Source organism: Saccharolobus shibatae B12, from assembly GCF_019175345.1.
GTDB lineage: Archaea > Thermoproteota > Thermoprotei_A > Sulfolobales > Sulfolobaceae > Saccharolobus > Saccharolobus shibatae.
This window is the reverse complement of the sequence record NZ_CP077717.1, coordinates 2,268,336-2,326,006: the sequence shown is the minus strand read 5'-3', so window position 1 is coordinate 2,326,006 and position 57,671 is coordinate 2,268,336. Positions and strand designations below refer to the sequence as shown.

Below are 57,671 nucleotides of genomic sequence, written 5' to 3'. Positions count from 1 at the left end.
GTGGGCATTGCAATTTCCATTAACTTCGCAAATTCTCTAGCATCTTGCTCACTCATATTGTATCCCTTTATCATTGTAAATCTTATCACAGTTGGAGAACTAAAACTAGGTAAGATCTCTAAAGTCTTCATAACTAATTGCCAAGAATTAGCAACTACTGGTCTATTAATCATCTTGTGTTTTATCTCATTCGGAGCTTGTAGAGATACAAATAACTGAGTAGGCTCTTCTTCTAAGCTTGCTAATATATCTGGTCTTACACCACTTGTTACAAGAAAGGTTGTCATGCCTCTTTTATGATACTCCTTTATAAGATCACCAAGTTTCTCATAAAGTGTAGGTTCTCCAGTTAAACTTATTGCAACATGCGCGGGTCTCATCGCATCTTTTACCTTTTGGATGTTAACATCATTTCTTCCTAGATATCCAGAAACGGCCTTCTTATGTTCTTCTATACTCCTCTCTACAATATATTCTGGATCATCATATGCGGGCATTTTCGTATCGTCCCACTCTAGTCCAACATCCTCTGGTTCTAATCTCCAACAATGTACGCATCTAAACCAGCACCAGGCTGCAGTTGGAGTCATTTGTACGCATCTATGACTCTCAATTCCATAGAATTTGCCCTTATAGCAAGATCTATTAGCTACAAGAGCAGAATGAGTCCAATGACATTTCTTATATGCGCTGTGAGTGCCAATGATGTGGTACTTCTCTTTTTGTAACTCTTTAAATATCTCACTTACTGTATCGATCCTTAAATTACTTTGCATATTGTACATTCTACCGCATATAGGATTAAAAAATTATTAGATCTTAATTGGTGCTGTTAAATTGTACAATTTTGTAACATTTCTCTCTATATAGGATGAAATGTTAATTAAATAAATATCTGATAGATATTTTCCCATTAATTGTAATCCTATTGGTAAATCATTATAAAATCCCGCTGGCAACGATAATGCTGGTATTGCAGCTAAGTTAGCTATTACAGTATTTAGATCCATTGCATACATTCTCACAGGGTCATTGATTACCTCACCTATTTTAGGCGGTAATATAGGCATTGTAGGAGAGACTAAAATATCATATTTTTTGAATAATTCGTCTAGGCTTTTCTTAAGTAAATTTCTAACCTTTAATGCCTTGAGGTAAAATTCCTCATAATATCCAGCACTTAAGATAAAACTACCAAGGAGGATCCTCCTCTTTACCTCTATACCAAACGCTTCTCCTCTATTTTTAGCATAAACCTCACGCCAATTCCCTTCCATGTATTTGCTATATCCGTACCTAACTCCATCATATCTAGCTAAATTAGAGCTTGCTTCAGACATTGCTATTATGTAGTATGCTGGTAGTGCGTATTCTGCATTACCTAATTTAGTATCTTCAATTAGAGCTCCTTCACTAGATAGTTTATCTATAACATCTTTTATCACACCAGATACTGGTTTTTCTGACATTTCTAAAATATCACTAAGAACACCTATCCTAACGTTTTTCACGTTCTGTTCCTTAAACTCAAAATTTAGAGATAAGTCAATTGTAGTAGCGTCCTTATCGTCGGGTCCAGCAATTATTGAGAAAAGCAATCCTAAGTCTTCAGCATTTCTAGCCATAGGTCCTATTTGTTCTAAACTATTTGCATAAGCTACTAGACCAAATCTACTCACTGTGCCATAAGATGGCTTTAAACCAAAAGTTGCATTATATGCAGCTGGCGCTCTTATAGAACCTCCAGTATCGCTACCTAACGCCAATTCGACATAACCAGCTGCTAGAGCTGCTCCACTACCTCCAGATGAACCTCCAGGGGTTCTTTCTAAATTCCAAGGATTTCTAGTGGGACCAAAATAACTCGTCTCTGTAGTTGAACCCATAGCGAATTCGTCCATATTTGTTTTACCAACAATTACCGCTCCTTCCTTCTTTAATTTTTCTATAACTGTAGCATCATATGGAGGTATGTAATCTTCTAACATCTTTGATGCACAAGTAGTTCTAATTCCCTTGGTTGAGATGTTATCCTTGATGGCAATTAGTATTCCTGCTAATTTGCCCCCTTTGTTAATGTTTTCTTTTACTTCCCTTAATACCTCTTCCTTGCTTCTAATAGTTATAAACGCGTTGGTGTACTTATCGTATTTGCCTATTTTCTCATAAGTTCTCTCAACGTACTCTTCAGCCTCTAAATTCTTATTTTTTAAATCATTGACTAATTCCACTATCATAATCTTATTCACCGTAAGTTCTAGGTCCTACTATATATCCGTTTTCTTTTCTTTTCACGTTTTTGAGTGCATTTTCCCTATCTAATGGATCTCTTGGAGTATCTTTCCTTAGTCTCCCTTGAGGGAGAGGATGAAATAGTGGTTCTACATTACTTAAATCAAGCTCGTTTATCTTCTCAAAGAATTTTATGATATTTGCTATATTATTTTCCAACATTTTTTCTTCATTCTGACTTAATTGAATTAAAGATAAGTTTTCTAAATGTTTAATTAAATTCTCATTGACCTCTATTTTCATTGATAACACTTCAGAGAACTAGTTTATATTTTCATTCAGCAAAAAATCTGCCTAAATTAAATCTAATGGCCACGATACATTTTAAACTAGCTTTTTCCTAACATAATAGTTGTGAAAATAGAGGAATTGATCGCAAATTTACCTTGGATCGGATTGGAAGAAGCATTACAATACGGTTTCTCTGAAGCAGAAGCTTTAGGCAAGAACTTTATAGGTATCACTTTAGATAATGGAGATGGTCTAATTTTATATGTAAATCCATTTTTAAATGATGTATATAAAATACTTTTAATGAGCAAGTCTAGATATAATTTGCCTTCGATAGGAGTTTTCTCAAATTTTAATGGAGATAAATACTTTATTTATGATGTAGGGGATATTTCGGAACTTATAAATATTCTTGGTTCTAATTTAAAGGTTATATATGTTGAAGTGATTAAAAATGTCCTTGAGGACTTTCTATATCAAACAGTGGTTAGATGAAGATGATTTCAAGAGATTATTATTGTTCTCGAGATATTTAGGAAGAGATAGTAATGGATCTCAGTTCGTAATTGATTTGGAAAGAGCTAAAAGAAATGGAGTAAAACCAAGCGAGATAATGGAAATTTTAGAGGATTACGATGTGAAGCTTTCTCAAGAGGATTTTGCAAGATTGAAGGAAAAACTCATGGATTGTTCCTTTGAAATAGAGGCCGGTAAAATAATTATGAAACCATATACCTATCTTGCAGACGTTCTAGAGAAAATTAATGAGAGAAATGAGAATGGGGAGTACAAATTCAAAATCAAATATGATAAGCAAAATAGAAGATTCATAATACGTCCAATGGATTATTATAACCTATTGCAAAAATTGAGAGAAAATGGATTAGAGGTCAAGGAATTAAACCTTTCATTTAAAGAGTTTGAGTTTGAATTTAATGGGCAATTAAGGGAATATCAAATAGAGGCCATAGAAAATTGGATTAAGAATGGAAATAGGGGAGTCATAGCACTTCCGACAGGGGCTGGAAAGACAGTAGTTGGAATAAAAGGTATAGATGTAATCAAAAAGCCTACTCTCATTGTAACCTTTACCAAAGAGCAAATGCTACAATGGAAAGAAGCTATACTAAAGTTTACCTCAAAAAGACCTGACATTGGGTTTTATTACTCAGAGGAAAAGAGAATAAGACCAATAACCATAACTACTTATCATACGGCGTATAGGCATCTTCCACAACTATTTGATAAATTTTACCTACTAATAGTGGACGAAGTTCATCATTTACCTGCAGATAAGTTTAAAGCAATAGCAGAAGGCTTAATAGCTCCTTATAGGATGGGTCTTTCGGCGACTCCCCATAGAGAGGATAATAAACACAATGAGTTATTTAGCCTAATAGGTGGAATAGTATATTATAAGTCAGTTACCGAACTAGCCAAGTTAGGTTATCTAGCCTCCTATGAAATTATTCAGAAAAAAGTAAGACTAACCTTAGAAGAGAGAAAAAGGTACAATGAGTTATTAAACAAGTTTAAGGCATTATCTAAAGGCAGAAAGGTAAGTGAGTTAATTGAGTTAGTAAAGAAAGGTGATGAAAGTGCTATTGAAGCCATGAGGGTTTATAATGAAATGAGAAAAATAGTGAATTTTGCTTCAGAGAAAATGAGGGCATTAGACGAGATACTTAAATCCGAAAAAGGAAAGATTCTAATATTTACTCAGTACGTTGATCAAGCTGAAGAAATAGCTAGAAGGTATAACTGTTTACTATTAACCGGTAAGATGTCTAAAGAGGAGAGGAAGAGAGTTTTAGCAACCTTTAAAACTATGAGTGCAGGAATTCTTGTTTTGACTACTGTGGGGGATGAGGGAATCGATATTCCAGATGCTAATGTAGGAATTATTGTAACTGGAACAAGTTCTAGAAGGCAGTTTATTCAAAGATTAGGTAGGATTATGAGGCCCTATAATGGTAAGCAAGCAAAACTTTATGAGATAGTTGTAAGTGGTACTCCAGAGGAGTATCAGGCTAAAAAGAGAAAAGAAACTGATATTCTCACATTTGAGGGTATACCTTATCAATCCTCCGAAAACTTCGATAAGGATCAAGATAAACTTAGTCCTTTAGATCGATGAAGATGGATTTATGTAGTAAAATACAGAATATCCCAGTAATCTTACTAGAATATCTCTCTTATCTAAAAAACAGAGTCCAACGTTAACTTTTCCCTTATCTATGCTTATTATTGGTTGGTTATTTACTTTTAATAGAGGTATACCTTTAATAAGCTGGCTTGCGTAGCCTTTTATTTTACCTCCAATCATGTGTTTAAAAGTGAAAGCTGTAAGAAGGATAGGTTCTAAAATTTCTATCTCTCCTTCAATATAGTTTTCACATTTGAGAAAAGTCACGTTATGAAATATTTCTTGGTTTACTATTATACCTTCTACCCAGCTCAAATTTTTAATCTCGTTTGTGCACTCCTCGCTAATTAATGAAAGCGGGGGGAAAGTTACTATTTTTCCATTTACGTTTAGAGTAGCAGGATATACTAATATTATATCTCCCTCTTTTATTTCCTTTACCTCATTAGGTCTACATATTTTGCTGTCAACGTCTACGTAAGGCATATTAAGCAATATTAAGAGGTATACTATAAATAAAAAATATTAAGGATGTATGGACTTGTAAGGGCTGAATGGTTGATGAGTAACCAGGCTGATGAATATGAGATGGCTTAAAAAGAGGGAGGTAATAATATATTTTCTTCTTTTCAAGAAATTTAGATATGAGAAATTTAATATAGGTGACGCTTTTTCTGTTTTAGGACCTTATTTTTCTAAAAAAGTAACATATAATAGTATAAGCTATATGACTAAAATAGGCCTAATAACTAAACTAAGTAATGTTGAATATAGGCTTAATCCCTTTGACGACTTTGTTCTTTCCTTCTTGGCAAAACCTTATTTGGAAAGAAGAGTTACTCTTCGTCGTAGAATTCAATAGTTATCTTTACTTTTACCTCTTTCTTGCTTAATGGCGGTATTTTGTCTCCAAAATCTACTCCCACGCTTACTGGGTTTCCCATAGAGTCTGTAAATTTTACATCAGCAACATAGTGGAGTTCTTGCCTTTGATTCATCATGTTCATCAACTCAGAGTATATTCTAGAGAGCGCCATTTGTAATGCTAATGGGCTGGAGAAATCTTCTGGCTTCAATTGTATAGCTTTAAAATTGCCCATCATTTCTCCTATTTTTGCCTTTCCCTCAAATTCAACTTTAATTGTAGGCTGGCTCATTTATATCGCAAGAATATTTTATGTTAAGCTCCCTATTAAAAGTAGCGCATAATAAAAGAAAAGTCTAAAAAACTCAGACACTTACTTTTTCCTTATAGCAATTTCTATTGTTGAAACTCTTGATTGTCTTCCGTCTTGGCTTGTTACTACTTGACTTCCTACTCTAATTTCCTTAATCTCTATCTTGTCTGGTAAGAATCTGTTCCTTACTATTTCCACAGTATCTACGGCCTTACTAATAGCTCTTCCTCTAGCTTTGATTACAATTTCGCTAACTCCTTGATTTAGTAGAGTTAATGCAGCTAAGACATAGTTCATTACTGGTTTCTTTCCTATTAAGACTACATTACTTGGAGTTGGGGTTCCGCTGCTCATCTTTTCCACCTATTTGGTCTCAAATAGACATTCATATAAAGCTAAAAAAGTTAACCGAATAGAGTAACACTTCGATAACTCTTTTAAAAGATCTTACCATCATAAAGTTTTTTTCTAGCTATGATTAATGTAATGTATAAAAATTCCTGCCCTAACTGTGGTGGGGATATTTCTGCTGATAGGTTACTGAATGGTCTACCATGCGAGACTTGTTTACCGTATATTAATGGAATTGATGGTATAGATCATATTTCAAAGGTAAAAGCGCTATACAATATCCTACTCGATAACGATAAGATTAAAAATTACTGGAATTTATATTATAATATTACTACATTTGAAACTGTATTTAAATATTTTAAAGATAAAACTGGATATGAACCTTGGTCCCTCCAGAAATTATGGTTAAGAAGGCTTGTAAGTAATCAGAGCTTCACTATGTCAGCTCCTACTGGATTAGGAAAGACAACCACATTGATGACCTATTCCGTCTTTATCGGCCAAGACGTAGTATATATTGTTCCTACAAAGTCCTTAATGGAACAAGTTTGTAAAAGGCTAGAGAAATTGGGTGCTCAAGTATCTTGTGGAAAGGTTGATCAAAGGAAAGTAAGCGTAATAACAATAAGTTACCTTAATAAGAACGCGGACTCAATAACAAGTTATAAGCCAAACTTTGTAGCAATAGACGACGCAGATGCGGTAATCAAAAGTGGTAAAACTACTGATAGATTGGTTAGTCTATTGGGGATTCCAAATGATGTCTATGAAAGTGCAATTCAACTTATTAGATTAAGGAATAAATACTATTTCTCTAATGAATTTACGGAAGAAATTAAAGAGAAAATTAGGGAATTGGAACTTAAGATAGCTGAATTTAAGGATAAAATTTCCCAGCTAGTTATAGCTAGCGCGACAATACGACCTAAAGGTATTAAGCAAAAGGCCTTAAGGTTACTAACCGGTTTTGAACCCTCTTCTATTCAGTTGTACGCTAGGAATATCATTGATACTTACACGGACAATCTAGATCTTTCAATAATTAAGGAGTTGGGAAGTGGTGGGTTGATTCTAGTCTCGAAAGAATATGGAAGATCTAGATTAAATGAAATAAAGAAATATGTCGAAGATTTAGGTTTCAACGCTAAGCTAGCAATAAGTGGAAGAAAATTCCTTGATGATTTTTCTCAAGGTAAAGTAGATATTCTAGTGGGTTCTGCATCTTATTACGGTGTTGCTGTTAGAGGAATTGATGAGCCTAAAAGACTAAAATATGTAATATATTATGGAGTCCCAAAAATAAAGGCTAAGCTATTTGATGCCTTATCTAATCCATTTACTTTACTAAGAGTAGGCAAAATGATTGGAGTCAATTTCTCGGAGTTACAGAATAAGATTTTGGTACTGAGCCCTTCTGAGGCTCAGTTGTTAAAGTTCTCTATAATAAAAGGGGAGACTATAAACTATCAAAAACTAGAGCAATTAAGACAGGAATTACTGTATTATATTTCCTTAGTTAAAGATAAGTTAAAGGAGATAGGAGAGGAGACTTTAATTTCAGATAATTTCGTAATTGCTAAGCAGAATACGAATTATTACATAATTTACCCAGATATGATAACGTATTTACAAGGCTCTGGAAGGGCAAGTAGACTTTACAATGGGGGATTAACTCTTGGGTTTTCAATAATTCTGGTAGATGATAAACATATCTTTGAAATATTGAAAAAGAAAATGCAGAAATTGTTTCCTAACACTAACTTTACTTCATTATCTAATATAAATTTATCTGAAATAAAAACTAAACTGGAAGAATCTAGAAAAGAAGAGGGAAATAGAGTACATTTTAATATATCAACTGGTCTACTCATAGTAGAATCTCCAACAAAAGCAAAGACTATAGCTAAGATGTTTAGCAGACCTTCGGTTAGGGTGATAAATAAAGTACCAGTATACGAAACTATCATAGTAGATGGCAATCAAATATATGTGCTAGATGTAGTAGCCTCAAAAGGTCATATTGTAGATCTGACCTTAGAGGATATAGGATATTATGGGATAAAAATAGAGTATAGTGGGATTATAAAACCATATTATGACTTAATAAAGAAATGCCTAGATTGTAATAAGACATTTTCTATTGCTTCAGATAAATGCCCTTACTGTGGTTCTACAAACGTTCAAACAGCTCAGACTACGATTAATTTACTTAGAGAGCTGGCGTTGTCAGTGGATAAAGTGTTCATAGCGTCTGATCCCGACACTGAAGGTGAGAAAATAGCATATGATCTAGCTTCATTCTTGTCTCCATATAACTCCAATATTTACAGAATAACATACCATGAAATTACTAAGAAGGCAATATTGGAGGCATTAAGGAATCCCATGAAGATCAATACTAATCTAGTGATGAGTCAGATAGTTAGAAGGATAGAAGATAGGTGGATAGGTTTCACGCTAAGTAACTTACTAAAAACGAAGTTTAATGGGCATAATCATGGTGCAGGTAGAGTGCAAACCCCGGTTTTAGGTTGGATAGTGGATAAAACGATTAAGTACAAGAGTGCAATGGGTTATGTGGTTTATATCGACATTGCAGGGTACCCCATTAAAATGCATTTCAGTGAAAGAAAGAAAATGGAGGAATATATAAATAATTTACAAGTCGTTAAGATTGAAAAAATCTTTGAAGAAAAAATATTGCTATCCCCCTTGCCTCCTTTTACTACAGACACTTTACTTATTGAGGCTAATATGAAATATAAACTACCAGCTAATCTTGTAATGAAGATTGCTCAAGATTTATTTGAGGCTGGCCTAATAACATATCATAGAACTGATAGTACTCATATTTCCTCTGTAGGAATAGAAATAGCTAAGGAGTATCTTCAAAAGCAAGGGCTTATTAAAGATTTTGTTCCCAGATCGTGGGAATCATCAGAAGAAGGTGCTCATGAGGCAATAAGACCAACTAGAGCTATCGATGTTAATGAGCTAATTCAAGAAATAGAGGAAAATCCTTATAAGTATTCGATAAGGTTTAGCAAATTGCACTTCTTAATTTACGACTTGATCTTTAGGCGATTTATGGCAAGCCAGATGTCTCATGCAGTAGGTACTAAGAGCAGATATTTGATAAAGCTAAACAAGAATGACAATATCAATGCAGAATTATTAAGTAATGCTGAAGGTGGGTTTATTAAGGTGTATCCGGTTAAGGTGTACAATTTACCTTTGGGTGAGGTTAAACCTAAAGTTAACACTGGTAAAGGATCAAGTGAACAATTGCTAAGTTACTCGGACGTAATATCATTAATGAAATCAAAGGGGATTGGGAGGCCTAGTACATATGCGAAAACTATAGAGAACCTAGTGAGGCATGGGTATATAGTTAGTAGTAAAAGAAAGTCATATCTAATAGCAACAAACCGTGGTATCTCAGCGTACCAATTTCTAAGTTCCAAATTCTACGATCTGGTATCTGAAGGTACAACAGCGAAATTAATGAGCAAACTGGATGATATTGCACTAAGTAAGTTAAGCGCATCTACAGTGTTATTAGAAATATTTAGTGAGATATCTACCTTAGTAAACCCTCTTAAGTCTGAGCAAAATGTATGATATACGCCTTCTATCTCTAACCTCGCTTCCAGTCTGTACATTTACCAATTGTATGCCATCTCCTAATCTGTCCTTTAATGAATTGTAAACGTCTACTGCTTTAGAAATTTCTCTTCCTATTCCTTTTAATATTACTTCGTCTATTCCTTGATTAAATAGGACAATTACATCTAAAACATGATCTTCTACATTTTTTGTTTTTCTAACTACTATCTCATTTAATTTTTCTGTCATCTTCTCTCACGAGTCATAAGTGGATATGCAAAAATAAATCTAATGTTCAGTAACACGGGCCCTTATCATCAATCAAATTGAAGGGCATCATCACTAATAAGATAGTTATTTTTAAGAGTATTTTAAGCTTTGCAAGTAGGCGACAGCATTTAGCAATAAGTATACTATAGAATCTTTACCTACATGGTAATATTTTTGTAGAAATTGATAGGAAGTATCTATAGCTTCCCTAACCTTAACCTCCTCTATATTATTGAATGGAATCTTCCTCAATATCTCTTCTGGGTTATTAATTAAATCAAATGGTTTAAACAATATTTCAACTTGATTATCCCCTGACTTAAGGTTAACTGCAAATATCTCATTATTATTTAAAGGTGAGAACGAGGAATAATATTCTTCAGATTTAACGATATCAATGAAATCTTCGTACAAGCACCATCTGGTTTCCCTACTATCTACATCTACGAATGATGTTACTTTATATTTATTGTTATTTCTTCTAAGTTGTTTCAACTTATTTTCAAGACTTTTAGCTGAGATCCCTAAGATCTCTGACAGCTCATTAACCGTATACGCACCACCTTTTAGTGCTTGATATATAGTTAGATTTAGATCAGAAAGCCAAGGTCTAATCTGAGCATGAGCGAATACTGCTTCTCTCAACAATCCTGCGTTTTCAGTATATATCATTTTTATTTTGCCTTCCCTAACTTTTCTGATAAATTCTAGAGTTTTCTTTATGCTAAAGTATCTTTTTATTGTCTGTCTTAGCGCTTCTTTTATTAAGAATTTATCTTCTTTTGTGTTGATTTTTGATATTTTACCAAAGCTTGGTTGGATCTCCTTAAGTGTAGCTATATAAAGAGGAGATCTCAATATAGATCTTAATACGATTTTTACGATTTTCCTCTCATCCATATTTATGATGTCTTTGAATAAATCTACTGGAGTCCCCTTTATTGAGAAACCATATATTGAACTTCTACTAGAAGCGTTTAACGTATATTTTTTAGTTACTAGATAAAGTAATATATGAGATAAAGTATTTGAAATTCTCTCGTCAATCAGTACAGTGTAAAGCCATTCATCCTCCTTATTTTCCACTAGTACTATATCTCCAGAGGGTATTTTCAGTCCTAACTTTCTATACTCTTCAAATATCTTAATTATACTTTCCTTCGAATTTTTATCCATAATCTCATTCATTGTAAGATAATATTCGTTGAAATTTTCTATAATTTTTCTAATGTAATCTACTATTAATGAAGATTTAGATGTATTTTCTCCTTTCCATATCGGTATCTCACCTTCACCTTCATTAGCTGGAGTAACATCTATCGTATTCTTATGGGTATTTATACGCAATACTTTCCAGAACTTTCCACTTATTCTTATTACATCATTTGCTCTCACATGTTTATATACGTAAACTGCGTCTATCTCACCTACGGTTATACCATTATGTTTTAAGGCAAATGTTTCGTCGTTGTTAATTAGTGAAAAGAATTCTGAGAAGTCTTTTCCCCAGCTACTTCTAGCATCCCTATTAAATCTCCATATCTTAAAGAATCCTTGTCCTAGTTTCAAGTAGCTCTCCTCAATCTTTATTATATTATTTTTTACTAGATACTGTATTAAATCCATCAATCTTGATAATTCCAGCTTCCTATAAATATAAGTTCCTCGAATAATATTAAAAGCCTCTTCTATGCTCATTTTTTGATTTTGTAATACCATGCCAACTATTTCTCTTGCAACAACATCTAATCCATCATCTATGAAAGGTTTTTCCATTTTACCATCTTTTGCTGAAAGGTATAATGCTAAGGACTCTAATACGTCGAAATCGTAGAAGCAGATTATTTCTCCCTTAGGAACTCCATGGACTATGTGTCCACTTCTGCCTAGTCTCTGGAGAAACGAGGATACTGAAGTCGGTGGTCTAAGCATTATTACTTTCTTTATATCTCCCACGTGAATTCCCAGTTCTAGTGTTTTAGTGCATACTACTGCCTTCGCATTGCCATTTCTTAATTCTCCTTCAGCTAAGTTCTTAAGGTCTCTAGAAACTGACGAATGATGCACGTAGATTTCTTTATTTCCTAATTTTTCTAATTCTTCGTGAAGTCTTTCCGTGGAAAACCTAGAATTTGTAAAGACTAGTGTAGGCTTTTCTATTAGTTGGTTTATTTTTTCTGCTGCATTTCTCCACAAAGTGAAATTATTATTGTCAATCTTATTTATTTTTATTTCAAAATTCCTCGTATCATTTAATCTTATTATCTTCATCTTTCTTTCGGAAGATCCGAAGAGAAATTGCGCTACTTTGTTCTCATCACTCACTGTAGCTGATAAGCCAATTCGTTGAAAGTCGTAGCCAATGAAGTGTTTTAATCTTTCAAGTAGTATTGATAGCTGAGTTCCTCGCTTGGAGTTTATTAACTCATGAATCTCGTCGACTATGACCCATTTAACGTTTTTGTAATGCTCCCTAAACCTACTAGCCCAGTCTAGATCTATTTCTAATCCTTCTGGTGTAGTAACAATTATGTGAGGTATTCTCTTTAATCGTAAGTTCTTTTCCTTTTGAGGAACTTCTCCATGTTTCCTGTTTACTAAAAAACCTAGTCTAGAGGCCCACCAGTCTATTCTATAAAGAAGATCATTGATTAGTGCTTTCAATGGTGTAATATAAATTACAGTAACAGGTTTAACATCTTCTTTTAACATTCTATTTAATATCGGAAACATTGCTGCTTCAGTCTTTCCATAACCAGTAGGTGCAATGATGAGAGTGTTGTATCCATTAGTAATTGGTTCATAGGACATCTCTTGTACTCTAGTTAGCTTAATCCATTTTTTTTCCTCTATTAGCTTTCTTAATCGCTGGTCAAGATGATCTAGCATTAATTATCACGCCAAATTTACTGAATAGCACCATTTACCGTTATTTTTAAAAATATAAAATCAACGTTCAATCTATGTCTCATAAATACACTTGTAATGTATGTGGAAGATCTTTTCCGGAAGGTCAAGGAATAATAATTGAAATTAGTGGTGATAAACTATACTTTCACAGCAAAAGTTGTGCCTACAAGTTCCTTAAAGAGATGGTTATGGAGGCTGATACGGATTGCATTAATTCTTCATTAAAGAAAGTGAGAAAGAAATATGATGAGATATTAGAGCAAGTGAGCAAAAAAGCTGAAAAGAAAATTTAAGGTTATTGAAATAAATACTCCATTAATAGGTGTAGTTTTATTTAGGCAAAGTAATATCTGTATTTGATTGAAAAATGCAGATTAACATTACTAGAGTTAATTCATATGAATGGCGTATCGATAAAGGTACCCAAGAGTGTATGAAAGTTCCCGTTACCATATTTGCAGATGACGTTTTGATTGAGAAAATGAAACAAGATATGACATTAAGACAAGCTACTAACGTGGCTTGTTTACCTGGTGTTCAAGAATCAATTTATGTTTTACCAGATGGCCATCAAGGTTACGGTTTTCCTATAGGTGGCATAGCAGCTACTGCAATTGATGAAGGAGGAGTTGTAAGTCCTGGAGGCATAGGATATGATATAAATTGTGGTGTTAGATTACTCAGAACCAATTTAGATTACAAAGACGTAAAGCCAAAATTAGCCCAGTTAGTTGAGGAGCTCCATAGAAACGTACCTAGTGGTGTAGGAAGCGAGGGTAAAGTGAAACTTACCTCTCAACAATTGGATCAAGTATTAGGAGAAGGAGTAGCGTGGGCAGTCGATAAGGGCTTTGGATGGAAAGAAGATATGAATCATATGGAACAACATGGTAGTTGGGAGTTGGCAGACCCTTCGAAAGTAAGTCCAATAGCTAAACAACGAGGGGCTTCTCAATTAGGAACTTTAGGAGCTGGTAATCACTTCTTAGAAATTCAAGTTGTTGATAAGATATTCGATTCTCAAATTGCTAAAGCAATAGGAGTGGATCACGAAGGTCAAGTAATGGTTATGGTTCATACGGGGTCAAGAGGCCTAGGCCATCAAGTAGCTAGTGATTATTTGCAAATTATGGAAAGAGCCATGAAGAAGTACAACATTCAATTGCCAGATAGGGAACTAGCTGCAGTTCCTTTTGAGAGTAGAGAAGGTCAAGATTACTTTCACGCAATGGCATCTGGAGCTAATTTCGCGTGGACGAATAGGCAATTAATTACTCATTGGACAAGAGAGAGCTTTGGCAGAGTGTTCGGTGTTGACCCAGAGAAATTAGATCTTAATATAGTTTATGATGTAGCGCATAATATAGCCAAAATTGAGGAGTATGTAATTGAGGGAAAAAGGAAGAAAGTATTGGTACATAGGAAAGGTGCTACTAGAGCCTTCCCACCTGGCAGTCCAGAAATCCCTGCTGATCATAGAAATATTGGTCAGATCGTCTTAATACCAGGTAGTATGGGTACTGCTAGCTACGTTATGGCTGGAATACCAGAAGGTAGAAGGACATGGTTTACTGCGCCTCATGGTGCTGGTAGGTGGATGTCTAGAGAAGCTGCGGTGAGAAATTACCCCGCTAATGTAGTAGTTGAAACTTTAGCTGAAAAAGGTATAGTGGTAAGGGCTGCTACCAGGAGGGTAGTGGCTGAAGAGGCACCTGGAGCTTATAAAGATGTTGATAGAGTAGCTAAAGTTGCTCATGAAGTTAAAATCGCTAAATTGGTTATGCGATTAAGACCTATAGGGGTTACCAAAGGATGATAAATAGAGAGGATTTGTTAAAAAATCCAGTTGAAGATATAGCATTAAGCGATCTAGAGAAATATAGTGATATAGTTAATGTATTTGATAAGATATACGGTTTTAGCAGCGAAGGTATAGTAAGAGGTTCTAAAATACTTAAGGAAATGATAAAAGACGCTGATTTAAGGTTTCTATCGTTTACTGCAAATCTAGTTTCTACGGGATTAAGAGGTTTATTTGCAGATCTTGTGAAAAGGGGATATTTTAACATAATAGTGACTACTGGAGGCACGATAGATCACGATTTGGCTAGAAGCTTTGGCGGGGTTTATTACAAAGGTTCCTTTGATATTGATGATACGATGCTAAAAGATTTGGAAATTCACAGATTAGGAAATGTTCTAGTTCCCTTTGAATCCTATGGCAAAGTGATAGAGGAGATTGTAAGGAAATTCTTGCCTGAAATAGCTAAGGATAAAAAGGAAATACCACCGTATGAGTTACTATGGGAGTTTGGAAAGAGGATAAGTGATTCTAATTCGATTCTAAGAGCAGCTTACGAGAAGAAGGTTCCAGTAATAGTTCCAGGAATAGTAGATGGTAGTTTTGGAACAAACCTATTTATACAATCTCAATTTCTAAACTTTAAGATTAATCTATTTGAGGATATGCGACTAATTAAAGATCTGGTCTTTTCTTGCAAAAAGAGTGGTGCATTAATAATAGGAGGTGGTATAAGCAAGCACCATACGATATGGTGGAATCAGTTTAAAGACGGTTTAGATTACGCTGTATATGTTACTACTGCTCAAGAATATGACGGTAGTTTAAGTGGAGCCAAACCAAGAGAGGCAATATCTTGGAACAAGATTAGACCAAACGCAAAACACGCAACCATATATGGAGATGCGACAATAATAGTTCCTATTTTGGCCGCGTCTTTATTAAGCTAAATATTCTAATATATAGGGTGTAACATTCATGTCTGCTAAAGAAAAGTTTACAAGCTTATCCCCTGCAGAATTCTTTAAAAGGAATCCGGAGCTGGCCGGATTCCCTAATCCAGCGAGGGCTCTTTACCAAACAGTTAGAGAGTTAATAGAGAACTCGCTGGACGCTACCGATGTGCACGGGATATTGCCTAATATTAAGATTACGATTGACTTAATTGACGACGCTAGGCAAATATATAAAGTTAATGTGGTTGACAATGGAATAGGTATTCCTCCCCAGGAGGTTCCCAATGCCTTTGGTAGAGTATTATACAGTTCGAAATATGTAAATAGGCAAACTAGGGGTATGTATGGTCTAGGTGTAAAGGCAGCTGTTCTCTATAGCCAAATGCATCAAGATAAGCCCATAGAAATAGAGACTTCCCCAGTAAATTCTAAAAGAATATACACTTTTAAGTTAAAAATTGATATAAATAAGAACGAGCCAATAATTGTAGAAAGGGGATCTGTGGAAAACACTAGGGGTTTTCATGGAACGTCCGTGGCAATTTCTATACCGGGAGATTGGCCTAAAGCTAAATCAAGAATTTACGAGTATATTAAGAGGACTTACATTATTACCCCTTACGCAGAATTTATCTTCAAAGATCCTGAAGGAAATGTAACGTATTATCCGAGATTAACAAATAAGATTCCTAAGCCGCCACAAGAAGTTAAGCCTCATCCCTATGGAGTAGATAGGGAAGAAATAAAGATACTAATAAATAATCTAAAGAGAGACTATACCATAAAAGAATTTTTGGTAAATGAATTTCAAAGTATAGGGGATACTACTGCAGATAAGATCCTAGAATTAGCTGGATTAAAGCCCAATAAGAAAGTTAAGAACCTAACAGAAGAGGAAATAACTAGGTTAGTTGAGACTTTTAAAAAGTATGAGGATTTTAGATCCCCATCAGCGGATTCACTTTCTGTAATAGGGGAAGATTTAATTGAATTAGGTTTAAAAAAGATTTTTAATCCAGACTTTGCAGCCTCTATAACTAGGAAACCTAAAGCTTACCAAGGGCATCCATTCATAGTTGAAGCAGGTGTCGCATTTGGCGGTAGTATACCCGTTGGTGAAGAGCCTATAGTTTTAAGATATGCCAATAAGATTCCGTTAATTTACGACGAGAAATCAGATGTCATATGGAAAGTCGTTGAAGAGCTGGATTGGAAAAGGTATGGTATTGAGTCGGATCAATATCAAATGGTGGTAATGGTTCATTTATGTAGTACCAAGATACCATATAAGAGTGCTGGAAAGGAAAGTATAGCTGAAGTAGAGGATATAGAGAAGGAAATAAAGAACGCATTGATGGAAGTCGCACGAAAACTTAAACAGTATTTGAGTGAGAAGAGAAAGGAACAAGAAGCTAAGAAGAAATTACTTGCGTATTTAAAATATATACCAGAGGTTAGCAGATCTTTAGCAACCTTTTTAGCATCTGGCAATAAAGAGTTAGTATCTAAGTACCAGAATGAGATCTCAGAAGGTTTATTTAAACTTATTTCTAAGAAATTAGATTTGATTAACATTGAAGAATATAGAAAGGTCTATAGGGTGGATAGTGAATGAGTTCTGAATTTATATCAAAAGTTGATAAGGAAGCGAGAAGGAAAGCTGCTAATATACTGCGTGATAAATTCCTTAATCTAGTTGAGCAACTCAAGAAAGGCGAGCCACTAGTGATGGAAATCCCGATGAGAACTTTATCTAATGCGATTTACGACGAAAAAAGAAAGCTGCTATTATTGGGAGAAAAGAAACTCAGGAGGAATTTCCTAGATTTGAACGAAGCGAAGCGATTTATGCAAACTGTGTTAATGGCATCAATAATTTACGATGCTTTAGTGAGTGACGAATACCCCACGATACGTGACCTTTATTACAGAGGAAAACACTCACTTTTGTTAAAGTCGATCGAAGGCAATAAGATTGTATCCGAAGAGAACACATGGGATGAGCAAAAGGAGTCCGATAGTGTTATAGTTGACATTGAAGTATTTACATCTCTTCTTAGAGAAGAAATGCTAATTCTCAGTAAGGAAAAGGGTAAAGTTGTAGGTAATTTAAGAATAAGGAGTGGAAATGATGTAATAGATCTAAGTAAAACCGGTCATGGAGCCTATGCAATTGAACCTACTCCAGATTTGATAGATTTCATTGACGTAGATGCAGAATTTGTGCTAGTAGTGGAGAAGGATGCAGTGTTCCAACAATTACATAGAGCTGGTTTTTGGAAACAGTACAAGTCCATTTTAATAACTAGTGCCGGTCAACCAGATAGGGCTACTAGAAGATTTGTTAGAAGACTTAATGAGGAGTTAAAATTGCCAGTTTATATCTTAACTGATGCTGACCCTTACGGATGGTATATATTTAGTGTTTTCAGGATAGGGTCAATCTCTTTATCTTATGAGAGTGAGAGACTAGCTACTCCAGATGCTAAATTTTTAGGCGTATCAATGGGTGATATCTTCGGTAACTCCAGAAAGAAACCCTATCTAAGTGAAGCTGAGAGAAAGAATTATATAATTAAGGCTAAAGATGCAGACATAAAGAGAGCTGAGGAGATTAAAAACTATGAGTGGTTTAAGACTAAAGCATGGCAAGAGGAGATAAATACTTTTCTACAGAGGAAGGCTAAGTTGGAAATAGAGGCTATGGCAAGCAAGGGTCTTAAGTTTCTCGCCTTCCAATATATTCCAGAAAAGATAACCAATAAGGATTATATAGCTTAATCAGCCGAGACAGGTTATTTCATTTTCATCAATTTCATGGGTTTCATCACTCCTATTCATAATAACCTAGAATCTCATTAAAAGTATTCCTCTTACATACATTACAATAGATATATATGGTTTTTTGTGAACTTATATCAAAGCTAATATTTAATACTTTCTCAGTATTACAATTTGCACACCTTATCTTCCATGGCATACTTTAATATCTAGTTTTAAATAAAATAAAATTGCTGTGAAGACCTAGCTAGGCCTGAAAAGTGATGAGGGGCCAAAGCTCAGAGCGTTTTTAATAAGAGTAAGAGTTTAAAGTTTAACACTTTTTATATCATAGAGGGTTAAAGATGAGCATAACGTACACGACTGTCGGTGAGCTCAAGGTAGGTAGTTATGTAGTAATAGACGGAGAGCCTTGTAGGGTTGTAGAAGTAACTAAGGCTAAAACGGGTAAGCACGGTAGCGCAAAAGCTAATGTAGTTGCAATTGGCGTTTTTAGCGGAGCTAAAAAAACTTTAATGGCTCCAGTAGATCAGCAAGTTGAAGTTCCCATCATAGAAAAGCATATTGGTCAAATAATTGCAGATATGGGTGACAAAATACAAGTAATGGATTTAGAAACTTATGAGACCTTCGAGATCGAGAAACCAACAGAGGACGAACTAGCCTCTAAAATAAGACCTAATGCGGAATTAGAGTATTGGGAAATAATGGGAAGAAGAAAAATAGTTAGGGTCAAGTAATAATGTTAGAAAATATAAGGGATGCCGTAAGAAAGTTCCTTACAGGGTCTACACCATACGAGAAGGCTGTAGATGAGTTTATAAAAGAACTTCAGAAGTCTCTTATTTCATCAGATGTAAATGTAAAGCTAGTTTTTTCATTAACCGCCAAGATTAAAGAAAGGCTAAATAAGGAAAAGCCTCCATCTGTTTTAGAAAGGAAGGAATGGTTCATTTCTATAGTTTATGATGAACTTTCCAAATTGTTTGGCGGAGATAAGGAACCTAATGTTAATCCCACTAAGTTACCCTTTATAATAATGTTGGTTGGTGTTCAAGGAAGCGGAAAAACAACCACTGCAGGGAAATTAGCTTATTTCTACAAAAGAAGAGGTTATAAAGTAGGTTTAGTGGCGGCTGATGTGTATAGGCCAGCTGCTTATGATCAATTGTTGCAGTTAGGTAATCAAATTGGAATACCAGTATATGGAGAACCAAATAATCAAAACGCCATGGAGATAGCTAAAAAAGGAGTTGATACGTTTGTAAAGAACAAAATGGATATAATCATAGTAGATACTGCAGGACGGCATGGATATGGTGAAGAGACTAAGCTTCTAGAGGAAATGAAGGAGATATATGAGGCATTAAAACCCGATGACGTAATCTTGGTCATTGACGCGTCCATTGGACAAAAAGCCTATGATTTAGCATCTAGATTCCATCAAGCAAGTCCAATCGGTTCTATAATAATAACGAAGATGGATGGCACTGCAAAGGGAGGCGGAGCGTTGTCAGCAGTAGCAGCTACTGGAGCTACGATAAAGTTTATAGGTACTGGAGAAAAAATAGACGAATTAGAAATATTCAATGCCAAGAGATATGTTTCTAGAATATTAGGGATGGGAGATATAGAATCAATTCTAGAGAAAGTTAAAGGATTAGAGGAATACGAGAAAATACAAAAGAAAATGGAAGATGTTATGGAAGGTAGAGGAAAGCTAACACTTAGAGACGTTTATGCACAAATCATGGCTTTGAGGAAAATGGGTCCCCTTTCTAAAGTGCTACAACATATCCCGGGTTTAGGTGTTATGCTTCCCACCCCTAGCGAAGACCAATTGAAATTAGGAGAGGAAAAGATTAGGAGATGGCTAGCAGCCTTAAATTCTATGACGTATAAGGAATTGGAAAATCCTAGTATAATTGATAAGTCGAGAATGAGAAGAATAGCTGAAGGATCAGGATTAGAGGTTGAAGAGGTAAGAGAACTTTTAGAGTGGTATAACAACATGAATAAGCTTTTGAAAATGGTAAAAAGAAGGAGGGGCAGTATTGATAAACTCTTCGGAGGGAAAATCGGATAATAAAATAATTGAGAAAGCTATACAAATATTATCAAAATATCCCTTGTGTGATAGCTGTTTAGGAAGATGTTTTGCAAGACTAGGATATGGATTAGAGAATAAAGAAAGGGGTAAGGCTATAAAGATTTCGTTAATGATGTTCTTGGACGAAAAGATAAAAGATCATAAAATAGTTGACCTTATTTCAATAAAAAGTATAATGGAGAATCTCGGACCAATAGCGGAAAAGTGGTACAAGCTTTATCTCTCTTCAGAATTTTACACTCATCCTTGCTATTTATGCCAAAATAAAATAGATGAAATAAAACAAGATTTCTTTGACAAAGCGTTCAAACTGTTATCTGGATTAGGTACTAAAAGTTATGTACTTGGTGTTGAATTAGATGAAGAGACTAAGAGGAAGGAAAACGAAATCATTAGAGAATTTACTCTCATATATTACGAGAGTGTAAAACATGAAATAAAAAGGGAAGTAGGTAAAATGTTAGCGGAAAGAGGATATCCCCCAAACATGGAAAACCCCGAAATAGAAATAGTTTATAGGATTTCTAATAGGCAAATATTTATTATATCCAAAAATATAAAAACCTTATGCGTTTATAATCGTTTAAATAGAAACCTACCGATATCCTCTTGGTTCTCCAAAAAAGGAAATGAAGGACTTGATACCTTACTTCAGAAAAAGATTATTTTCGCATTTTCTGAACCCACGAGTATAAGGGTCCTTGCAGAGTACCCTATTGTTATAGAAAACGAGGAAAGAGATAAGATAGAGATAGGAGGGTATAATATTTCCAAAGTAATGACCATTGGAAAGAGGGAATTACAAGCCATATCATCCGCTAAACCATCTATGAGGAGATATAGAGTTACAGTTTATTCTACAAGTAGTTTAAGTGAAGCTGTAAGAGTATATGGAAACATATACGACCTCTTCATTGACGTCAAATCATTTAGTGAGCTTAAGGAGAAATTAAGTAAACTACAGTCTCAATACGAAATTATAATACTATCTATTGATTTAATTGATGTTAAGGGAAGAATCAAGGATATAGTTGGAACTTATCTAAAATCTTTTTAGCTGCTAAAGATAATGCTAGTTTATGAAGGTAGGTCTTATAGGCTTAGGTATAATGGGGTATAGAATAGGAGCTAATCTAGCTAAGGCCAATAAACTTAATGTGGTATACGATAGAACTCAAGAAAAAGCTGAAAGTTTTGTAAAGGAGTATAAGGTAAATAGGGCTCTAAATCCTAAAGAACTTGCAGAATCATCAGATGTTATAATAACAATGTTAGCTGATGATAATGCAGTGAAGTCTATAGTCGAACCTTTAATACCACTAATGAAAGGTAAAATTTTAATCGATATGAGTACTATAAGCCCAACGTTAAGTATTAGCTTAGCTAAGAGAATAGAAAGTAATGGAGGTACAATGTTCGACGCCCCAGTCATAGGAACTTCAATATTTGTTGAACAAAAGAAATTGATAGTACTAGTAGGTGGACCTAAGGATAAGTTTGACATCGTTAATGATATAGCTAAAGAAACGGCGTCGTCAGTGGTTTATATGGGTCCTAATGGTATGGGACTTTATGCAAAGCTAGTAAATAACTTACTTTTAGGCTCCTATGTGGCAGCCATAGCGGAAGCTTATAATTTTGGAATAAGAGCTGGGTTAGATCCTCAGCAAGTTATCAATATTTTAACCACCTTAAGTAGCGCCAGATCTCCCACGACTGAATTAAAAGCACCCAAATTACTAAAAGAAGACTACTCAACTCAGTTTGCCACTAAACACATGAGGAAAGATCTAGAGATTGTCATAAAGGAAGCTCAAAATTTAAAGATAATTACGCCAATTTCGTCATTAGCATTACAACTGTATAAAATGACTGAAGCATTAGGATATTCAGAAGTCGATTTCATTTCAATTGTTGAAGTCTTTAAGAAGCTTTCTCCCAAAACCTAAAAATCCCTTTTTATACCTAAAATTATTATGAACATTAATATTTCTGGTAAAAGAGTCCTCATTACAGCGTCTACAGAAGGAATTGGGAGGGGAGTTGCCGAGGCTTTTTTAAGGGAAGGGTGTAATGTTGTAATATCTTCAAGAAGTAAAGAGAAAGTAGAAAAAGCCGTTTCAGAAATGAGGAAAATAGGGCCATCAGTATGGGGTTTTGTATCAGATCTAACTGATTTCAAATCTCTAGAGGAGTTGGTTAACTATAGTTTAAAGATCATGAACGGAATCGATATCTTAGTTGTAAACTCTGGGAATCCTCCTAAAGAACCTTCCTATTTTTTTGAGAATACTATGGAGGATTGGGAATATGCTACTAAACTATATCTATTAAGTGCGATAAGACTTACAAATCTGGTATATCAACACATGAAGGCTCAAAGATGGGGTAGAATATTCTTTCTATCGTCTTGGACAGTTAAAGAGCCCCAACGAATGTTCTCGTTAGCGGATATTACAAGAGCCCCATTAATCCAGATGGCAAAACTGCTTAGTAAAGAATTGGGTGAATACAACATAAGTGCTAACGTAATCTTAATGGGTAGTTTCGAGACTGAAGGAGCCAAGAGATCTTTAAAAAGATATGCAGAAAAAGTTGGTCAACCATTAGATGTGATTTGGAAAAGGGAAGTAGTCTCTCAAATTCCTATTGGAAGGACTGGGGACCTAAAGAATGAGTTGGGTGCTCTTTTGGTATTTTTATCATCAGATTACGCAGGATACATTAATGGAACGTCAATTTTAATTGATGGTGGAATGACAAGAGCGATTTAAGGGCTAAAATAAACCTTTAATATTACCCTTGAAGGACTTAAGGTATTATACTTCATCTAACTCATGGAAAGGTTTATAAAATTAGTCCTATAGTAGTATTATAGAGAAAGTATGAGTTCGGGTAAAAAAGCAGTAAAAGTAAAAACACCAGCCGGTAAGGAGGCTGAATTAGTTCCAGAAAAGGTATGGGCATTGGCACCAAAGGGCAGAAAAGGTGTGAAGATAGGTCTATTTAAAGATCCAGAAACTGGAAAGTACTTCCGACATAAACTACCAGATGATTATCCAATATAACTTTAAAATTATTTCCTCTTTTTTGTAAAGTGATGAACATTATTTTAAAGATAAGTGGAAAGTTTTTTGATGAAGATAATGTAAATAACTTAATAGTCTTAAGAGAGAGTATTAAAGAGCTTGCTGATAATGGTTTTAGAGTAGGTATTGTAACAGGTGGAGGGTCTACTGCTAGAAGGTATATAAAGCTAGCAAGAGAAATTGGAATAGGTGAAGCTTATTTAGATCTTTTAGGTATATGGGCATCAAGACTTAACGCTTATCTAGTAATGTTCTCCTTGCAAGATTTAGCGTACATGCACGTGCCCCAAAGTCTAGAAGAGTTTATACAAGATTGGTCTCATGGAAAGGTAGTGGTTACAGGTGGATTTCAGCCTGGACAATCAACTGCTGCTGTAGCTGCTCTAGTTGCTGAGGCCTCCTCTTCAAAAACGTTAGTTGTTGCAACTAATGTGGATGGTGTCTACGAGAAAGATCCAAGAGTGTATACGGACGTAAAACTTATTCCTCACTTAACTACTCAAGACTTACGTAAAATCTTAGAGGGTTCCCAATCTGTTCAAGCTGGTACGTATGAGTTATTAGATCCTCTAGCAATAAAGATAGTTGAACGTTCCAAAATAAGGGTTGTGATAATGAATTATAGAAAGCTTAATAGGATAATTAACATATTAAAAGGAGAGGAAGTTTCATCAATTATAGAGCCGGTGTGATGGTTATGTCAATACTAGAAGATCCAGAATTTGCAAAATTAAGACAATTTAAAGGGAAAGTAAATTTCGATATGGTTATGCAGATATTAGATGAGATAGAGCTAGATATAAGAAGTAGTGATAATATCAAGACATCTATAATATATGTATATTCGAGCCATTTGGATGAGATAAGGAAAAATAAAGAATTTTATGATATGATTGCAGAGATACTGCAAAGATATTACAAAAAAATAGGCATAGAGAATGTGAACCAGTTGATACTAAGTACTATAAAATAGTTTGTAATTCGAACCTTTCTTTACCGAATTCATTATATATCCTTTACCTTGATTCTCACTTATATGATAAAAGTAGGTATTTTAGATTCAACGTTAAGGGAAGGAGAACAAACCCCTGGAGTGATATTCACTGTAGATCAAAGAGTAGAGATAGCCAAAGCCTTATCCGATTTAGGAGTATCTATGATAGAAGCTGGTCATCCAGCAGTATCCCCAGATATTTATGAAGGGATAAAAAGAATAGTGAAATTGAAAAAAGAGGGTATTATAACATCAGAAATTGTAGGACATAGTAGAGCCGTAAAAAGAGATATAGAAATTGCAGCAGAATTGGAGGTAGATAGGATAGCAATATTCTATGGTGTAAGTGATTTACATTTAAAAGCAAAACACAAAGCAACTAGAGAAGAGGCCTTAAGGACAATAGCTGAGACGATCAGCTACGCTAAAAATCATGGCGTAAAAGTCAGATTTACCGCAGAAGATGGTTCAAGGACAGACTTCGATTTCTTAGTTACAGTATCGAAAACGGCTAGAGATGCAGGGGCAGATAGGGTTAGTATAGCGGATACTGTAGGCATTTTATATCCATCTAAAACTAAGGAATTATTCAGTGCATTGACAAGGGAAGTACCAAACCTGGAGTTTGATATTCACGCTCACAATGACTTAGGTTTGGCAGTAGCAAATGCGTTAGCCGCGATAGAAGGTGGAGCCACAATTATCCATGCTACAGTCAATGGGCTTGGAGAGAGGGTTGGTATAGTACCTTTGCAACAAATAGCAGCAGCTATTAAATATCATTTTGGTATAGAAGTCGTTAAACTAGATAAATTGCAGTATGTTTCCAGTTTGGTGGAAAAGTACAGTGGAATTCCGATGCCACCCAACTACCCCATTACTGGGGATTACGCATTCTTGCATAAGGCAGGGGTCCATGTTGCAGGAGTGTTAAATGATCCTAGAACATATGAATTTATGCCTCCAGAGACATTTGGTAGAACAAGAGATTATACAATTGATAAGTATACGGGAAAGCACGCGTTGAGGGATAAATATGAAAAACTAGGTGTGAAGATTAGTGACGCTGAAATGGATCAGATTTTAGCTAAAATCAAGTCAAATACAACCATAAGATTTTACAGAGATGTGGATTTGCTTGAGTTAGCTGAAGAGGTAACTGGAAGAGTTTTAAAGCCAAGGCCACCTGAACAAATAGAGGCGTTAATTTCAGTTAAATGTGATTCTAACGTTTATACCACATCAGTGACCCGTCGTTTGTCAGTTATTAATGGTGTTAAGGAGGTTATGGAAATTTCCGGCGATTACGACATATTGGTTAAAGTTCAAGCTAAGGATTCCAACGAATTAAACCAGATAATTGAAAGTATAAGAGCAACTAAAGGTGTGAGATCAACACTAACGTCATTAGTCCTTAAGAAAATGTAAATCCTCTTCTAAAACTTTTTAAGGAAAACGAGTTTATATTTAAAATGTGCGGGGGTGCCCGAGCTGGTCAAAGGGGGCGGACTCAAGACCCTTTAGTAAGAGATCCGCTGGCGAAGGCCTTCGCGGGTTCAAATCCCGTCCCCCGCATACAGTTCCTCAATCCTACCTTCTTCATTAGCCAATATTATCTTATTATATAATTCCTTACAGAAAATCCCAGTTTCTATTACTGATGGAATGGTCTTTATCATTCTGTCAAACTCGCATAAATTTTCAGTCTTAACAGAAACATCTAAAATCGCATTTCCATTATCTGAAATAATTGGTCCCATTTTACCGCTTCCCTCTCTTATTTTTACAGCAAATCCCATTTTCTCTAGCTTATCTTTGACATAACTTACGCCGATGCTTACGACCTCAATTGGAACGTCAATTAGTTTAGAGTCCTTTAACTTATTGAATTCTCCTATGAAAATCCTATACTTAGAAAAATATGTTAAAAGCTTCTCTCTAAGCAAGGCACCTCCTCCACCCTTTATCATTATACCGTCTTTGGTAACTACATCGAAACTATCAACGTAAATTTCAGGTTGAATAGCAGAAAGAAGTGAAATTACTTTAAGACCGTGTTTACTTAATTCGATTTCAGTATCGAACGAACTCGCAACGAATAATACAGTTTCTTTAAGATTTTCTTCCTTGCTCAAAACTTCTATCAATTTTTTAACAGTTTTTCCTGTACCAACACCTATTATCTTCTTTTCTCTTAGATAGTTCAAAGCATACGTTGCCAATAATTCCTTTGGATCCACGAGTAAATGGTTGGTAAAGTAAATATAAAACCTAACTCAGCGTTTGCACATCCCTCTTCATCGATCTAAGCCTGGAAGCTCATCACTTATAAACAAATTATATTTCATAGGTATTTAACCTTAGGGTGTTTAAATATGTCAAACTCAGATCATCTAGCAAATGAAAGGACCTTATTAGCATGGATAAGAACTGGAATTGCTCTTATAGGTTTTGGCTTTGTTATAGCTAAATTCGTACTCTTTCTACATCTTCTAAAGCCAACTGGTAATACTCAGTCTGCGTCAATAATTTACGGTGAGGTCATGATAATTTTAGGTATAATAACCATACTTTACGGTTTATATGCGTATTTAGCTTACGAAAAGGATTTAGAGAAAGGTTCTATCAAACCAAAAAAGACTGAGAATACTATTTTTTCTGTTATAATTATAATTTTTGCAATATTTCTATCATTCCTTCTGCTGTTCTAATGTCTTGACTATGACGAAGTTAGTCTTCCCTGCCTCTTGTTTTGGATCCCCTCCTACAATGACAATTTTTTTAAATCTTAAGTCCTTAACTTTTTCCTCCATTAGCTTGGTGGAAACGTCTATTATCTCGTCTATTGATTCCATTTTCTTGCTTATACTTAGAGGTATTACACCATAACATAGCTTAAACTTCTTAGATAGTTTAGGATCGGGAGAGATCCCTATTATGTTACGTTCAGGCCTTAATCTCGATACACGCAATATCGAATTTCCTGATCTACTATACACTACTATTACGTCTGCTTTAGATATTTTACTTGCGTTTACAGCAGCTAAAGCTATTGCATCACTTTCACTATTAAGTGGCCCAATTGGCCCGTGTTTTATACTCTTTTCCACATTGCTTATAATATTATGAAGAGTTCTTACGCTTTCAACTGCGTAATTACCTATGGCAGTTTCATCGCTTAACATTATAGAGTCTACGCCCTGCATGATTGAGTTAGAGATATCTATAATTTCCGCCCTAGTAGGTATAGGACTGTTTATCATTGAAGTCAATACTTGAGTTGCTAAAATGACGGGTTTACCAAATACTCTTGAGATCCTTACTATTCTCCTTTGAATTAAAGGCAAATTTTCTAGCCCAGTCTCAACTCCCAAATCGCCTCTGGCTACCATTATTCCATCTGATTCCCTAACAATATTGGTCAGGTTCTTTAACGCCTCACTCTTCTCTATCTTTGCGATAATCCACGCTTCATCTTTTACAAATTCCTTTACCTTCTTTACATCATCTTCACTGATTACAAAAGAGAGACCTATGTAATCTGCTCCCAGATCCAACGCTCTTTTCAAAAGTTTTAAATCGTTATCTGTTATCCCAGATTTTAGACTAACGTTAGGGATATTTATTCCTTTTCTTGATAATAAAAGTCCACCCTCTACAACAATTCCCTCTACTTTATCCTTACTTTTCGACGTGACCCTTACACGTATTGTTCCATCTGCAATTAAGATGTATGAGTTTTCTTTTACAGCGGAATAGAATAGCTCATCATCAACTGGAATTCCATCTTTTTGGGAGAAAATTATTTTATCTCCTTTCTTCACCTCTATTGGTTCTTTAAGCTCTCCCAGTCTCAATTTAGGCCCTGGCAAATCTACTAAGATGCTAGACTCTGGTGCGTATGTCCTAATGAGATCAAAATACTTCTTGTGAGATGTTTCATCACCATGAGCAAAATTTATTCTAAAAACATCAACGTATTCAGCAAGCTCCTTTACTTTTTCCTCTGAGGAAGGACCTAAAGTGGCAACTATTTTAGTTTTTCTCATTACATAATCTTACTAGCTATTTCTTTAATGTTTTCACATGCCTCTTTTAATCCATTTTCACATGCCTTCCTTAGGACTTCATTACTTTCTCTGACTGCACCTAATTTCTTATATGCAATGCCCATCTTTAATAAGAACTCTGGATTAATTTTTTCATTTTTCAAATCATTATATAGTTTATCTAATGCATCCTTTTTATTCGACTTGACAATAATGTCTAGTGCTAAATCAACATATTCACTCACCTTATTCATTAACGCATAACAGTAAACTATTCTCTTTATATTAGCGCAAGGTGACGTATCAAATATTTTCCCTATGGAATCTAGGGTCTTTACAACTGCATCGCAATCTGCTGTATCTATTATATTGCATATAATCCAGTTTGACTCTTTAATGTTTTCTGGGGTAATTGTCTTAGAGAGAAGTTCAATTCCTTGTTCGACAAAGCCATCTAATATCAGTTTTTTAGCTTCAATTAATTTTTTTCTTAGTTCTTGGCTCTCGCTCATCAATAATACTCTACGTACTAATAGTTTAAATTATTTCTTAAGCCTCATTTCTTTTAAAATACACTAAAATTGGATGGAAGTTTTCTTTATCTTCAACATTATTAATTATGCATATCCAGTTGTTATTCGTGATAGTATCGTGAAATATAACCAAGATCTTTCACCTTATCTAGGGCTAAATCAGCGGCATATCTACCCATAGCTGGTCCATAACTCCATCCTAACCTACACGCTCCAGTGACTAATACTAGATTATTTCTCCTCCCAATTATTGGGAAACCATCTGGTGAACATGGCCTAAAGCCCATGTTTAAATCATTAATGTATTGGATATCAACTAATTCTTCAGCTCTTTTTAGAAATTCTTCAGCTCTTTTGGAGTGAATGGAAAAGTCCGCATCGAATCCTCCAGTTATCTTTATATGATCACTTAAAGGTGAGATAGCTAGACCATAATCCACAATAACTGCTGCGCGATTTAGCTTACTAACGCCTTTAACTCTATACCCATAACCCTTAAACGCAGTTAGTGGAATTTTGAGGATTCTAGACCAAACTCCAGCTGCTACTATTACCAAATCATACTTTTCCTCGCCTATGTATCCCTCTTCAGATACCTTATTAACCTCTTCATTTCTAACCTTTATATTGTCGGTAATTTCTCTTGAAATTCTATCAACGAATTTTTCAGTAGATATTCTACTTAGTTCCGGAAAGAATAACCCACCTGCAAAACCCTTTACTTCCTCAACTTCAAACTTAGGACTAAACGGACTCTTTTTCTCATCCTCTATTCCATTTTCAAACTCTTTAGAATTATGATACAATTCAAGAAGACCATCTTCATGATAATCGAAATCGTTCTTTTCCTCAGCCATTCTCTTGTATTCCGATAGAGAAAATTTAGCCATTTCTCTCATCGTATCCCAAGCTTCCTTTGGAGGATCCTTTTCTAGATTCTTAATAAGCTCTATCAACCAAAGTTTGTCAACTTCCTTTATGTCAGTACTCCCATTCATTTTATATTTTAACATCTTTTTAATCATGCTAAGGGTATTTATTTTATCAAATCTATAAGGCTCTATTAAGCCTGCAGCATGTATTGAACCAGCTCCTAGAAAACCTTTTTCATATATTATAATGTCTCTTATTCCTTCCTTACCTAGGTAATAAGCGGTAAATAAACCTACTATTCCCCCTCCTACAATTCCAACTTTCAAGTTAGTTCTTTAATTAATTTCTCAGCAACTTTTTTAACTTTGCTTTGTTGCATAGTTAGCTCTTCTAGATATTCAATATTTGCCTTTAACTCATCTAAACTGATGAAATTTTCTTTAACAAGCATGAAAGCCGTCCTCCAGGCCAGAATTCTAACATTGGCTTTGTTACTTTTTAGAAATTCCGAAAACCTATGCTTATCTGAGGAGTCAAATATCCCTTCATGAACTAATTTAACAAATAGTCTCCAAGCTTTTTTCCTAATGGTTGGATATATACTTCTTAATAATCTCCAGTAGGCGTATCTCACGCTTCTGATGTGTTCTTTTGGAACTATCTCTAGTTGAATTAAATTTAGCACATTACTCCAAGCAGACCATTTTATCTTGTCTGATTGCGCAGTTAATGCTCTTTCAATCCCCTTTGTCTGTAAGATCTTATACACATGTAAGTGTTTCCAAGCGTCATCCCTAACCCCTTGCAATCTATGCCACAGTAATGATCTTAAGTAATTCCTATACTGGACTAGTTCATTAACATTCCCAGTTTCGATTAAGAAATCTATAGCTTTCCATCCAACTTCTCTTTCTAATCCATCTTTACTTTTCAGCAAATTAAGTACACTTCTTATATACCTTATCAAATATTTGATGTCTTTTCTTTCCAATGCGTTCTTTATATCCATAATACCTTCCTCAAAAGGAGGCTAAAGCCCTATATTTAGCCATATCGAGAGTCCGTCTATAACACTCGATTAAAGAGTTTATAACTGCATCCCATCTAAATCTAGTCTTAACCCTAGTTATTGCATTTTCACGTACCTTCTCCCAGTATCTCGTATCATCTACTTTAACCTCACTAGCCTTATATAGCAAATCGCTTCTATTAAGCTCCGAAGCCTCTGACAAATATAACGCATTTTTTATAGCTCTAGCTAATTCGTCTATACTTTCAGGCTTAATCAAGAAACCTGTGCCATTATTTTTATCCTCTCTAATGTCAACGACTGTCTCTCTTAAACCCCCTACAGCATAGGCAATTACTGGTAATCCCATAGCCATAGCCTCTATGGAATTTATACCAAACGGTTCCCATCTAGATGGAATTACGAGGACTGAGGACACGTAATGAAATAGCTTATATAGATCTAAATCCATTCTACCTAATATTAGCCTCATGTTATCCCTAATTTCTGAAGCTCTCTCTATAATATCCCAAAGCAAGTTATAATCTCCGGACGGAATTCCAAAAACTAAGAGTCTAGCATTATTTATTTCATTCGCAACTGCCTTCATAGCCCTAAAAAGTAAATCTATACCCTTTTGATACACTAATCTCCCAGTAAATAAAACCAAGGGCCCTTCCCCTAAATCATCGAAAGTCCAATCATCCCTTAACCCTAACTTACCCCTACTATTCCATAGCATATTGCCGGTAGTGTAGTCCTCTGGAATAACTCTGAGTGAATGTAGAGATGAAAGGAGCCTTCTCCTTAACTCCCTTCTGTCCTTAGTTCCATACACGGTAACAGCCTTATTCTGGATCTCTTCTACATCCCAATCTGTGCCATTATACGTTACACATGACTTATTGGCTACCCAATTTCCTACAAAATTGAATACGTCAAAACTTAAATAACTATAGCTTACACTACTCACCATATCAGCCTCGTAACAACCGAATTTCTCAATTTTTCCATTTGATAACACATCCCATACATATGAATATTTGTGTAATTCATGCCTAGCTACCATCCAAATATAATGCCAGCAATCCTCAATTCCAGACCAGTCTTGAGAAGCGTAGTGCCAAGGTACGCCAATGTAATTCAGCAAGTGAATGGTGTAAATAACTGGGATGATTATTCGTCTCTCTTCCAAGAGTTGTTTTATCCTTACTGCGGGAATTACAGCGTGCCAATCTTGTGCATGGATTATATCTGGAAGGTTAGATAGATTGTCTAAAGTGAACCCCTCTAATCCTCTTGTAAGGAGCGAAGTTTTCTCCATTGTGCTGTCATATACGTTCCATGAATCCAATATTCTACCAGTGTTATAATCTAATCCTTTTACCAAAATCACCTTGAAATTATCTATTTTTCCTTCTTCAAACCCTATTTTATAATGATAATAGTTATTATCTAATCCCTTTCTTCTTCCCTCAACAACCATGTCAATGTGCCTCAAACTTAAGAGAGACCTATAGTATTCATTTAGATGCCTTCCATGAGATGGCATGAAAACCGTAACATCTATTCCCTTTTCAGCTAGATGTTTAGCCATGTTATATACAGCATTTCCTAATCCTCCTACACTTGCTATCTTTTGCAATTCAAATGTTATCATCCACACTTTTTTAATGTCCTCAGGTAACCACAGTGATTCAATCCTTTTCATTTCCTAACCACTGCCTTAAGTTTTTCAAATGAGATTTAAACCTTTCATCTCTCATTACAATTTCCATGAATTCTTTTTCATTCCAAGCTATTGACGCTCTCTTATCTCCTAACATAAATATATAAGGCTCATTCTTAATATTTAATTTATTTATCTCTTCATGTATAAATGTTGATATTGCATAAAATTCATTTATAAACGCATCTATAGGAGATCCAAAGGCATTGAAATAGGAATGTACTTCAGCTGGACTCCCATGCCCTAAATAAAGATAATAGTAATTATCACTTGTAGTGAAATACCTCCAAACTCTTAAGTACTCATTCCCCAATTCCCTTGAGGGCATCTCAGCCCTTCTAACTGCGTCGTCGTAAGCCCATTGCATTATATTACCTAACCAACTTTTCTCATCCTTTTCTATATCCGCCCATGAGGTAGTGTGAGAGATCTCTATTTCATCATAGACATCATTGTAAACGTCCTTTGGCATCATCATCTCCACCCCTTTATTCTCAAGCTCTATTGGTAGCCATTTGAGAAATTCTAAAATTCCAGTATGCTCTTTGTGATGTTCTCCAAAAGTCTCGTAATCTACGAATACTAATCCCACATTTCCCTCACTCTTACTTATCCAATCAGCATATTTGGAAGCTGTTAACGGATATTGATCCCAATTTGGATTAGAAAACCTGAAGGCTATATCATCACTTAATATATAATTTCTAAACAATATTCTAATCTCATGTCCCTTTAATTTATAGACATAATTTGGACTTCTTCCCCTTAAATTCCTACTAGTCCCTTCACTTAACATCATCTTAAAGCCCATCTTTTCAGCTTCTTCTATAATATCCCTTTTAGTTATTAATTCAGTGTTTTCAAAAGTACTAGGATATTGCCCAAAATACGATTTTATAGCATCCCTATGCATCTTAACTTGCTCTCTCCATTCACTTTTATCCTCCCAAAGACCAGTTACTGAATGATAGTATGTTTGTGCTAGAAATTCAACTTTGTGCGTGTAAGCCAACTGTTGAAACAAGTCTATTACTTCTTTTCCCCATCTTTCAGCTTGCTCTAAGAAAGTACCTGAAATTGAAAAGAAGTATTTAACGTCTTTACCTTCCTCTTCAGCTCTTTCAATGGAGTTTAGTATTATATTAGTTGCAGGGATATAGCAGTTTTTCTTTATTCTCTCAAATATATCCTTATTTCTTTCAGTATCGAAAAACCTATCCTCTAAGCTTTGCCTAAATCTCGGGTTCCAAAAGAAATCTCTTCTAATCCTGAACGGCTGATGAACTTCAAATCCTAATATTATTCTTTTCATATCTTTTTATAAGTTACACGTTCATAAATATTATTTGATGACAAAGTGGGATATATCAGATGTAAAAGTCATAATTCCCATAGGTGGGGAAGCTACCCGATTACGACCTTTAACAATAGAAACATCTAAGGCAGCTGTTAGATTACTTAACAGACCACTTATTGAATATACAATTTTAGAGTTAGCTAAACAAGGGATTAAGGAATTCATCTTTGGTGTAAGGGGGTATGTAAATTATAGGTCTTTGTTTGACTTATTCAAGGAGGGTATTGGTTTTTCAGCAAGATATAAGATTAAGCCAAGAGTTCACTTTAAGTATCAACCAAGAGTAGATAGTATAGGTAACGCTGATTCTGTGAGAATAAATATTGAATATTATGACATTAATGAGCCTATTATAGTAGTACAAGGAGATAACATATTCAAGTTAGATATAGCAAAGGCATTGGAATTTCACGAATCTAAAGGCTCGTTGATGACCATAGTACTAAAGAAATATGAAGGAGACCTAAGTGAATTTGGTGTAGCCGATACTACTGGGGACTTGGCAATAAGAAAATTTGTTGAAAAGCCTAAGAGAAGAGAGGACGCGCCATCAGATCTAATAAATACTGGAATTTATATTCTATCTCCCGAAATAAGAAAGATCTTTAAGAGTAATGAAGTGAAGGAAATGTATAAGATGGGTAAAATGGATTTCGGAAAGGATATAATTCCATACTTGATAAATAAAGGTTATCCAGTTTACGGATATCCCATGAAAGAAATATGGTTTGATATAGGTACTCCAGAGCGTTATTTGGACGCAATGATTACGCTATTACACACATTGCCAGATTCTGAAATAGGTGGAATGAGGATAGATCCTAATAGACGTATATTTGTACAAGGAACAAGTCCGGACTCAAGGAAGAGAAGAAAGGAGATACAGAGAAAATTCAAGAAAGGGTTCATAAAAATTGAAGGGGATGTGCTTATAGGTAGACATTGTCAAATAGGTGACTATACATATATAGAGGAGTCTAATGTAGATAACTTCACGATGATTGGGAAGGGAGTAAAGATAGTAAGAAGCGCGATTATGGATAGAGGTTATATTGGAGATAACGTATACATTGAAAATTCAATAATAGCTAGGCATGTCGAGATAAGGTCAAACGATGAGAAACCAGTTAGGATAATAAATAGTGTAATTGCCGACGATGTAATAATAGGGGAAGGTAGTGAGATTATAGGTTCTAGAATTTACCCACACAAGTTTATAAATGCCGGCAGTAGAATTCATGATACAATATTAACGTGATAAGGCATCTCACCATGAGAGTTTCTTCCATAGGAAATGGTAGAATGTTAATAAACTTCGATGAGAAGGGTAGAATAGTTGATATTTATTATCCTTACATTGGAATGGAAAACCAGACTTCTGGAAACCCGATTAGGTTAGCCATTTGGGATAAAGATAAGAATACCATCTCCTTAGATGAAGAATGGGAAACTACTGTATTGTATCTGGATGAAGCAAATATGGTTGAGATTAGGAGCGACATTAGGAAATTGGGACTTTCTCTTCTCTCTTACAACTTTCTAGACCCTGATGATCCGATTTATATGTCTATTATAAAAGTAGCAAATAATGAAAATAATAACAGAAATATAAAAATATTCTTTATACATGATATAAATTTATATTCAAATCCATTTGGGGATACTGCATTTTATGATCCCCTATCCCTTTCAATTGTTCATTATAAATCTAAACGATATCTGGCCTTTAAAGTATTTACTACAACATCAATATTTTCTGAATATAATGTAGGCAAAGGTGACTTGATTGGAGATATTTACGATGGCAATTTAGGGCTTAACGGTATAGAAAACGGAGATGTAAATTCAAGTATGGGTATAGAGGCAAATATAGATCCTAATTCCTATGTGAAATTATACTATGTAATCGTTGCAGATAGAAACCTAGAGGATTTAAGGCAAAAAATAAGAAAAATAAACTTCGCAAACGTAGAGACCTCATTCACGCTGACCTACATGTTTTGGCGGAATTGGCTAAAGAAAAATAAACTCTTCAGAAATAGTTTAATGCAAGATATTAAGAGAGTCTACGATGTTAGCCTTTTTGTAATAAGAAATCACATGGACATTAACGGGTCAATAATAGCCTCTTCAGACTTCTCCTTTGTAAAGATCTATGGGGATTCATATCAGTACTGTTGGCCTAGGGATGCGGCAATTGCTGCTTATGCCCTAGATCTAGCTGGTTATAAAGAACTGGCATTAAGACATTTTCAATTTATTTCTAATATAGTAAATTCTGAAGGTTTCTTGTACCATAAATATAATCCAAATACAACTCTAGCTAGTTCTTGGCATCCTTGGTTTTATAAGGGGAAAAGGATATATCCAATCCAAGAAGACGAGACAGCATTAGAAGTATGGGCAATAGTTAGCCATTACGAAAAATACGAAGACATTGACGAAATACTTCCCTTATATAAGAAGTTCGTAAAGCCAGCCTTAAAATTTATGATGTCCTTTATGGAAGAGGGATTACCAAAACCATCTTTTGATCTGTGGGAAGAAAGATATGGCATACATATTTATACAGTATCTACAGTTTACGGTGCATTAACGAAGGGAGCAAAGTTAGCTTATGATGTAGGAGATGAAATATTAAGTGAAGACTTAAGCGATACGTCAGGTTTATTAAAAGGAATGGTTTTGAAACGAATGACATATAATGGAAGGTTTATTAGAAGAATAGATGAGGAAAACAATCAAGATCTAACCGTGGACTCAAGTCTCTACGCACCATTCTTCTTTGGTCTTGTGGACGCAAATGACAAAATTATGATAAATACCATTAACGAGATTGAAAATAAATTGACCGTGAACGGTGGAGTAATAAGGTATGAGAATGATATGTATCAGAGGAGGAAAAAACAACCAAATCCTTGGATAATCACAACATTATGGCTAGCTGAATATTATGCGACAATTAACGATAAAAATAAGGCAAACGAGTACATAAAATGGGTAATTAATAGGGCATTACCAACTGGCTTTTTACCAGAACAAGTGGATCCAGAAACTTTTGAGCCGACATCAGTTACACCTTTAGTGTGGTCTCACGCTGAATTCATAATAGCAATTAATAAGCTCTTAAACCATATATAACCCTTGGATGATCCCCTTAGACCAGTGCGAGGAGGAATGGCTTTTACCAACTAGGACTGGAGGATACGCATCATCCACAATATGCGGAATAAACGCCAGGACTTACCATGGATACTTAATAGTTCCATTAAACCAACCACATCATAGATTCCTAATACTTTCCAAGTTTGAGGATTTCTTGCTTATTAACGGTAACGCGTACTCGATGTCGACTAATCATTATCCGAACTCATATTATCCAGATGGGTATAAATATCTAGTAAACGTTGAAAAAACCGGTAATAACAAAATAACCTGGTATTATGACTTTGGTTATTCGCAAGTTCAAAAAACTCTAAAGGTTCATAAAGGTTACAACGCGATAACAATTACCTATATTGCGACTAGGGGTAAATTCAAATTATGTCCCTTCGTTACTTTTAGAAGCCATCATCTAGCTAAGAAATTCCAAAACGAATTCTTTACGTATGAGATTTATCCACCAAATATAATTTACGTATTATACGAAGGGAAAAGAATTTTGAACTTTGAAATTCATGATAAGTATGAGCTAATGAATTCTGGTTACTGGTATTATAACTTTATTTATAAATTGGATCAAGAGTTAGGGAATAATTATATGGAAGATTTATATAATCCATTCTGCATTATCTCAACCTCAAATAAGATCTCAGTTACAGCATATTACGACCAACGTCCAAAGGATTTGAACGTTGAAGAAACTGATCACTATGATATTTTAAAACTTCTTTCAGTGGTAGGAAAAGACTTTGTAGTCAAAGGAAAAGACGGCTGGGCAATTATAGCTGGATATCATTGGTTTGACGAGTGGGGGAGAGACACTTTCATATCTTTAGAGGGACTTTTACTCGTTGATAAACAGTATGATATTGCTAAACAAATCATTCTCAGATATTTAAATCTTGAAAAAAGGGGTATGCTACCAAACAATTTCATAAGCTATAACGGAGAACCAGTATACAAAGGTGTTGATATTTCACTCTGGGCTATAAACGCAATTTATAAAACTTATATTTATTCACGAGATAAGGACTTTATTAGAAAGGTATTTGATAAGGTCTTGGATATAATAGACTGGTATTCCAAGGGAAATGGGGTAGTCTATAACGTTGACAACCTAATTTTCCACAAAGGAGCCCCAAGAACTTGGATGGACGCATCTTATGATAGTAGAATAGTAACCCCAAGAGAAGGCGCTGCAGTTGAGATAAACGCATTATGGTATAACGCATTAAGGATAGCTGAATTCTTACTTAAGGAATTGGGAGAAAAAGCAGAATATTTATCAGTTTTTGCAGAAAAAGTTAAGAAATCATTTGCAGAAAAATTCATTTCACAAAACGGTCTTTACGATTATATAAGCTGGGACAACATTCCAGATAAGAGCATAAGACCTAACCAAATATTTTCCATTTCTTTACCATTTCCCATAATAGATGATAAGAATATAGCTTCTAAGATCTTAACACTTATTGAAAGTAAATTGCTTAGACAATACGGATTAAGTAGCTTAAGTAGAGAAGATCCTAACTATAAACCAGTATATAAGGGGGATAGGAGAAGCAGAGATGAGGCTTATCATAATGGACCCATATGGCCTTGGCTACTGGGTGCATACGTTGATGCCAAGTTAAAACTTGAAAGTAACATAATGGAACTAAAACTTTTGCTAGAGTACTTAAATCCCCTTCTAACTCACGCCAGTAAAAATCAAGGATATATACCGGAAATTTTTGATGACATACCACCATATAGACCAAGAGGATGTTTTGCACAAGCGTGGAGCAACGCAGAAGTATATAGAGTGCTTGTTAACTTGTCAAAACTATAGGGGTAAATTTTTTAGGGGTAAGACTTTAATCTATTCTTATGAAAACCAGAATACTAACCTTAACTTCATTATCTCACTTTATAAACGATGGAAATAGCTGGTTTCTTCCAGTAGCATTCACATTTCTAATAACGTATCTTGATATATCAAAATTCCTAATTGGAATACTATCCGGTGCATTCTTCTTCGGCATATCTGCATTAGCCTCGCCATTAGTTTCTAGAGTAGCAGATAAGTTTACTAACTATTCCAGGATAATGGGAATAGGAATACTACTGTGGGGAATTGGACTAATACTATTCGGCTACTCAATACAACTTCACTTCTTGCCATTAACATTTATTTCAGTAGCAATAGCGGGTTTTGCATCAGCATTCTATCATCCAATAGGTGCTGCTGTCCTATCAATAACATACAAAGGAAATGCGGGTATTGCATTAGGTATTAACGGGTCAATGGGCAGTCTAGGCAGAGCGATTTACCCAACATTAACATTATCCCTGTTTGCAATATTGAATAAGGACATGACCTTAGATGCGCTAATAATAGGCATAATATCAATAATAGCAGCGTTACCATCATTATTCCTAAAGATTACTATTACGAAAGAAGAAGATCCCAAAACGCCTTCTCCCTCTACTACAACCAATACCAGAAGTACATTATTTGTAGTAATCTTGCTAACTATTATTGCACTACTACGAAGCGTATTTGGTCAAGGAATCTCACAGTTCCTTCCAACACTATTAGTAGAAAATTATGGCTATACTTACAACGTTAATTTAGGTGAAGCAATTACCATAGCCCTAGCCGCAGCTGTAGTAGGGCAACCGATACTGGGATTTCTATCAGATAGAGTAGGGAGAAGACTAATTTACGCCATATCGACCTTTGGCGCAGCCATAATGTTACTCCTATTTCTAAAAATACCGAACATAGCTTTACTCTCACTATTTGGATTCTTTAACTTCAGTGCATTTCCACTAATGTTATCAATAGTTGGAGATTTCGTACCTAGAAACTCAGCTAGTTTTGCAAACTCACTAGTTTGGGGATTAGGAGTTACTGGCGGAGGAGTTATTGGACCAATAATAGTAGGAGCAATATCTCAAGTTTCAAACCTAGTATTTGCGAGCGAAATTGTAACCGTAATGGCTTTCCTCGCGGGAGCATTGACAGCCTTAGTTCCCAAACCGCCAAAGAAAAGCAAGGTACCATTATTTGGGTAAGCTTTTTATCCATAAATTTTATATAGTTCTTTGTGGCTAGAAGGACAGAAAAGATTCTTGGTGGGATAATAACACTACTAATTTTAAAGACGCTTTTAGAAGAGCCAAAACACGGATATGAACTCGAAAAGATAATAAGAGAGAAGTTGGATTATAAACTACCAGAAGGTTCAATATACGTTATACTGAAGAACTTAGAAAGAAGAGGACTGACAATACCGCAAGTTATGAAAAACGAGAGAGGACAAGAGATAAAGAAGTACTTTATAACTGACAAGGGCAAAAGATTTTTACTATCCCACGAGAAACCGCTAATAGCTGTAAGAATGGTACTAGACGAGTTAATAGCAGATATCCAAAAATTAAAGGTTAGAGAGTAAACCCTCCATGAACTTATCCATCTTCTCTAACAATTCTCCATGTCTTATATTATACTCCTCTCCAATATCACTCGGCTTCCTATAACCAATCTTAACAACGCCATTTTCACTCCAGACTAGGAACCTTAAAGGTAACTCATAAGCGATATGCCTATTCTCAAGCATTAATAAAGTACCAACTCTAGGGTTTCCAAAATAAACTACGACAGTAGGCTCTAAATTAAGCCCAACCTTTCTCGCGTTCTCAGAGTGATCAACAATTGCAAAAACTTCAGCTCCATATGATTTTATCCTTTCAATTAATGTCTTAATACACTCGTTAAAGCTAAGCTTGCATTCCTTAATGTTGAACATACGTTAGGCTGTAACGCATTACTTAAAAAGTTTTTCCAAAATTAGATTTTTTCCTACATCAAGAGAGAAATCCAAAGACCTAGAACTATGTGTAATATAACCACTGGAAATAACATCCACGCCAGTCTTAGCGTAATCAACAACATTATCCGGCGTTACCCCACCAGAAACCTCTAAAATGACCTTACCCTTAAGCTCATTGACTATTGGTAAAATCTCGTAAGGTTTCATATTATCTAGTAATATGGCATCAGCACCAGCCTTATAAGCCCTTATTGCGTCTTCATAAGAAGAAACCTCAACTTCAATAATTTTAGTAAAGCTCACTGAAGATTTAACCCTCTTAATAAGCTCCTCGATATTCCCATACAGAGCAATGTGATTATCCTTAATCAACACAGCATCGGATAAATTATACCTATGAGGATCACCACCACCAACCTCAATAGCGTACTTTTCAAATAACCTAAAGCCCGGGGTAGTCTTCCTAGTGCCAGAAATTCTTACATTAGGGTTAACTTCTCTAGCCCTCTTAACCATTAAATTGGTAATAGTTGCAATGCCGGAAAGCTTACCTAGGAAGTTCAAAATAAGCCTCTCAACAGTCAAAACATCAGCATTACCCTCAAAAATCAAAACAACGTCATTTTTGTTAACCTCACTACCGTCTTTCTCCCCATTTATGTTAGAAAACCCTAAGTAGTTGAGAAAAGGAATAACAAACCTATTACCCGCCAAAATCCCAGAATCCTTACACTTAACAACACCTCTTGCCTTTATACCCTCTAAAAATTTAGTAGTAATATCCTCTGGCATTACGTCTTCTTCTAAATAATCCAAGAGCCTCTTAACGTAAATCCACTCAATCAATTTCTGCTCACCACGAAATATATCCTCTTACCGTCTTCCCAACTCTTATTAGGATAATCCTCCCTATAATGTGTACCTCTACTTTCCGTTCTTAGCAATGCCCCTTTGGCACTTAATAGGCTAACCAGTGTAGCGTTATCGTTCAAATCAGCAGACTCGTAAACCTTAACCAACTTACTTAACCCCTCGCCATTTCTGACAATCCCTAAATAATTCCAATTATACTCTCTTATCTCATCTAAACTCAAAGAATTCCCATCATTTAACTTAACCTCAACAGTTTCCTTAGCATCATTCACACTTAACCCCTCCCAATTGTCAATATAAATTGGTAAGTTAACACCATACACTAAATCCTCAGCCAAGGAATTACTAGCCAATCTATTCGCACCGTGAAGACCACTATCCGAAATCTCACCTATTGCATATAAACCTTTAATATTAGTTTCTCCACGAACATTTATCCTTATCCCTCCAATAGTATAATGCGCCCCGGGAAAAACTTGTAACTTCTTACCGTACCTCTTAATGTATTCACTTAAAACGGGGAACTTCTCATCAAAATCTTCAATGGGTGAAAGATCAATATAAACTATATGCCCCTTCTTGTACTGGTCATAGATAGCCCTACTTAAAACATCCCTTGGTGCTAATTCACCCTTACTGTGATAATTGAAAGCAAATCTTTCGCCCTTCTCATTCAGCAGAATCGCTCCCTCACCCCTTAGGGTTTCAGTCAATAAATAGGCTTTACCATCAAACGTTGTAACAGTAGGGTGGAATTGAACAAACTCCATATCTGAAACCAAAGCTCCAGTCCTAAAGGCTATGGCTATACCGTCTCCCACGTTTGTGCTAGGATTAGAAGTAAATTTAAACAAATAGCCATAACCACCTGTAGCTAAAACGACCTTTTCGGCGTCAAAGCTTCCACCCTTTTCCGTTACGAATCCTACAACCTTACAATCTTTAACCTTTAAGGCTAGTAACTTATCTTCAACAAGATTAATTCCCTCTTTCTTAGCTAAGTTCAAAAGGAAACTAGTTATCTCCCTACCAGTCTCGTCAGTCTTATGCAATACCCTTCTCTTAGAATGCCCGCCCTCTAACCTTAAACCCTCATCAAATCTGAAACCCCATTTCTCAACTGCGCTAACAACATAACGAATCTCCCTCGTAACGTAATCCACAGATTTAACATCACATAACCCATCACCCACTTTCAAAGTATCGCTCAAGTGAAGTTCTGGGGAATCGTCATTGCCAACAGCTGCAGCAATACCACCCTTCGCCCAATAACTTGAGCCCCCATCAATTTTCTTCGAAATAACGGTTACCTTGTATCCAGATTTATGCAAGGATATTGCAGCGCTTAGACCCGCTAGACCACTGCCGAAAATGTAGATCATACTCGAACATATGTTCGGTTAAATAAAAAGTTTTTTATTAACTAAAAGTTTTTATACTAGATTGATATACGAACACATGTTCGGAAAATGACTAGAGTTGAAGAGTTACTCAGTCAAATAAAGAAGCTAAAAACTGAAAAGAATGCAATAATTTTAGGACACAACTACATGGAATACTCTGTTCAGTTAGTTTCAGACTTCACTGGAGATTCTTACGACCTGGCAGTTAAGGCAATGAAGACAAACGCTAAGATTATACTATTTGCAGGAGTGTATTTCATGGCGGAACAAGCTTCAGCGTTAAATCCAGATAAGAAAGTACTTTCACCAGACCCTAGTGCAGGTTGTACTTTGTCTGACGCACTTGACGTTAAAACATTACAAGAGTATAAAGAGAGATACCCTAATGCCCCAGTAGTGCTTTACATAAATACCAGCATTTACGCTAAGGCTCTAGCAGATTACATAGTAACGTCTTCAACTGCAGTGAACGTCGTGCAGAAACTAAACGCACAAACAATACTATTTGGACCAGATGCCAATCTAGCTAATTACGTTCAACAAAAAGTTCCCAATAAGAAGATTATTAAAGTACCGCCAAATGGTAGATGTATAGTACATGCCAACTATACTAAGCAACTGGTAGAATTGGCAAGGAAAAAGTATCCTAATGCCTTGTTAATGGCTCATCCAGAGGCGCCATTGGAAATTTTAGAAAGCGCAGACTTCGTGGGATCTACCAATCAAATGATACAATTCTCAAAGGAGAATAAAAACGAGGAGTTCATTGTTGCAACAGAGATAGGTATGATAAACGCTCTGAAGATTAAGAATCCCAGTAAGAAATTCTATCCGCTCGTAACGACCGAAGCTTGCGCTTGTGCTAGATGCCCATATATGAACATAATAACTTTGGAAAAGGTAAAGAGGTCATTAGAGGAAGAGGTTTACGAGGTTAAAGTACCGGAGGATATTGCAGAAAGGGCTAAGATGGCATTTGAAAATACTATGAAGTTGTTAGAATGATAAGCAAGAGTAATTTTATTAAGTATATTAGCAGTTGTTCTACTTTAACGTAGCTTAAAGATTTTCATCAAACCTAGTGCATCAACTAAACACATCTCAACTAACCTGAGGAGTTTATCCTCATATTTTTAATTAACTAAACACTAAACTAAAAACTTTATCGGTAGTACCGGAATTTTGTATTACCGAGGAAAATTAGAACAACTGCTATAAGTATATAAAATTTTATCCCTTTTTTGCTATATATTACTTAGATCGTATTATATATTTCCTATGCCGAACATCTGGTCATCTTGAAAGATAATTATAGTTATATACCAAATTTAAATTCTTTAGACATTCATGGATAAATCTAATTAGAACTAAATTCTAACTTATCTGACTACAACTTTTAAAAAAGTTTATTAAGCGCTATGAACTATCTATATAATACCATGTCTCGCCCAGATAAATTCTCCAAAAAAGAAAAAATGAGACGTGGTTTATCAACAACCACAGTAATAGGAATAGTAGTAGCAATAGTAGTAATCGTAATAGGAGCTGTTGCTGCGGTAACTCTACTTAGTCATAAGCCGTCACAAGTAGTATCTACCACTTCTCCGTCTACTTCGCAATCAGCTACGTCAACATCTCCATCACAAGTCATCACTATAACCTATTTCGATGATCTATCGCCATCTGAAGCCAACATAACACAGAAAATAATAATTCCACAATTCGAGGCAACACATCCTAATATTAAAATTAATTATGTTGATGAAAGTGCCAGTGATATAGTAAAAAGTGTTGAAGAGTTAGTAATGAGTGGTAATGTTGGTCCAGTTATAATCGGTGAAGACAACCTAGTTATAGGAGAATTGCTCAATGGTAACTATTTAATGAACCTAACCCCATATGTAAATCAAATCTTACAGAATGTTAGTCTAATTCCATCAATGCAATCATTAGTCCAGTATGAACAAAAAGTATATCATGGTACTTACTTCATTCCTCTAAGAGCTAACATTCCTCTAGTCTGGTATAACGCAAGTCTCTTTAGGCAAATAGGTCTGACTTCTCCACCAGAAAATTGGTCACAATTGCTGCAATACGCAAAGATAATTTATGATAAAACTGGTGTAAAACCAATAATGTTCCAAGGGCATGGTGGGGCAAGTACCTATACTGAGCTTTACCAGTGGATGGTCCAGGCTGGTGGAAATCCATTCTTATTTAATGATTCTGGCGATGTACTTGCATTTGAATATTTGTACAATCTCTCACAATATTTTAACCCAGATTACGTTCACGGATATTGGGGAAGCTATAAGGGATTGATAGATGGCAGTTACTATTTAATCGATTATCAGTGGCCCTATATCTATAGCGTTATGGCCAGTGAAGGAGTTAATATGAGCAACATAGGCTTCTATCCTGGCCCTACCGGCCCTGTTAACGGTGATCATTTAGTAGGTGGTGATGTATTAGCAATACCTAAGGGAGCAACGCACATTAATGCACTAATAGAATTCGCCAAATTCTTACTATCTCCACAAGTTCAAAGAGAATTTATCATATACCTCTCATGGCCAGCAGTAAATCAACAGGCTTATCAAAACCTTCCAAGTAATATAAGTTCACTATACAAGGCTGAAGAAGAAGCCTTACAGAACGCATTCTTTAGAGAACCAGTACCGTGGATAACTGTCTGGGGACAGATAGCAGACAACGTGTTTAATCAAATAATCGTAAATCATGCACCATATTCGCAGATACCTCAAATATTGAGCCAAGCAAATAAGGAAATGTATCAGTATCTCTTACAAAACTATAATGCAACAGTAGCACAAGAGTATGAGGAAGGGGTGTTTGGGCCACTATATGGGTGAGTAAAGTGAAGTTAACCCCTTTTTTATTAGTACTTCCTGCATTGGCATACGTAATTGGTTTTGCCTTTTTTCCCACAATTGAGGCTGTTTATTTAAGTTTTCAAGACCCTCATGGGGGTTTCTCTTTATATAATTATGAAGAACTATCCTATTTTAATTTGTCTGGTGCAATAATTGATACAATAGTAGTTACAATTGGTGCATTAGCAATACAGCTAGCCCTAGGTTTTCTAGTTGCATCAGTTTTAGCTAGAGAATTCTTTGGGAAAAGAGCTTTATCTAGTATAACAATAATACCAATGGGTATTGCAACAGTTGTCGCAGCAGTAACTTTCAGCTTCGTCTTTCAAACCTCTGGAGGATACGCAAATACAATTCTCCATTCCCTCTTTGGACTTAACGTAAATTGGTACCAATCTTCCATCTCGTCATTATTGGTAGTAATGATTGCGGACAGCTGGAAAAACACACCCATTGTAGCCTTAATATTATTGGCTGGAATGTCCTCAATACCAAAGGAGTTATATTACGCGTCTGCAATAGATGGAGCTGGGCCAATTAGGAGATTTTTCTACATAACATTACCAAACCTTAGGAGCTTCATTGGAATATCACTTATTCTAAGGGGAGTGCAAGAATTCAACATATTCGCTTTACCTTTAATACTGATTGGTGAGCATCCCCCTCTCCTCACCACTTTAATATACGATTTATATACTACAACTTTTCCAGAAGTTGGATTAGCATTAGCTTCGGCAACGATACTTCTTGGATTCATCCTAGTATTTTCTAGCATAGTAATCAAACTCTCCGGAGGTAGATAACATGAGATGGTGGACATATTTAGGTGCAATAGTAGTAGGAATTTACTTCCTATTTCCACTTTACATTTTAGTATTACTCGCATTTAATTCTCCAAAATATACCGTCTTAGCGAAATTCCCCTCACTATTACCGGTGTCACTAACACTAAATAACCTACTAACAGCATTACAAGGCACAGCGTTTATTGATCCATTCATAAAAAGTCTGGAGACAGCAACATTAGTGGGAATCATTACCATAGCATTGGCTATTCCAGCGGGATATGGTTTAAGTAGATTACCAAGAGCCATAGCATATTCCATAATTATCCTTCTATTAGTTACCAATATGATGCCAGCAATAGTAATAGGTATTCCAATAGCAGTAGATTTTCTTAAACTTCACCTTTTTGAATCCGTAATAGGTCTAGCCTTAGCACAAACACTAATAACATTACCATTAGCTACGTTCATCTTACAAGGCACGTTCTCATCAATACCCATTGACCTCGAACATCAAGCTAGAGTTGATGGTGCAAATTTATTTAATAGGTTATTTTCAGTACTCTTACCACTAGCAGCACCTGGTATAGCAGCAGCATTCCTAATATCATGGATGTTCTCATGGGATGAGTTTACTTATGCAATCCTATTAATTCCCTATCACTCCACACTTCCAGTAACAATATATCAAGACGTTACCAGAGGAAACTTATTGGCAGGAATAGCATTTTCACTAATATTCACAATTCCTGTAATAATTTTAACTTTTGCATTACAAAAATATCTAAGGGGAGAATATCTAGCAGGAGGGATAAAAGGATGACGGTAGAACTAATAGATATTGTAAAGAAATATGGCAAAAACATTGTAATTAACGGCATAACAGAGAAGATAGAGACTGGAGAGTTCTTTGTAATACTAGGACCAAGTGGAGAAGGGAAATCAACATTATTGAAAATCTTGGCAGGAATTGAAAAACCAGATAAGGGAAAAATTATAGCAGATGGAGTAGACATTACAGACAGACCCCCAGAGAAGAGAAATGTTGCTATGGTATTTCAAAACTACGCACTTTACCCAAACATGTCAGTGAGAGATAATATAGCATTTCCACTCAAGATGAGGGGAATGAAAAAAGAGGAAATGATAGAAAGAGTGGAAAAAGCTGCAAAGCTTTTAGGTATATCAGAAATATTAGATAAAAAAGTAACACAAATCAGTGGAGGGCAACAACAAAGGGTCGCACTGGCTAGGGCAATTGTAAGAAATCCAAGCTATTTCTTGTTGGATGAACCATTAAGTAATCTAGATGCTAGAGTAAGGACAATAGCTAGAGGAGAGCTAAAGAGAATACAAAAGGAATTGAAAGGTACGTTCATTTATGTAACCCACGATCAAAAGGAAGCCTTAAGTCTAGCAGATAGGATTGCTGTACTTCATAAAGGCAAATTCGAACAAGTCAGCGATCCAAAAACACTATATGAATATCCAACAACAAAATGGGTAGCGCAATTCGTAGGTGAATTCCCAATGAATTTTTTACCTGGTGAACTAATGAAAGAAAAGGCGCAAGAAATAGGGTTTAGACCAGAATGGGTAGAAGTAGGAAAAGGCAATTTATCTTGTATGGTAGAATCAGTAGAAGCTTCAGGGGAGTCAAGATACTTAATATGCAATTTCAAAAATAATAATATAACTATCCTTTCTCAGGAATTTTATGACGTAGGTCAAGAAGTTAGGTTTGAAATAATTAAATATAGAAAATATAATGATGGACAACTGGTACAAGAATAGAAAAATTATTGTTAATGTTCCCAAAATATTTTTTCTTATATGTCTATTTTCTTATTAAAACCGATATAAGCATATACCCTTAACAATCTACCCTAAGATATAACTCATTAGCTCTCCTTATTGCCTATTCCTTGTCAAAAACATAATCATTTTACATTGTTAAAGGTAGTCCTTTAATATTAATTTATAAATAATGTTTATGATGAAATTAGACGAACTTGAGAAAGAACTTGGTTCAAAGCTTATTATGAACGATAACGTCATAGATCACTACTCCAAATCTCCCTATTTAGTCTCTCCAATCCTATCGAAAATGGGTAAGAGAGTGCTAGGGGTAGTAATTGTTGAAGATAGGTATGACGTTGAATTCGTTGTTAAATTTTGCGATATTCATAGAATCCCCTTATTAGCTAGGGGTGCAGGAACATCTACAATAGGACAAGTACTACCAATACATCCCTCTATTGTATTGGATATTCAGAAATTAAATAAAACTATGGAATATGACGAGAAGTATTTGAAAATATCCCCCGGAGTAAAGGTTCTAGATGCTCTGAATTACCTTAGGAAGAGGGGAAAAGAATTACAAGTATATCCTAGTAGCTTTTACATTTCCACTTTAGGAGGATATATTGCAGGAGGAGATGTAGGGATTGGATCATATCAATATGGCTATCATTTCCATAACGGCGGAATTAGACATGTAAAAATTGTTGGCCCTACTGGAACTTTTGAACTAACCGGAGAAAATACCTTAGCCGTAGCTCAAGCAGCTGGGACAACTGGCATAATAATCGAGGCTGATATAACTACTGTGGATTATGAAGACTGGAAAGATCAAATAATAAGATTTGATGAACTAGGTAAGTTGGTAAAATTCCTAAAAGATGCAGAGAATGAAAGAGATAAGATAAGGAGAATCACTATAGAGGATCAAGAGGCCTTATCATTAGTTGCTAAAAATAGAGTAGCTCCGGGTAAATGGAATGTAATAGTCGCAAGTACAAAAAGCTTTGGAGAAGAAGTAGATATGAAATTCTTAGACGAATTGGCATTTGCAGCTATTTACGTTACCATGAGTAGACTAACCAATTTCTCCGATTATTTTTACGAGGTTAGATTGCTCTCTCTTAACAGTTTCCTTAAAGTAGTAAGTCAAGTCAAAGACGCTTTAGGTTCTAATGTACTAATACACGGCGATGTTATGACATTGAGAGGGGAAACCGTAATTTACACAGTCTTCATCTCTGATAGACGAAACTTTAACATAATAGATTCAATAATGACAAAGGAAGGGATACCATTTGAAATACACTCCTTAGTTGTAAATGATAGAGTAGATGAAGAATATAGATTAGAACTAATGAAGAAATATAAACGAATAGTAGATCCTCACGATATCCTAAATCCGGGGAAGCTGAGAGTATGATGTTAAAAAAGTTATTAGAGGTTATAGACATTCTAGAATCTGAAGACCCATTACAGAAGATAAGGGAGAAGCTAGAAGGTAAAGTCAAATACGAGGAAGTAAAAGCTGGAGAAGTAACCTTTATAAAAGCACTTTATGAAGGCGGAGGAAAGGACAAAGTAGAGATCTTAGGAAGATTAGGGGCAATACAAATGGTTGGGGTAAATAAGGGTTTAGTCTCTGACGCTGATGGAGCAATTGTAAGCCTAGCCACACTTCTAGAACTTCTCAATTTAAGAGAAAAAGGAATAGAACTTGATCTTAATGTACTATTTGTAACTAACTTGTCCGTTAAGGCTAAACTAATTCCCCATAAACCATTTGACTTCATGGTCCCACTTTTAGGATTAGATGAAGCACTTAAAGTTGAAGTCGATCCCTCGGCCTCATTCGTTGTATCAATTGACTCAACTAAAGGAAACAGAATAGCTAAGTTCGACGATTTCGCAATAACTCATGTAGTTAAAGACGGGTATATCCTAAAACTTCACGATAACGTAATTGACATTTACAATAAGGTAACTGGTCACGAAATTTACATGGTTCCTTTGACAACTGGCGATCTAACTCCTCTAGATTATAATGTATATCACATTAGTACTCTGATCTCGCCATGGCTATATACAGATTCTCCAGTGATTGGAATTGCAACCGTCTCCAAACAAGTTATACCGGGATATGAAACTGGTGTATTAAACATTGAAATGTTAGAACACGCGTCAAGATTTTGCATCGAACTCCTTAAATATATAGAAAATGGAGGGAAAATATATGAAGAGAGAGAATTAGAAGAATTAGAGAATAGATTAGGAAAGTCTAATTTGTTAAAAGCTAAAAGAAGGTAATCATTGAAATGGTAGATCCAGCAAAACTACTGAAAGACCTAATACAAATCAAAACAGTTAATCCACCTGGATTAGAATACGAGAATATTGCACTTTATCTTAAATACCTATTTAATGATAGGTTTTCAAATACAGCTAATCGAAATACCAGAGGAATACATGGACAAATACTACATTTACTCTCCATCACATAAAGGGAACAAAAGAATAATAGTAATTGTAAGAAACAGCCCAAATCCTATACTTCACTTCAACTTTCACTATGACGTTGTCCCACCAGGGATGGTTGGTTAACAAATCCTTTCGAGCTCAAAATTATTGATAATAAGGCATACGGAAGGGGAACCTCAGATATGAAAGGTTCAATTGTGAGCTTATATTTAGCCCTTTCTAGAGAGAAATATTAACGACCCTATTTAACTCATTTCTTCATATAACTTTATTTAAACTCTAACGCAAAACAATTATTGGATGTTCTAATTGGTCTTTGCTGAATAATGATGAATGCACGTCAGGGAGAACATATAATTCAAGAAGCCTAAATATTAAAAAATGACATTACTAGAAATACCAATTCCTCCTAACGATTTAAGCCAAATTACAGATGAAATACACTACAACGAATTTAAGGAAAGCGCCATATAAGTTATAGGAAAAATAAAAGAAAAGCTTAGCTTCACTGAATTATCATCCCCATATCCTAGAAACGTAAACGCTTACCAATATTATCATGCCCTAGCATCAACTAAAAGAGTACTACTAACGAAAACAAAACACCTATCACAAACCATAAGACATGGTATAGTAGTAAAAACAGAGAAAGAAGACTATTACGTTTACATTGTAGGGAAATCAGAACACTGGAAAGATTACTTAGCAATAGTTCACTCCTACTACTTTTATCCCTTTCATAGTTGGTTCGTCCTAAACACATCAATGAGTAAATTATAAACACGAAATCAAACGTAATAGTACTAGCAGTTTATAGAAAATATGGAGACGATTGGATAAATCCAAAAATTGGTATAGAAATTAAAAACACGGTACAACTAACATACACACCGTATATACTTGATCATATACTTAACCGAAGAAAAATAATTGATGAAAACTCTTTTATATCCCTATTACGATTTATATTACGAGAAACCAAAGGAAAACCATGGAACAATCTCTTCATCAAAATTCACAACATCATAAAAAGTAAAAATCACTGATATAGGCTCACCAATCCTATCCCAATCCGGCATAATTGGAATTGTAAACGACTTGATAGACGAGAAAACTTTATCCCTCATTAACCCTCCAATACCGCCATTCACACTTGAAAACATCAAGAAATATGCCTCAGAACTGGGAGTACTCGAAACATTTGAAAAAACCTAGCAATAGTAAACAAAATTGAAGCAAAAGTAATGAACAAGTACAACTTACCTAGAAATACAGTATCAGCAATACTTGGAATAATAGAGTGGGACAACGAAGTACAAGAGACAACTGAAAGGTATGCAAAATTAGCAAATCACGTCTACGACGAGCTAAAGAGAATCATAAACGACCTCACAAAGAGAAAACTAACATCTTCTCAAACAACTTGTTGAAATACATAGCAGAAGTCCTAAACGCAGAGTACACATATTACGACGGAATGTCCTATCACAAGACTGGTGAGATGAAGACTAATAACGCAATACTCTTCATGTGCTCAGAACTACTTGAAAACACCTTTTGCGATTACATAAGATATCCAGTACCGGAATTCCACCCAAGATGAGAGGTGTGAATTATTAGACGCTAGGTACATTAACGATGTGTGCCTTTATGTAAATCCTGCAATTAAGTCACAATAATTCAGTAGACAAAAATTCTAGTCTTCCCTTGAAAGGTGATTAGAAAAACTTGTCTTTTATGAGACTTCTTTCGATTTTTTCTTTTTAAGGTTGAATAGTATATATATAATTAACGTGTAAATCAAAAAGAGGTTTAAAACACATAAGAATTATTACGAACTAAAACACTCTTATATTATTAACGCACGTTATTCTCCCTTAATTTACACGGAATATATAGAAGTTAGATTTATATGGGATTTCAGAACAATATGTATAATGCGGATGCCCCCGCGGGAGAAACACTCCCGCCGGGGAAGATATCGCTTATTCGTGGAGGGGCAAGATCCCCGGGCCCCTAAGCCCGGGAAGCTTGTCTCTGACAAGGGAACCAAGGGTGTGGTTAGCTTCCTACCCCCAAATCCGGTTGATCCTGCCGGACCCGACCGCTATCGGGGTGGGGCTAAGCCATGGGAGTCGTACGCTCCCGGGCAAGGGAGCGTGGCGGACGGCTGAGTAACACGTGGCTAACCTACCCTGAGGAGGGAGATAACCCCGGGAAACTGGGGATAATCTCCCATAGGCGAGGAGTCCTGGAACGGTTCCTCGCTGAAAGGTTCATGGGCTATTTCCCGCTCATGAGCGCCTCAGGATGGGGCTGCGGCCCATCAGGTAGTTGGGGGGGTAAGGGCCCCCCAAGCCTATAACGGGTAGGGGCCGTGAGAGCGGGAGCCCCCAGTTGGGCACTGAGACAAGGGCCCAGGCCCTACGGGGCGCACCAGGCGCGAAACGTCCCCAATGCGCGGAAGCGTGAGGGCGCCACCCCGAGTGCTCCCGTAAGGGAGCTTTTCCCCGCTCTACAAAGGCGGGGGAATAAGCGGGGGGCAAGTCTGGTGTCAGCCGCCGCGGTAATACCAGCCCCGCGAGTGGTCGGGACTCTTACTGGGCCTAAAGCGCCCGTAGCCGGCCCGACAAGTCACTCCTTAAAGACCTCGGCTCAACCGGGGGAATGGGGGTGATACTGTCGGGCTAGGGGGCGGGAGAGGCCAGCGGTACTCCCGGAGTAGGGGCGAAATCCTCAGATCTCGGGAGGACCACCAGTGGCGAAAGCGGCTGGCTAGAACGCGCCCGACGGTGAGGGGCGAAAGCCGGGGCAGCAAAAGGGATTAGATACCCCTGTAGTCCCGGCTGTAAACGATGCAGGCTAGGTGTCACATGGGCTTAGAGCCCATGTGGTGCCGCAGGGAAGCCGTTAAGCCTGCCGCCTGGGGAGTACGGTCGCAAGACTTAAACTTAAAGGAATTGGCGGGGGAGCACCACAAGGGGTGGAACCTGCGGCTCAATTGGAGTCAACGCCTGGAATCTTACTAGGGGAGACCGCAGGATGACGGCCAGGCTAACGACCTTGCCTGACTCGCGGAGAGGAGGTGCATGGCCGTCGCCAGCTCGTGTTGTGAAATGTCCTGTTAAGTCAGGCAACGAGCGAGACCCCCACCATTAGTTGGTATCCTGGTCTCCGGGCCGGGACCACACTAGTGGGACTGCCGGCGTAAGCCGGAGGAAGGAGGGGGCCACGGCAGGTCAGCATGCCCCGAAACCCCTGGGCCGCACGCGGGTTACAATGGCAGGGACAGCGGGATTCCGACCCCGAAAGGGGAAGGTAATCCCTTAAACCCTGCCGCAGTTGGGATCGAGGGCTGAAACTCGCCCTCGTGAACGAGGAATCCCTAGTAACCGCAGATCAACAATCTGCGGTGAATACGTCCCTGCTCCTTGCACACACCGCCCGTCGCTCCACCCGAGTAGGAGAGGGGTGAGGCCCCTTGCCTTTAGGTGGGGGGTCGAGCTTCTCTCCTGCAAGGGGGGAGAAGTCGTAACAAGGTAGCCGTAGGGGAACCTGCGGCTGGATCACCTCATAGTTACAAACTCCCCCGTCAATTTCCATAGGGGTAGGAAGCCCATAAAACCCTTGGTTCCCTTTTACAGATGCGGTTCTCCTCTTGGCCAGAGGAGAATTAAGAGCAAAGGGCCTATGGGAAATACTCTCCCTAAGGGCTCGATGAAGCTGGCTTAGGGCCGAAAGGCCGCTTAGAATCGTTAACGACTAGGGGCACCAAGCCAGCCGGTGGATGGCTCGGCTCGGGCGCTGACGAAGGGCGCGGCAAGTGGCGAAATGCCCGGGGTAGGCACACGCTGCCTTTGAACCCGGGATCCCCGAATGGGACCTCCTGCCCCTTTGGGGCGCACCCGACTCGACGAGAGTTCGGGTGTGGGAACTCCCCGAACGGAAACATCTTAGTAGGGGAAGGAGGAGAAATCAACCGAGATCCCCTGAGTAGGGGCGACCGAAAGGGGGATAGCCCAAACCAAACCCGCCGGCGACAAGTCGGTGGGAATGTGGTGTTATTGGCCTCCAGTCTGGTTTAAAGCCGACCTCCCTGGCCTACCTAGCCGAACTCTCCTGGAATGGAGGGCCATAGAGGGTGACAGCCCCGTAGGCTAAAGGTAGGTGGGAGGTGGCTGGAGGCAGAGTACCATCCCCTGGTTCGGGGGTGGGAAGTTGGGGGCCACGTGCCTCCAAGGCTAAATACGTCCCGAGACCGATAGCGAACTAAGTACCGTGAGGGAAAGCTGCAAAGTACCCCGGAAGGGGGGTGAAAAGAGCCTGAAACCGGCTGGTCATAGTAGGGCAAGGCTCGAAAGGAGTGAAGTCTCCCGAAGGAAAGAGGCGCGAGCCTCGAGTACGAGGGAGATGGACCGGGGTCTTGCCTTTCGTCCTGAAACACGGGCCGGGGAGTTCACGTCAGTGGCGAGCCTAAGGGGGTTAACCCCGAAGGCATAGGGAAACCGAGTGCCCGCAACCCGGGAAACCGGGTGAGGGGCAGGGTCTGTCAGGGCCTAAAGTCACTGGCGTGAGGCTAGAAACCGGGCGATCTAGGCCGGGGCAGGCCGAAGCCGGGGGAAACCTCGGTGGAGGGCCGAATAGGGGTTCTGACGTGCAATTCGTTCCCCTGACCCCGGTCTAGGGGCGAAAGACCAATCTAGCTCGGTGATAGCTAGTTCCCCCCGAAATGCGTCCTAGCGCAGCCTCCCTGGAGGTTGCCTACGGGGTAGAGTAACTGATTGGGGGTTCGGAGCGAAAGCTCCGGGCTTCCAGTCAAACTCCGAACTCGTAGGCGCCGAAGAAGGGGAGAGTGGGCCACTCGGCGTAAGGTTGGGTGGCGAAAGGGAAACAGCCCAGACTTGGGTTAAGGCCCCAAAATGCCGGCTAAGTGCCAGTTGAAGGGCGTCTCTAGCCTTAGACAGCGGGAAGGTGGGCCCAGCAGCAGCCATCCTCTAAGGAGTGCGTAACAGCTCACCCGCCGAGGCTAGAGGCCCCGAAGATTGGTCGGGGCTTAAGCCGGCTGCCGAGACCCAAGCGTGGAGACTCAATGAGTCTCCACGGGTAGGGGGGCGCTGTGGTGGGGTAGAAGGTGGGTCGTGAGATCCACTGGACCCGCCACAGGTGCAGATCCCGGCGGCAGTAACAGCGAGGAGGGGTGAGATTCCCCTCCGCCGGAAGGGCCAGGGTTTCCCGGCAATGGTCGTCAGCCGGGAGTGAGCCGGTCCTAAGGCGAGGCCTAATAGGTACTCGCCGAAAGGGAAGTGGGTTAATATTCCCACGCCCTAGGGGTAGGTGCGGTAACGCAAGCTGGACTCCCGACGGATCTGGGTAGGGTGAGTGGGGCCACCGCCCCATCCAAGCGCTTAAGTCCCTGGAGTGCCGTAATGGTGAGAAGGGGACGAAGGCGTGATGGGGTTCCCTTTGGGGACTTCACCCAATCCCAGGTCCCCTTGAAAAGGGAGTCCAGAACGATCCCCTAGGACCGTACCGAGAACCGACACTGGTGCCCCTGGGTGAGAAGCCCAAGGCGTCTGGGGGTTAACTCAGGCTAGGGAACTCGGCAAAATAGCCCCGTACCTTCGGTAGAAGGGGTGCCTACTGGGGTCGTAAACCGGCCTCAGTAGGTCGCAGTGACAAGAGGGACCTGACTGTTTAATAAAAACATAGGTCCCCGCTAGCCCGAAAGGGTGTGAACGGGGGCTAAATCCTGGCCACTGGTGGTTGGTGAAAGCCGGGTCCAACCGGCCGAAGCCCCACTGAAGGCCGGGGGTAACTCTGACCCTCTTAAGGTAGCCAAATGCCTTGCCGGGTAAGTTCCGGCGCGCATGAATGGATCAACGTGGTCCCTACTGTCCCAGCCTGGGGCCCCGTGAACGCCCAGAGTGGGTTCACAGTCCCGCAACTCCCCACACCGAGAGAAGACCCCGTGGAGCTTCACCGCAGCCTGGCGCTGCTCCTCGGGCGCCTATGCGTAGAGTAGGTGGGAGGGGTCGAACCCATCCTTTCGGGGATGGGGGACCCGAAGGTGAAACACCACCCATGGGTGCTCGAGGAGCTTACCTGCCCGTAGGGGTGGGGACAGCGTCAGGTGGGCGGTTCGGCTGGGGCGGCACTCCCGCGAAAAGATAACACGGGAGCCCAAAGGTCG

At 37.2% G+C, this 57,671-nt stretch carries 52 protein-coding genes, 1 tRNA gene, 2 rRNA genes and 1 pseudogene (2 of these 56 cut by a window edge); 37 read left to right on the top strand and 19 right to left on the bottom strand.

Translation table 11 applies throughout. From position 1 onward, the window contains the following. The 3 genes in view from twy1 to gatC are tightly spaced (at most 27 nt apart) and all read right to left on the bottom strand, a layout consistent with a single transcriptional unit that may run on beyond the window. Nucleotides 1-785, bottom strand: partial view of a 4-demethylwyosine synthase TYW1 gene (gene twy1, locus J5U23_RS12165; RefSeq protein WP_218266318.1) — the 5' portion only. 301 nt of this gene lie to the left of the window's left edge; only the first 785 of its 1,086 coding nucleotides appear in the window; it begins with the start codon at nt 783-785; its stop codon lies off the left edge, out of view. 27 nt (nt 786-812) lie between these two features. Next, a complete protein-coding gene (gatA, locus tag J5U23_RS12160; RefSeq protein WP_218266317.1) occupies nt 813-2,237 on the bottom strand; it encodes an Asp-tRNA(Asn)/Glu-tRNA(Gln) amidotransferase subunit GatA in 1,425 nt (474 codons plus the stop codon). A 4-nt stretch (nt 2,238-2,241) separates the two neighbouring features. Further along, nucleotides 2,242-2,535, bottom strand: a complete 294-nt coding sequence (gatC, locus tag J5U23_RS12155) for an Asp-tRNA(Asn) amidotransferase subunit GatC (protein WP_218266316.1) — start codon at nt 2,533-2,535, stop codon at nt 2,242-2,244. Between the two features lie 111 nt (nt 2,536-2,646). On the opposite strand from gatC, the gene J5U23_RS12150 reads away from it, so the two are divergent. Further along, nucleotides 2,647-3,018, top strand: coding sequence for a hypothetical protein (locus tag J5U23_RS12150; RefSeq protein ID WP_218266315.1), 372 nt, complete (start codon nt 2,647-2,649; stop codon nt 3,016-3,018). Continuing rightward, nucleotides 2,978-4,660: a DEAD/DEAH box helicase gene (locus J5U23_RS12145; RefSeq protein ID WP_218266314.1), complete on the top strand. Its 1,683-nt coding sequence runs from the start codon at nt 2,978-2,980 to the stop codon at nt 4,658-4,660. The genes J5U23_RS12150 and J5U23_RS12145 overlap by 41 nt, the downstream gene beginning before the upstream one ends. On the opposite strand, the gene J5U23_RS12140 is transcribed toward J5U23_RS12145, so the two are convergent. Continuing rightward, entirely contained in the window at nt 4,649-5,155 is a 507-nt protein-coding gene (locus J5U23_RS12140) for a hypothetical protein (RefSeq protein ID WP_218266313.1), read from the bottom strand. The genes J5U23_RS12145 and J5U23_RS12140 overlap by 12 nt on opposite strands. A gap of 91 nt (nt 5,156-5,246) precedes the next feature. On the opposite strand from J5U23_RS12140, the gene J5U23_RS12135 reads away from it, so the two are divergent. Then, nucleotides 5,247-5,531, top strand: coding sequence for a hypothetical protein (locus tag J5U23_RS12135; RefSeq protein ID WP_218260836.1), 285 nt, complete (start codon nt 5,247-5,249; stop codon nt 5,529-5,531). Here the strand turns inward: J5U23_RS12135 and J5U23_RS12130 are convergent. Together J5U23_RS12130 and alba1 are read right to left on the bottom strand one after the other, a co-directional pair. Next, a complete protein-coding gene (locus J5U23_RS12130) occupies nt 5,506-5,826 on the bottom strand; it encodes a hypothetical protein (RefSeq protein WP_218258446.1) in 321 nt (106 codons plus the stop codon). The two genes, J5U23_RS12135 and J5U23_RS12130, sit on opposite strands and share 26 nt — an antisense overlap. 81 nt (nt 5,827-5,907) lie before the next feature. Beyond that, nucleotides 5,908-6,201, bottom strand: coding sequence for a chromatin protein Alba1 (gene alba1, locus J5U23_RS12125; protein ID WP_009992406.1), 294 nt, complete (start codon nt 6,199-6,201; stop codon nt 5,908-5,910). A gap of 120 nt (nt 6,202-6,321) precedes the next feature. Between alba1 and rgy the strand changes: the two genes are divergently transcribed. Beyond that, nucleotides 6,322-9,822 (top strand): reverse gyrase, encoded by a 3,501-nt coding sequence (gene rgy, locus J5U23_RS12120; RefSeq protein ID WP_218266312.1) that lies wholly within the window; start codon nt 6,322-6,324, stop codon nt 9,820-9,822. On the opposite strand, the gene alba2 is transcribed toward rgy, so the two are convergent. After that, a complete protein-coding gene (gene alba2 / locus J5U23_RS12115) occupies nt 9,787-10,056 on the bottom strand; it encodes a chromatin protein Alba2 (protein ID WP_012711268.1) in 270 nt (89 codons plus the stop codon). The two genes, rgy and alba2, sit on opposite strands and share 36 nt — an antisense overlap. A gap of 111 nt (nt 10,057-10,167) precedes the next feature. Beyond that, nucleotides 10,168-12,966 (bottom strand): DEAD/DEAH box helicase, encoded by a 2,799-nt coding sequence (locus J5U23_RS12110; protein WP_218266311.1) that lies wholly within the window; start codon nt 12,964-12,966, stop codon nt 10,168-10,170. Between the two features lie 74 nt (nt 12,967-13,040). Between J5U23_RS12110 and J5U23_RS12105 the strand changes: the two genes are divergently transcribed. The 15 genes from J5U23_RS12105 to J5U23_RS12035 all read left to right on the top strand — a co-directional run bounded on the left by J5U23_RS12105 (nt 13,041) and on the right by J5U23_RS12035 (nt 26,293). After that, a complete protein-coding gene (locus J5U23_RS12105; RefSeq protein WP_218258443.1) occupies nt 13,041-13,280 on the top strand; it encodes a hypothetical protein in 240 nt (79 codons plus the stop codon). Between the two features lie 74 nt (nt 13,281-13,354). Next, a complete protein-coding gene (locus J5U23_RS12100) occupies nt 13,355-14,803 on the top strand; it encodes an RtcB family protein (RefSeq protein WP_218258442.1) in 1,449 nt (482 codons plus the stop codon). Next, nucleotides 14,800-15,738, top strand: a complete 939-nt coding sequence (locus J5U23_RS12095) for a deoxyhypusine synthase (RefSeq protein WP_218260832.1) — start codon at nt 14,800-14,802, stop codon at nt 15,736-15,738. Before J5U23_RS12100 ends, J5U23_RS12095 begins: the two co-directional genes overlap by 4 nt. A gap of 28 nt (nt 15,739-15,766) precedes the next feature. Then, nucleotides 15,767-17,359: a DNA topoisomerase VI subunit B gene (locus J5U23_RS12090; protein WP_218266310.1), complete on the top strand. Its 1,593-nt coding sequence runs from the start codon at nt 15,767-15,769 to the stop codon at nt 17,357-17,359. Then, a complete protein-coding gene (locus J5U23_RS12085) occupies nt 17,356-18,525 on the top strand; it encodes a DNA topoisomerase IV subunit A (protein ID WP_218258439.1) in 1,170 nt (389 codons plus the stop codon). Before J5U23_RS12090 ends, J5U23_RS12085 begins: the two co-directional genes overlap by 4 nt. A 344-nt stretch (nt 18,526-18,869) precedes the next feature. Beyond that, nucleotides 18,870-19,265: a translation initiation factor IF-5A gene (locus J5U23_RS12080; protein WP_012711261.1), complete on the top strand. Its 396-nt coding sequence runs from the start codon at nt 18,870-18,872 to the stop codon at nt 19,263-19,265. Nucleotides 19,266-19,267: 2 nt separating this feature from the next. Continuing rightward, complete coding sequence (locus J5U23_RS12075) at nt 19,268-20,611, top strand: signal recognition particle protein Srp54 (RefSeq protein WP_218266309.1); 1,344 nt, start codon at nt 19,268-19,270, stop codon at nt 20,609-20,611. Beyond that, complete coding sequence (locus J5U23_RS12070) at nt 20,580-21,692, top strand: pseudouridylate synthase (RefSeq protein WP_218266308.1); 1,113 nt, start codon at nt 20,580-20,582, stop codon at nt 21,690-21,692. Before J5U23_RS12075 ends, J5U23_RS12070 begins: the two co-directional genes overlap by 32 nt. A 22-nt stretch (nt 21,693-21,714) precedes the next feature. Next, on the top strand, nt 21,715-22,584 hold the full coding sequence (locus J5U23_RS12065; RefSeq protein WP_218266307.1) for an NAD(P)-dependent oxidoreductase: 870 nt from the start codon (nt 21,715-21,717) through the stop codon (nt 22,582-22,584). A gap of 27 nt (nt 22,585-22,611) precedes the next feature. After that, the gene (locus J5U23_RS12060; RefSeq protein WP_218266306.1) at nt 22,612-23,409 is read left to right on the top strand and encodes an SDR family oxidoreductase; all 798 of its coding nucleotides are present in this window, start codon (nt 22,612-22,614) and stop codon (nt 23,407-23,409) included. Nucleotides 23,410-23,520: 111 nt separating this feature from the next. Continuing rightward, entirely contained in the window at nt 23,521-23,703 is a 183-nt protein-coding gene (gene cren7 / locus J5U23_RS12055; RefSeq protein ID WP_012711256.1) for a chromatin protein Cren7, read from the top strand. 32 nt (nt 23,704-23,735) lie between these two features. Then, entirely contained in the window at nt 23,736-24,416 is a 681-nt protein-coding gene (pyrH, locus tag J5U23_RS12050) for a UMP kinase (RefSeq protein ID WP_218266305.1), read from the top strand. A 5-nt stretch (nt 24,417-24,421) separates the two neighbouring features. Further along, complete coding sequence (locus tag J5U23_RS12045; RefSeq protein ID WP_012711254.1) at nt 24,422-24,697, top strand: hypothetical protein; 276 nt, start codon at nt 24,422-24,424, stop codon at nt 24,695-24,697. 63 nt (nt 24,698-24,760) lie between these two features. Next, on the top strand, nt 24,761-26,146 hold the full coding sequence (lysS, locus tag J5U23_RS12040) for a homocitrate synthase (RefSeq protein ID WP_012711253.1): 1,386 nt from the start codon (nt 24,761-24,763) through the stop codon (nt 26,144-26,146). A gap of 48 nt (nt 26,147-26,194) precedes the next feature. Beyond that, nucleotides 26,195-26,293 (top strand) — tRNA-Leu (locus tag J5U23_RS12035). Here the strand turns inward: J5U23_RS12035 and rpiA are convergent. After that, nucleotides 26,275-26,958 carry a ribose 5-phosphate isomerase A gene (gene rpiA / locus J5U23_RS12030; RefSeq protein ID WP_218266304.1) on the bottom strand — a complete coding sequence of 228 codons (684 nt, stop codon included), beginning with the start codon at nt 26,956-26,958 and terminating at the stop codon, nt 26,275-26,277. The genes J5U23_RS12035 and rpiA overlap by 19 nt on opposite strands. A 135-nt stretch (nt 26,959-27,093) precedes the next feature. Between rpiA and J5U23_RS12025 the strand changes: the two genes are divergently transcribed. Next, complete coding sequence (locus J5U23_RS12025; RefSeq protein WP_218266303.1) at nt 27,094-27,429, top strand: YidH family protein; 336 nt, start codon at nt 27,094-27,096, stop codon at nt 27,427-27,429. Here the strand turns inward: J5U23_RS12025 and pyk are convergent. The 6 genes from pyk to J5U23_RS11995 all read right to left on the bottom strand — a co-directional run bounded on the left by pyk (nt 27,409) and on the right by J5U23_RS11995 (nt 34,223). Beyond that, nucleotides 27,409-28,767, bottom strand: a complete 1,359-nt coding sequence (gene pyk / locus J5U23_RS12020; protein WP_218266302.1) for a pyruvate kinase — start codon at nt 28,765-28,767, stop codon at nt 27,409-27,411. The genes J5U23_RS12025 and pyk overlap by 21 nt on opposite strands. Beyond that, nucleotides 28,767-29,279, bottom strand: coding sequence for a DUF1955 domain-containing protein (locus J5U23_RS12015; RefSeq protein WP_218266301.1), 513 nt, complete (start codon nt 29,277-29,279; stop codon nt 28,767-28,769). Before J5U23_RS12015 ends, pyk begins: the two co-directional genes overlap by 1 nt. A gap of 122 nt (nt 29,280-29,401) precedes the next feature. After that, on the bottom strand, nt 29,402-30,499 hold the full coding sequence (locus J5U23_RS12010; RefSeq protein ID WP_218266300.1) for an FAD-dependent oxidoreductase: 1,098 nt from the start codon (nt 30,497-30,499) through the stop codon (nt 29,402-29,404). Then, entirely contained in the window at nt 30,496-31,182 is a 687-nt protein-coding gene (locus tag J5U23_RS12005) for a hypothetical protein (protein ID WP_218258428.1), read from the bottom strand. The genes J5U23_RS12010 and J5U23_RS12005 overlap by 4 nt, the downstream gene beginning before the upstream one ends. A gap of 10 nt (nt 31,183-31,192) precedes the next feature. Beyond that, a complete protein-coding gene (locus tag J5U23_RS12000; protein ID WP_218266299.1) occupies nt 31,193-32,893 on the bottom strand; it encodes a glycosyltransferase in 1,701 nt (566 codons plus the stop codon). Next, nucleotides 32,880-34,223, bottom strand: coding sequence for a glycoside hydrolase family 57 protein (locus J5U23_RS11995; protein WP_218266298.1), 1,344 nt, complete (start codon nt 34,221-34,223; stop codon nt 32,880-32,882). Before J5U23_RS11995 ends, J5U23_RS12000 begins: the two co-directional genes overlap by 14 nt. 37 nt (nt 34,224-34,260) lie before the next feature. Between J5U23_RS11995 and J5U23_RS11990 the strand changes: the two genes are divergently transcribed. Genes J5U23_RS11990 through J5U23_RS11970 form a run of 5 tightly spaced genes read left to right on the top strand, consistent with a single transcriptional unit; the run spans nt 34,261 to nt 40,870 of the window. After that, nucleotides 34,261-35,526 carry a DUF4954 family protein gene (locus J5U23_RS11990; protein WP_218266297.1) on the top strand — a complete coding sequence of 422 codons (1,266 nt, stop codon included), beginning with the start codon at nt 34,261-34,263 and terminating at the stop codon, nt 35,524-35,526. Between the two features lie 14 nt (nt 35,527-35,540). After that, a complete protein-coding gene (locus J5U23_RS11985) occupies nt 35,541-37,409 on the top strand; it encodes a glycoside hydrolase family 15 protein (RefSeq protein WP_218266296.1) in 1,869 nt (622 codons plus the stop codon). A gap of 7 nt (nt 37,410-37,416) precedes the next feature. Then, a complete protein-coding gene (locus tag J5U23_RS11980; protein ID WP_218266295.1) occupies nt 37,417-39,261 on the top strand; it encodes an amylo-alpha-1,6-glucosidase in 1,845 nt (614 codons plus the stop codon). A gap of 38 nt (nt 39,262-39,299) precedes the next feature. After that, nucleotides 39,300-40,490, top strand: coding sequence for an MFS transporter (locus J5U23_RS11975; RefSeq protein WP_218266294.1), 1,191 nt, complete (start codon nt 39,300-39,302; stop codon nt 40,488-40,490). Nucleotides 40,491-40,522: 32 nt separating this feature from the next. Next, complete coding sequence (locus J5U23_RS11970; RefSeq protein WP_012711237.1) at nt 40,523-40,870, top strand: PadR family transcriptional regulator; 348 nt, start codon at nt 40,523-40,525, stop codon at nt 40,868-40,870. Here the strand turns inward: J5U23_RS11970 and J5U23_RS11965 are convergent. Genes J5U23_RS11965 through J5U23_RS11955 form a run of 3 tightly spaced genes read right to left on the bottom strand, consistent with a single transcriptional unit; the run spans nt 40,853 to nt 43,503 of the window. Further along, nucleotides 40,853-41,224, bottom strand: coding sequence for a DUF302 domain-containing protein (locus J5U23_RS11965; RefSeq protein WP_218258421.1), 372 nt, complete (start codon nt 41,222-41,224; stop codon nt 40,853-40,855). The genes J5U23_RS11970 and J5U23_RS11965 overlap by 18 nt on opposite strands. 18 nt (nt 41,225-41,242) lie before the next feature. After that, complete coding sequence (nadC, locus tag J5U23_RS11960; protein WP_218266293.1) at nt 41,243-42,094, bottom strand: carboxylating nicotinate-nucleotide diphosphorylase; 852 nt, start codon at nt 42,092-42,094, stop codon at nt 41,243-41,245. Next, entirely contained in the window at nt 42,091-43,503 is a 1,413-nt protein-coding gene (locus J5U23_RS11955) for an L-aspartate oxidase (RefSeq protein WP_218266292.1), read from the bottom strand. The genes nadC and J5U23_RS11955 overlap by 4 nt, the downstream gene beginning before the upstream one ends. Nucleotides 43,504-43,590: 87 nt before the next feature. Between J5U23_RS11955 and nadA the strand changes: the two genes are divergently transcribed. From nadA to J5U23_RS11915, 8 genes and pseudogenes are all read left to right on the top strand, one after another. Next, nucleotides 43,591-44,529, top strand: coding sequence for a quinolinate synthase NadA (nadA, locus tag J5U23_RS11950; RefSeq protein ID WP_218260819.1), 939 nt, complete (start codon nt 43,591-43,593; stop codon nt 44,527-44,529). Nucleotides 44,530-44,963: 434 nt separating this feature from the next. Next, nucleotides 44,964-46,397: an ABC transporter substrate-binding protein gene (locus J5U23_RS11945; RefSeq protein WP_218258417.1), complete on the top strand. Its 1,434-nt coding sequence runs from the start codon at nt 44,964-44,966 to the stop codon at nt 46,395-46,397. A 5-nt stretch (nt 46,398-46,402) separates the two neighbouring features. Then, complete coding sequence (locus tag J5U23_RS11940; protein WP_218266291.1) at nt 46,403-47,221, top strand: carbohydrate ABC transporter permease; 819 nt, start codon at nt 46,403-46,405, stop codon at nt 47,219-47,221. A gap of 1 nt (nt 47,222) precedes the next feature. Next, nucleotides 47,223-48,026: a carbohydrate ABC transporter permease gene (locus J5U23_RS11935; protein WP_218258413.1), complete on the top strand. Its 804-nt coding sequence runs from the start codon at nt 47,223-47,225 to the stop codon at nt 48,024-48,026. After that, nucleotides 48,023-48,997 carry an ABC transporter ATP-binding protein gene (locus J5U23_RS11930; RefSeq protein WP_218266290.1) on the top strand — a complete coding sequence of 325 codons (975 nt, stop codon included), beginning with the start codon at nt 48,023-48,025 and terminating at the stop codon, nt 48,995-48,997. The genes J5U23_RS11935 and J5U23_RS11930 overlap by 4 nt, the downstream gene beginning before the upstream one ends. A gap of 193 nt (nt 48,998-49,190) precedes the next feature. Beyond that, entirely contained in the window at nt 49,191-50,426 is a 1,236-nt protein-coding gene (locus J5U23_RS11925; protein WP_218266289.1) for an FAD-binding oxidoreductase, read from the top strand. Continuing rightward, complete coding sequence (locus J5U23_RS11920) at nt 50,423-51,310, top strand: DUF1177 family protein (protein ID WP_218266288.1); 888 nt, start codon at nt 50,423-50,425, stop codon at nt 51,308-51,310. Before J5U23_RS11925 ends, J5U23_RS11920 begins: the two co-directional genes overlap by 4 nt. Before the next feature lie 8 nt (nt 51,311-51,318). Then, nucleotides 51,319-51,705 (top strand): annotated as a pseudogene (locus J5U23_RS11915) (M20/M25/M40 family metallo-hydrolase); the annotation flags it as partial. 744 nt (nt 51,706-52,449) lie between these two features. On the opposite strand, the gene J5U23_RS11910 reads toward J5U23_RS11915, so the two are convergent. Then, a complete protein-coding gene (locus J5U23_RS11910) occupies nt 52,450-52,644 on the bottom strand; it encodes a hypothetical protein (protein WP_218258408.1) in 195 nt (64 codons plus the stop codon). Nucleotides 52,645-52,725: 81 nt separating this feature from the next. Here J5U23_RS11910 and J5U23_RS11905 point away from each other — a divergent pair, with 81 nt between their 5' ends. The 4 genes from J5U23_RS11905 to J5U23_RS11890 form a co-directional block, all read left to right on the top strand. Next, a complete protein-coding gene (locus tag J5U23_RS11905; protein ID WP_218258406.1) occupies nt 52,726-52,911 on the top strand; it encodes a hypothetical protein in 186 nt (61 codons plus the stop codon). Next, a complete protein-coding gene (locus J5U23_RS11900; protein ID WP_218266287.1) occupies nt 52,908-53,084 on the top strand; it encodes a hypothetical protein in 177 nt (58 codons plus the stop codon). The genes J5U23_RS11905 and J5U23_RS11900 overlap by 4 nt, the downstream gene beginning before the upstream one ends. Before the next feature lie 475 nt (nt 53,085-53,559). Then, a 16S ribosomal RNA gene (locus tag J5U23_RS11895) occupies nt 53,560-55,056 on the top strand. Nucleotides 55,057-55,240: 184 nt separating this feature from the next. After that, nucleotides 55,241-57,671, top strand: a 23S ribosomal RNA gene (locus tag J5U23_RS11890) (it continues 620 nt past the right edge of the window). The 16S and 23S rRNA genes sit together here, the layout of an rRNA operon.

Excerpts from the sequence above, each read along its gene's own strand:
- gatA (WP_218266317.1), bottom strand. The coding sequence starts at position 2,237 with ATGATAGTGGAATTAGTCAATGATTTAAAAAATAAGAATTTAGAGGCT.
- gatC (WP_218266316.1), bottom strand. The coding sequence starts at position 2,535 with ATGAAAATAGAGGTCAATGAGAATTTAATTAAACATTTAGAAAACTTA.
- J5U23_RS12145 (WP_218266314.1), top strand. The coding sequence starts at position 2,978 with ATGTCCTTGAGGACTTTCTATATCAAACAGTGGTTAGATGAAGATGAT.
- J5U23_RS12140 (WP_218266313.1), bottom strand. The coding sequence starts at position 5,155 with ATGCCTTACGTAGACGTTGACAGCAAAATATGTAGACCTAATGAGGTA.
- J5U23_RS12135 (WP_218260836.1), top strand. The coding sequence starts at position 5,247 with ATGAATATGAGATGGCTTAAAAAGAGGGAGGTAATAATATATTTTCTT.
- J5U23_RS12130 (WP_218258446.1), bottom strand. The coding sequence starts at position 5,826 with ATGAGCCAGCCTACAATTAAAGTTGAATTTGAGGGAAAGGCAAAAATA.
- alba1 (WP_009992406.1), bottom strand. The coding sequence starts at position 6,201 with ATGAGCAGCGGAACCCCAACTCCAAGTAATGTAGTCTTAATAGGAAAG.
- rgy (WP_218266312.1), top strand. The coding sequence starts at position 6,322 with ATGATTAATGTAATGTATAAAAATTCCTGCCCTAACTGTGGTGGGGAT.
- alba2 (WP_012711268.1), bottom strand. The coding sequence starts at position 10,056 with ATGACAGAAAAATTAAATGAGATAGTAGTTAGAAAAACAAAAAATGTA.
- J5U23_RS12110 (WP_218266311.1), bottom strand. The coding sequence starts at position 12,966 with ATGCTAGATCATCTTGACCAGCGATTAAGAAAGCTAATAGAGGAAAAA.
- J5U23_RS12105 (WP_218258443.1), top strand. The coding sequence starts at position 13,041 with ATGTCTCATAAATACACTTGTAATGTATGTGGAAGATCTTTTCCGGAA.
- J5U23_RS12100 (WP_218258442.1), top strand. The coding sequence starts at position 13,355 with ATGCAGATTAACATTACTAGAGTTAATTCATATGAATGGCGTATCGAT.
- J5U23_RS12095 (WP_218260832.1), top strand. The coding sequence starts at position 14,800 with ATGATAAATAGAGAGGATTTGTTAAAAAATCCAGTTGAAGATATAGCA.
- J5U23_RS12090 (WP_218266310.1), top strand. The coding sequence starts at position 15,767 with ATGTCTGCTAAAGAAAAGTTTACAAGCTTATCCCCTGCAGAATTCTTT.
- J5U23_RS12085 (WP_218258439.1), top strand. The coding sequence starts at position 17,356 with ATGAGTTCTGAATTTATATCAAAAGTTGATAAGGAAGCGAGAAGGAAA.
- J5U23_RS12080 (WP_012711261.1), top strand. The coding sequence starts at position 18,870 with ATGAGCATAACGTACACGACTGTCGGTGAGCTCAAGGTAGGTAGTTAT.
- J5U23_RS12075 (WP_218266309.1), top strand. The coding sequence starts at position 19,268 with ATGTTAGAAAATATAAGGGATGCCGTAAGAAAGTTCCTTACAGGGTCT.
- J5U23_RS12065 (WP_218266307.1), top strand. The coding sequence starts at position 21,715 with ATGAAGGTAGGTCTTATAGGCTTAGGTATAATGGGGTATAGAATAGGA.
- J5U23_RS12060 (WP_218266306.1), top strand. The coding sequence starts at position 22,612 with ATGAACATTAATATTTCTGGTAAAAGAGTCCTCATTACAGCGTCTACA.
- cren7 (WP_012711256.1), top strand. The coding sequence starts at position 23,521 with ATGAGTTCGGGTAAAAAAGCAGTAAAAGTAAAAACACCAGCCGGTAAG.
- pyrH (WP_218266305.1), top strand. The coding sequence starts at position 23,736 with ATGAACATTATTTTAAAGATAAGTGGAAAGTTTTTTGATGAAGATAAT.
- J5U23_RS12045 (WP_012711254.1), top strand. The coding sequence starts at position 24,422 with ATGTCAATACTAGAAGATCCAGAATTTGCAAAATTAAGACAATTTAAA.
- lysS (WP_012711253.1), top strand. The coding sequence starts at position 24,761 with ATGATAAAAGTAGGTATTTTAGATTCAACGTTAAGGGAAGGAGAACAA.
- J5U23_RS12025 (WP_218266303.1), top strand. The coding sequence starts at position 27,094 with ATGTCAAACTCAGATCATCTAGCAAATGAAAGGACCTTATTAGCATGG.
- pyk (WP_218266302.1), bottom strand. The coding sequence starts at position 28,767 with ATGAGAAAAACTAAAATAGTTGCCACTTTAGGTCCTTCCTCAGAGGAA.
- J5U23_RS12015 (WP_218266301.1), bottom strand. The coding sequence starts at position 29,279 with ATGAGCGAGAGCCAAGAACTAAGAAAAAAATTAATTGAAGCTAAAAAA.
- J5U23_RS12005 (WP_218258428.1), bottom strand. The coding sequence starts at position 31,182 with ATGGATATAAAGAACGCATTGGAAAGAAAAGACATCAAATATTTGATA.
- J5U23_RS12000 (WP_218266299.1), bottom strand. The coding sequence starts at position 32,893 with ATGAAAAGGATTGAATCACTGTGGTTACCTGAGGACATTAAAAAAGTG.
- J5U23_RS11995 (WP_218266298.1), bottom strand. The coding sequence starts at position 34,223 with ATGAAAAGAATAATATTAGGATTTGAAGTTCATCAGCCGTTCAGGATT.
- J5U23_RS11990 (WP_218266297.1), top strand. The coding sequence starts at position 34,261 with ATGACAAAGTGGGATATATCAGATGTAAAAGTCATAATTCCCATAGGT.
- J5U23_RS11985 (WP_218266296.1), top strand. The coding sequence starts at position 35,541 with ATGAGAGTTTCTTCCATAGGAAATGGTAGAATGTTAATAAACTTCGAT.
- J5U23_RS11980 (WP_218266295.1), top strand. The coding sequence starts at position 37,417 with ATGATCCCCTTAGACCAGTGCGAGGAGGAATGGCTTTTACCAACTAGG.
- J5U23_RS11975 (WP_218266294.1), top strand. The coding sequence starts at position 39,300 with ATGAAAACCAGAATACTAACCTTAACTTCATTATCTCACTTTATAAAC.
- J5U23_RS11965 (WP_218258421.1), bottom strand. The coding sequence starts at position 41,224 with ATGTTCAACATTAAGGAATGCAAGCTTAGCTTTAACGAGTGTATTAAG.
- J5U23_RS11955 (WP_218266292.1), bottom strand. The coding sequence starts at position 43,503 with ATGATCTACATTTTCGGCAGTGGTCTAGCGGGTCTAAGCGCTGCAATA.
- nadA (WP_218260819.1), top strand. The coding sequence starts at position 43,591 with ATGACTAGAGTTGAAGAGTTACTCAGTCAAATAAAGAAGCTAAAAACT.
- J5U23_RS11945 (WP_218258417.1), top strand. The coding sequence starts at position 44,964 with ATGTCTCGCCCAGATAAATTCTCCAAAAAAGAAAAAATGAGACGTGGT.
- J5U23_RS11935 (WP_218258413.1), top strand. The coding sequence starts at position 47,223 with ATGAGATGGTGGACATATTTAGGTGCAATAGTAGTAGGAATTTACTTC.
- J5U23_RS11930 (WP_218266290.1), top strand. The coding sequence starts at position 48,023 with ATGACGGTAGAACTAATAGATATTGTAAAGAAATATGGCAAAAACATT.
- J5U23_RS11925 (WP_218266289.1), top strand. The coding sequence starts at position 49,191 with ATGTTTATGATGAAATTAGACGAACTTGAGAAAGAACTTGGTTCAAAG.
- J5U23_RS11920 (WP_218266288.1), top strand. The coding sequence starts at position 50,423 with ATGATGTTAAAAAAGTTATTAGAGGTTATAGACATTCTAGAATCTGAA.
- J5U23_RS11910 (WP_218258408.1), bottom strand. The coding sequence starts at position 52,644 with ATGTTTTCAAGTGTGAATGGCGGTATTGGAGGGTTAATGAGGGATAAA.
- J5U23_RS11905 (WP_218258406.1), top strand. The coding sequence starts at position 52,726 with ATGAACAAGTACAACTTACCTAGAAATACAGTATCAGCAATACTTGGA.